The sequence below is a fragment of the Roseovarius autotrophicus genome (genome assembly GCF_018069895.1).
Lineage (GTDB): Bacteria > Pseudomonadota > Alphaproteobacteria > Rhodobacterales > Rhodobacteraceae > Roseovarius > Roseovarius autotrophicus.
Genome location: NZ_JAGQDH010000013.1, coordinates 1 through 56,098 on the forward strand (window position 1 = coordinate 1; position 56,098 = coordinate 56,098).

Consider the following 56,098-nt stretch of genomic DNA (forward strand, 5'->3'; position numbering starts at 1 on the left):
ACCACGCCCGCGATGATCAGCCCTGCGCAGCTTGCTCAGGTTGGCGGCGGCGGCTGGGAATACTCGCCTGTTGTCGCGACCACCTCTGGCACGGCGTTCGACTTCACGGGAATCCCGGAGGGGGTGAGCGAGGTCGAGATTTTATTCAGCCAAGTATCTTTGACAACCGCAGATCAGCTATTGGTCCAGATAGGGAACTCGTCTGGGTTAGTGACAACTGGATACGCCTCCGCTTCTTCGCGTGCGGGCGCGGCTATTATCAACTCAACAGACGGGTTTATCGCGACCCTGAATAACGCGGCGCTTGCGTTCTCTGGGGTGATGCAAATCTTGTCGTTCGAGGGTTCGGATGAGTGGGTTTCCGGGCATTCAGGGAACGCGGAAGCAGATCGGCCTAGCACGGGAGGCGGACGAGGGACCATGGTGGGAAATCTGGATAGTGTCAGGATCACACGCACCGGCACTGGGTCTTTTGACGGCGGTAGCGTCCAAGTGAGGTGGCGCAAATGACAATCACGACAATCAATCTCAAGACAGGCGAGCGCGTAACTTCTCAGAATGACGCGCCGTCCTTCGTCACGCCCGCTGAGGTGTTGGCACAAGAGCGGGGGAGCATGGTTGCCAGCGCCATGCAGGTGCGGCTGGCCCTGTTGGCCGCAGGCCGTCTCGATGAGGTAGAGGCTATCGTCGCGGCAGCGGACACCGCCACGCAGATCGCGTGGGACAAGGCGACCGAGTTCCGGCGGCTCAGCCCGACGATTGCCGCGTTCGCCGCCCTGGCCTCGCCGCCGTTCAGTGACGAAGACCTGGACGCGTTGTTCACCGCCGCAATGGAGATCGAGGTATGAGAGATATCTGGTTCGAGGTCCGCTATCTGATGATGGCCCCGTTCACGCTGGCCCTGTTGGTGCAGTTCGCCGTGCTCATGTGGATACAGCGCCGGGTGCCGAAGCCGCTGCTCTACCTGTTCTACCCCGCTGCGGCGGTCTTTCTGGTGGAGGACTTCATCTATCAGGTTGTGGTCGGCACCTTCCTGTTCCTTGATCGCCCGCGTGACGTGTTGTTCACGGGACGGCTCAAGCGCCTGGACGCGCAAGACCCGGCTGATTATCAGGTCTGGCGGTTCAAGCGGGTGCTGAACGCGCTCGATCCGGGGCATGTGTGAAGTGGAAGAAACCACAGCGGACTACGCGACGGTGGATGAGGAGTTTCAGGCACCTTTGAAAGCGCTGTTCAAGGGTCTTCGCCCCGCCCTGTTTCAAAAAATCGGTTGCTATAATATAGCTGTAAATCTCTCTAAAGTATTTCGTCACGCTACACACGCTACACAGAGCTTGTGCCTGTCGGCTTGCCCCTTGCAAAATTCCTGCAAGAATTGGAAATTAACAAGTGTTCAATTCAGCCAGCAGGAGCCGCCCATGGATTTCGCCCTCAGCGAGGAACAGACCGCCATCTTCGACATGGCCCATGCCTTTGGTCAGGAGCGGATCGCGCCCCATGCCCGCGAGTGGGAGGCGGCGGGGACGATCCCCAAGGAGCTTTGGCCCGAGATCGGCGCGCTCGGTTTTGGCGGACTTTATGTGAGCGAGGAGGCGGGCGGATCGGGGCTGACGCGGCTTGACGCGACACTGGTGTTCGAGGCGCTCAGCATGGCCTGTCCGGCGGTGGCGGCGTTCTTGTCGATCCACAACATGTGCGCCAAGATGATCGACAAGTTCGCGAGCGACGAGATGAAGGCGCGGGTGCTGCCCCGCGCGATGACCATGGAGACGGTGCTTGCCTACTGCCTGACGGAGCCGGGATCGGGGTCCGACGCCGCCGCGCTGCGCACGCGCGCGGAGCGCACCAATGAGGGTTACACGCTCAACGGAACCAAGGCGTTCATCTCGGGGGGCGGCTATTCGGATGCCTATGTGGTGATGGTGCGAACCGGCGGCGACGGTCCCAGGGGCATCTCGACCGTTTATGTCGAGGACGGCACGCCGGGGCTGAGTTTTGGCGGGCTGGAGGACAAGATGGGCTGGAAGGCGCAGCCAACGCGCCAGGTGCAGTTTGACAATTGCAGCATCTTAGCCGGGAATCTGGTCGGAGAAGAGGGCAAAGGTTTCACATATGCGATGAATGGGCTGGATGGCGGGCGGCTCAACATTGCGGCCTGTTCGCTTGGCGCGGCGCAGCAGGCGATCAACATGACGCTGGCCTACATGGCCGAACGAAAGGCGTTCGGACGTGCCATCAACGAGTTTCAGGCGCTGCAATTCCGGCTTGCGGATATGGAGATCGAGTTGCAGGCCGCGCGCACATTTCTCCGGCAGGCGGCGTGGAAGCTCGACACCGAGGCGCCCGACGCCACCAAGTTCTGTGCCATGGCCAAGAAATTCGTGACCGAGGCCGGCAGCCGCATCGTCAACCAGTGCCTGCAATTGCATGGCGGCTATGGCTATCTGGCCGATTACGGGATCGAAAAACTGGTGCGCGACCTGCGGGTGCATGAAATCCTCGAAGGCACCAACGAGATCATGCGTCTGATCGTGGCGCGCCAGATGCTGAGCGCGCGATGAGCGGTGATATCCATATCCGCAAGGAGGGGCACGCCGGGCGGATCACGCTGACGCGGCCCAAGGCACTGAACGCGCTGAGTTACGAGATGTGCCTGGCCATCGAGGTGGCCCTCGACGCGTGGCGCGACGACCCGGAGGTGGCGCTGGTTCTGATCGACGCCGAGGGCGACCGCGCGTTTTGCGCGGGCGGCGATATCCAGCAGCTTTACGACACGGGCCGCGCGGGAGATTTCTCCTATGGGCGGCGGTTCTGGGCGGATGAATACCGGCTGAACGCCAGGATCGCGCGCTATCCAAAGCCGTATGTGGCGCTGATGCAGGGCTTTGTCATGGGCGGCGGCGTGGGCGTGTCGTGCCACGGCACGCACCGGGTGGTGTGCGAGAGCACGCAGGTTGCCATGCCCGAATGCGGCATCGGCCTTGTGCCGGATGTGGGCGGCTCGCTTCTCTTGGCGCGCGCGCCGGGGCGGCTGGGGGAGTATCTTGGCACGACGGGCACGAGAATGGGACCTGCGGATACGATTCTAGCAGGTTTTGCAGATTGTTACATCCCAAGGCTCAAGTGGCCTGACCTGACCGCGCAGCTTGTGGAGAGCGGCACGGCCGAGGGGATCGCCGGGATGAGCGAGGCCGCGCCGCAAGGCATGCTGAGCGCGCTGCAATCGCAGATCGACGCGCATTTCGGCGGCGCGACTTTGCAGGACATCCTCCGATCGTTGCGCGCGGAGGACAGCGATTTCGCACGCGACACGCTCAAGACCCTCGGGCGTAATTCACCCCTGTCGATGGCCTGCGCGGTCGAGATGATCCACCGCTTGCGCGGGCCCGCGGCGGATATCGCGCGCGCCCTTGGCCTTGAATACCGTTTCACCTATCGTGCGATGGAGCACGGCGATTTTCTGGAGGGGATCCGCGCCGCGATCATCGACAAGGACAGAAATCCGCTATGGAAACATGGGCTTGACAGCCTGCCGGGCATGGCCGTCTCGCAGATGCTCATGCCGTTGGGCAAGGACGCCCTGACACTGGAGGAGGCAGAGACATGAAGATCGGATTTATCGGGCTGGGCAATATGGGCGCGCCGATGGCGACCAATCTGGCGCGGGCGAGGCACGCCGTTGCGGGCTTTGACGTGGTGGGTGTGACGGTCGAGGGGGTGGCGCAGGCGGCCTCTGCCACCGAGGCCGCAACGGGGGCAGAGGTGGTCATCACCATGTTGCCAAACGGGGATATCCTGCGCCGCGTCGCGGCAGAGATCATCCCGGCCATGGAGCCGGGCGCGGTGCTGCTCGATTGCTCGACCGTCGATGTGCAATCGGCACGCGACGTGGCGGCCGAGGCGGTGGCGGCAGGGCTTCACGCGCTCGATGCGCCGGTCTCGGGCGGTGTCGGCGGGGCGGCGGCGGGCACGCTGACCTTCATGGTCGGGGGCGGCGAAGACGGCTTCAATATCGCCAGAAAACTATTTGATGTCATGGGACAAAAGGCGGTTCATTGCGGCCCGTCCGGCAATGGGCAGGCGGCCAAGATCTGCAACAATATGATTCTTGGCGTGACGATGATCGCCACCTGCGAGGCCTTCGCGCTGGCCGACAAGCTGGGGCTGGACCGTCAGGCGATGTTCGATGTGGTTTCCACCTCCTCTGGTTATAGCTGGTCGATGAACGCCTATTGCCCGGCGCCGGGTGTGGGCCCCAAATCGCCCGCCGACAACGATTACAAGCCGGGGTTCGCCGCCGAACTGATGCTCAAGGATTTGCGCCTGTCGCAGATGGCGGCCGAGGCGGTGGATGCCGACACGCCCATGGGGCGCGCTGCCTGTGACCTCTATGCGCAATTCGTCGAGAAGGAGGGTGGCAAGGGCCGTGATTTCTCGGCCATGCTGCCGCGATTCGAGGCGCGCGGGCACGGCTGATGAACTGGTGCGCGCGGGCCGCAGGGCTGCCGCCTTTCTTGCCGGCGACGGTAGCGGCGCTCGACCGGCTCGCGCCGATTGCGGTGCCCGAAGGGACCGTGCTCTTTCGCCCCGGCGAGACGGTCAAGGGCTTTGTCATCGTGCTCCGGGGCCGGGTCGAAGTCTATCTTACCGGGCTTTCGGGGCGCGAGATTCTGCTATACGAGGTTGCACCGGGCCAAAGCTGTGTGCAGTCCACCCTCGGGCTCATGGGGGGCGAGGACTATTCCGGCGAGGCAGTCGCGCGCGAGCAATGCGAGGTGGTGCTGATCCCGCGCGAGATTTTCCTGCGGTTTATGGACGGTGACCCGGCGTTTCGCAACTTTGTCTTTGCCGCCTTCGCCGCGCGGCTGCAATCCATGATGCACCTTCTCGACCGGGTGGCGTTCCAGCGGGTCGAGACACGGCTTGCAGCCTGTCTTCTGGCGCGGGCCGAGGGCGGTGCGGTCAACGCCACACATGCCGAAATCGCCGTGCAGATCGGCACTGCGCGCGAGGTGGTATCGCGCCGACTTGACGCATTGGCGCGGCGGGGGATCGTCGCGCTTTCGCGTGGGCAGGTGCGGATCATCGACGCACAGGCGCTGACGGAAATCGCCGCTCTGCCCGGCTGATCGCCGCGCGCCTTTCCCTTGCCCTTCCCCGTGATATGTTGCACCACGACTTCTGACAAACGACCCGAATGAAGGATCGGCGCCATGGCTGACGGAATGATGGACATCAATGCGAAACCGACCGAGGAAATCTCGGTCCGCGAGACATTCGGCATCGACACCGACATGATCGTCAAGGGTTTCGCCACCCGCACCGAGCGCGTGCCGGACTTCGACACGACCTATAAATTCGATCCCGACACCACGCTCGCGATCCTCGCCGGGTTTTCCCACAACCGCCGCGTGATGATCCAGGGCTATCACGGCACGGGCAAATCCACCCATATCGAGCAGGTGGCCGCCCGGCTCAACTGGCCCTGCGTGCGCGTCAATCTCGACAGCCATATCAGCCGGATCGACCTTATCGGCAAGGACGCGATCAAACTGCGTGACGGCAAGCAGGTGACGGAATTCCACGAGGGCATCCTGCCCTGGGCGCTGCGCAACCCCACCGCCATTGTGTTCGACGAATACGACGCAGGCCGCGCCGATGTGATGTTCGTGATTCAGCGCGTGCTCGAGGCCGACGGCAAGCTGACGCTGCTTGACCAGAACGAGGTGATTTCGCCCAACCCCTATTTCCGCCTCTTCGCCACGGCCAATACCGTGGGTCTGGGCGACACCACCGGGCTTTACCACGGCACCCAACAGATCAACCAGGGCCAGATGGACCGCTGGTCGCTCGTGGCCACGCTCAACTATCTCAGCCATGACGCCGAAACCGCCATCGTTCTGGCCAAGAACCCGCTCTATAATACCGCCGACGGGCGCAAGACCATCAGCCGCATGGTGACGGTCGCCGACCTCTCGCGCACCGCCTTCATGAATGGCGAGCTTTCGACCGTCATGAGCCCCCGCACCGTGATTGCATGGGCGCAGAACGCTACCATCTTCCGCAATGTGGGCTACGCCTTCCGCCTGACCTTCCTCAACAAATGCGACGAACTGGAGCGGCAGACCGTGGCAGAATTCTACCAGCGCTGCTTTGACGAGGAACTGCCCGAAAGCGCGGCCCATGTGACGGTGCGGTAGCCCGCGCCACGCAAGCCGTCGGCACGGTGGCATCATGCGACCGCTTCTCCGACATCGCCGCCCTGGGGCGGCGCACTTGGCGGAAGGGGTGGGATTCGAACCCACGGATGCTTGCACATCGCCGGTTTTCAAGACCGGTGCAATCGACCACTCTGCCACCCTTCCGGAAGGCGGGTATCGTGTCACTAGCGTGGCGCATCCGATTCTGCAAAGGGGGGCGGGGGAAAATCCGCGCAAGGCCGGCAGGGGTGCTTTTCACGCCGCATGTGACCGGTTAGACTGCGCGCAACAAGACCGGGCGACGGCACGTCCGCGACAGACGCAGGTCAAGGGGCGCAAGATGGATCGAGTGACAGGAGTGAACAGGGCTGGCTGCGCGCTGGCGGTGCTGGCGTTGTTCGGGCTGGCGGGCTGCGAGGAAGGCGGCAGCTTCGGTTTCGCGAAACCCGCCGCGCGAGAGGCCGGGGGCGCGAACCGCTCGGTCCGTCTGGTCGAGCGCGATGTCGAGGCGCCGCAGGTCTTTCAGAAAACCGACATGGGCCTGTGGGACGGCCGCCCCTCGCTTGGCGGGGTCTGGGTGGCGCATCCCGATGTGACCGACCCCGAGCGCGTGATCATCCGCAACACCGCCAATGGCACCTTCGTGATCGGTGCGCTGTTTCGCCGCGAGCGCGACATGCCCGGCCCTGCCTTTCAGGTTTCGTCCGACGCGGCGGTGACGCTCGAGATGCTGGCGGGGGCGCCCGCGCAACTGAACGTGACCGCCTTGCGCCGAGAGGAGGCCGCAGTCGAGGAAGAGCCCGCCGAGGTCGGGGAGATCGCCGCGCCCGCCGAGATCGAGGCCAGCATGCTCGATCCCGTCGCCGGGGCCGCCGCCGCCATCGAGGCCGCCGAAATCCGCGCCGCCGAGGCACCACCGCCCCCGCCTGCGGCCGCCGAACCCGTGCCGGCATCCGCGCCCGAACGCCCCGCCACGACGCTCGACAAGCCGTTCATCCAGGTGGGGATCTTCAGTATCGAGCAGAACGCACGCAACACCGCCACCGCGCTTCGGCAGGCGGGGATGGTGCCGACGGTGCTGGCGCAGAACTCGCAGGGCAAGGCGTTCTGGCGAGTCGTGGTCGGGCCTGCGACCACCGCCGATGACCGGGGCGCCGTTCTCAAAAAGATCAAGGGGATCGGTTTCGCCGACGCCTATCCTGTCACCAACTGACCGGGGAGAGCCATGATGACGACCCTGCGCCACTGGATCCTTATGCTGGCCGCGCTTGTGCTGGCCACGCCCGCTGCGGCCTTCGAGACAAGCGCGAAGGGCGCCTATGTGATGGACGTGACCACGGGCACGGTGCTTCTCAACAAGAATGCCGACGAGCCGCTGCCGCCGGCCTCCATGTCCAAGCTGATGACGCTCTACGTCGCTTTCGAGGCCGTGCGCGACGGCCGACTCACGCTTGACGAGCGGTTGCCGGTATCGGAACATGCGATGAGTTATGGCGGCTCGACCATGTTTCTCAACACCCGCGACCGGGTGCGGGTCGAGGATCTGTTGCGCGGTATCGTCGTGCTCTCGGGTAACGATGCCTGCGTGGTCATCGCCGAAGCACTCAGCCCGGACGGGACCGAGGCAGGCTTTGCCCGCTTCATGACGCGGCGCGGGCAGCAGATGGGGCTGACCAACTCGGTCTTTCAGAATGCGAGCGGCTGGCCTGCCGCGGGCCATGTCATGTCGATGCGCGACCTGGCGCTGCTGGCGCGGCGCCTGATCGAGGATTTTCCGGAATTCTATCCGATGTTCGCGGAAACCGAGTATCGCTTTGACGGGCGCGCGCCTGCCAATATCTACAACCGAAACCCGCTTTTGGGTCTCGGTATCGGGGCGGACGGGCTCAAGACCGGGCATACGAGCGAGGCGGGATATGGCCTTGTCGGCTCGGCGGTGCAGGGCGACCGGCGGGTGATCTTCGCCATCACCGGGCTTGAGACCGCCGCCGACCGTGCTCGCGAATCCGAGGCCATCGTCAACTGGGCCTTCCGCCAGTTTGCACAGAAATCCATCGCGCGCGCGGGCGAGGTGGTGGCCGAGGCCGATGTCTGGATGGGCGAGGCCCCGCGCGTGGGGCTGACGCCGGCCCAGGATCTCGACACGCTCCTGCCCATTCTCGGGGCGGACAGGGTTCCCGCGAATGTGGTCTATACAGGCCCGGTGCGCGCGCCGGTGGCCAGGGGCGATGTGCTGGCCGAACTGGTATTGATGCCCGACGGGCTGCCGGAAACGCGGGTGCCACTGGTGGCGGTCTCGGATGTGGCTGCTGGCGGATTCGTGAGCCGGATGCGCACCGTCTCGGCGCTGCTCCTGACGCGGTTGCGCGAGGGCCCCGAGGGGGCGCTTTGAGCGGGCAGGGCCTTTTCATCAGCTTCGAGGGCATCGACGGCTCGGGCAAGTCCACGCAGGCGCGTCTTTTGGCCGGGGTCTTGCGGGAGACCGGCCGAGAGGTGGTGCTGACGCGCGAGCCCGGGGGCAGCACGGGGGCCGAGGAAATCCGCAAGCTGGTGCTGGAGGGCGCGGGCGACCGCTGGTCGCCCGAAACCGAGGTGCTCTTGTTCACCGCCGCCCGCCGCGACCATCTGGAACGGGTGATCGCGCCCGCGCTCGGCCGGGGCGCGGTGGTGATCTCTGACCGCTTCGCCGACAGCACGCGGGTCTATCAGGGCGTGGGCCGCGCCGATCTGCGCCCGCTGGTGGACGATCTGCACCGGTTGGTGATCGGTCAGGAGCCCGATCTGACGCTGCTCATCGACATCGACCCGGCGACGGGGCTGGCGCGGGCCGGGGCGCGCGGCGGCGGCGAGGCGCGGTTCGAATCCTTCGGGCTGGCCTTGCAGGAACGGCTGCGCGCGGGCTTTCTGGCGCTGGCTGGCGAGGTGCCCGAGCGGGTGGTCGTCATCGACGGCGCGCGCGAGGCGCAGGCGGTGGCGTCGGAGGTGGCGCGCGTTGTCGCCGCGCGGCTGGCATGAGCGAGTCGGCCCTGCCCGAGCCGGACCGCGCCGAGGGCGCGCCGCATCCGCGCGAGACCGCGCAGCTTTTCGGGCAGGGCGCGGCGGAGGCGGAATTCCTTGACGCCTTCGCCACCGGGCGGATGCATCACGGCTGGCTTCTGACCGGGGCGCAGGGCATCGGCAAGGCGACGCTCGCCTGGCGCATCGCGCGGTTTCTGCTCGCGCATCAGGCGCCGGAGGAGGATGGCCTTTTCGGTGCGCCGCCCCCGCCCGAGAGCCTTGATGTGGCCCCCGACCATCCGGTGGCGCGGCGGATGCAGGCATTGTCGGAACCCGGCTTGTTCCTGCTGCGGCGCGGACCGAACGACAAGGGCGACCGGCTGGCGCAGGAGATCCGCGTGGTCGAGGTGCGCAAGCTGGCGAATTTCTTTGCGCTGTCGTCGGCGGATGGCGGGCGGCGGGTGGTGATCGTCGATGCCGCGGACGAGCTGAACATGCAGGCCGCCAATGCGCTTCTGAAGATGCTGGAAGAGCCGCCTGCGCGCACGGTGATGCTCTTGGTGGCGCATCAGCCCGCGCGCCTTCTGCCGACGATCCGCTCGCGCTGCCGAACGCTGCGGCTCAGCCCGCTGAGCGCGCCCGATATGGCGCGCGCGCTGGAACAGGCGGGGATCATGCCCGAGGGAGATCCGGCAGCGCTCGCGGAACTGGCGGGTGGGTCTGTGGGCGCGGCGGTGCGGCTGGCCACGCTTGACGGGTTGGCGCTCTATGCCGAATGGGTGGCGCTGATGGAGAGCCTGCCGCGCCTTGACCGTTCCCGCGCGTTGCGCCTTGCCGATACGGCGGCCACGCGCGGCGCGGAGGCGCGGCGCGATCTGCTGTTCGCGCTCATTGATCTTTTTCTGGCGCGCCTTGCCCGCACCGGGGCCACCGGGGCGCCCCCCAACGTCGAGGCGGCACCGGGTGAGGCGGCTCTGCTCGCCCGCCTTGCCCCCGATACGTTTCGCGCACGACGTTGGGCCACGCTCTCGGATGAGGTGGGCGCGCGGGTGCGTCATGGTCTCTCGGTCAATCTTGACCCTGCCGCCTTGCTCCTAGATACGGTGTTCAGGATCAATGAGACGGCCGGGGGATGACCCGGAAATCGGAGGCCCATGACCGGCGATATCCGCATCACCGACAGCCATTGCCACCTCGACTTTCCCGATTTTGACGGCGAGTTGGGCGAGGTGATCGCGCGCGCGCGGGCAGCGGGGGTGCACCGGATGGTGACGATCTGCACCCGGTTGCGTCAGGAACGCGCGGTGCGCGCCATCGCCGAGGCGCACGCGCCGGTTTTCTATGCGGCAGGCACCCATCCGATGAGCGCCGCAGAGGAGCCGCTGGCGACGGTGGAAGAGCTTGTCGCGCTGGCGGCGCATCCGAAATTCGTCGGCATCGGCGAGACCGGACTCGATTACCATTACACCGCCGAGAGCGCCGAGGTGCAGCAGCAAAGCCTGCGCATCCATATCGCCGCGGCGCAGGAGACGGGGCTGCCGCTGATCATCCATGCCCGCGACGCGGATGAGGACATGGCGCGCATCCTGACCGAGGAGTTCAGGAACGCCCCCTATAACTGCGTCATGCATTGCTTTTCTTCCGGGCCGGCGCTGGCGCGGGCGGTGCTCGATCTGGGGTTTTATCTGTCGATGTCGGGCATCGTGGCCTTTCCGCGCTCTATGGCGCTGCGCGAGATTTTCGCGAGCGCCCCGGTGGACCGCATTCTGGCGGAGACCGACGCGCCCTATCTTGCGCCCCCCCCCCATCGGGGCCGCCGCAACGAGCCCGCCTATACGGTCCACACCGCGCAGATGGGCGCGGAGGTGTTCGGTATGGACTGGACGGACTTCGCCGCGCAGCTTGAGGCCAATTTCGAGCGGCTTTTCCCCAAGGCGGTTCTGTGATGGGGGAGTTGCGCTTTACCATACTCGGCTGCGGCTCATCGGGGGGCGTGCCGCGATTGGGCGGCCATTGGGGCGATTGCGACCCGGCAAATCCGCGCAACACGCGGCGGCGCTGTTCCATGCTGATCGAGCGCGAGACCGGGGGCGGTGTCACCCGCGTCCTGATCGACACCTCGCCCGACCTGCGCGCGCAGCTTCTTGATGCGGGGATAGGCACACTTGACGCGGTGGCCTATACCCATGCCCATGCCGACCATGTCCACGGTATCGACGATCTGCGGATGATCGTCTTTAACATGCGCGCGCGCCTGCCTGTCTATGCTGATGGCGACACGCAGAACGCGCTTTATTCCCGCTTCGGTTATGCCTTTACCCAGCCCGAGGACAGCCCCTATCCGCCGATCCTCGACATGCACACGATCGACGGGCCGTTCTTCATTGAAGGGGCAGGGGGCGCGATCATGCTCACGCCGTTCAAGGTGGGACATGGCAGCATCGACGCGCTTGGCTTTCGGGTGGCGGGCCTTGCCTATCTGCCAGATGCCGTCACCATTCCCGATGATGTCTGGCCGCTGCTGGAAGGGCTCGACTGCTGGGTGGTCGATGCGCTGCGGCGCACGCCGCACCCCACCCATGCCCATCTTGACATGACGCTTGACTGGATCGCGCGCGCCGCGCCGCGCCGTGCGGTTCTGACCAACATGCATATCGACCTCGATTACGAGACGGTGGCCGCCGAAACCCCCGCCCATATCACCCCAGCCCATGACGGGCTGGTGATCCGTTACCCGGTCTGAGCCGGTGCAGGCGCTGATCGAGGTTATCATCCCGGTCTTTCTGGTGATCGGGTTCGGATATCTGGCGGTCTGGCGGGGCTGGTTCAGCACGGCGGGGGTGGATGGGCTGATGACCTTCACCCAGAAATTCGCCATTCCCTGCCTGCTTTTCGTGGCCATCGCGCGGCTTGATCTGGCTCAGGATTTCGACTGGCGGCTTTTGCTCAGCTTCTACACCGGGGCGCTCTCGGGCTTTCTGCTGGGGCTCATCGGCGCGCGGCTCTTCTTCGGGCGCTCGTGGGAGGATGCGGTTGCCATCGGGTTCTGCTGCCTCTTCTCCAACTCGGTGCTTCTGGGCCTGCCGATCATGGAGCGCGCCTATGGGCTTGGCGCGCTCTCGGCCAATTTCGCCATCATCGCGATCCATTCGCCGTTTTGCTATGGAATCGGCATCACCGCGATGGAGGTGGCGCGGGCGCGCGGGCAAAGCGCGGCGCAGGTGGTGGCCAAGGTGTTCCGGGCGATGTTCTCGAACACGCTCATTCTCGGGATCGCCGCCGGATTTGCCGTCAACCTCTCGGGGCTGCCGATTCCGGGGCCGGTGGGCGATGCGCTTGACCTGATGGTGCGCGCGGCGCTGCCTGCCGCACTGTTCGGGCTGGGGGGCGTGCTGGTGCAATACCGCCCCGAGGGCGATATGCGCGCGATTCTTTATGTCTGCGCGATCTCGCTTCTGGCGCATCCGGCGATCACCTATGGGCTGGGGCTTGGGCTGGACCTGTCGCCCGAGGCGCTGCGCTCTGCGGTGGTGACGGCGGCGATGGCACCGGGGGTCAACGCCTATATCTTTGCCAACATGTATGGCCATGCCAAACGGGTGGCGGCGTCGAGCGTGCTGATTGCCACCGGGCTGACGCTGGTGACAGCCTGGGGCTGGTTGCAGGTGCTGCCCTGATCAGCGGTCCGCAGGGTGGTTGACCCCGTCCACCCAAGGGATGTCCCCCAGATCGCGCGGGTGGTAGCCTTCCAGACAGGCGAGATTGACTCCGTATTCATTGGGGTTCGAGCGGCGGCGGTGGTGGGTATAGATGCCGCAGGTCTTGCAGAAATAGTGCTGCGCCGTCTGCGTGCCCCATGTGTAGCGCGTGAGGTTCTCGGCCCCGCGCACCACTTCGAGGCCACCCAGCGGGGCCGAGACCGCCACCGCCCCGCGCCGCGCACAGAATGAGCAATCGCAGCGGTGCGCGTTGGCAAGACCCTCGGAGAGGGTCACGCGCAACTCGACCGCGCCGCAATGACAGGTGGCCTTGAGGGGGTGGGTCATCGGCGTTTCCTCACGCGGGGAATGGAGGTGCGGCGAAATTCATAGCGTGCCTGCGGGTTGGGCGGCACACCGCCATGCAACGTCCAGAAGCGCGGCCCGCCAAGCCGCCAGAATACCGGCAGCGCCAGAACCACGCCAGCGACGAACCCGCCCGCATGGGCCCAATAGGCGATGCCCCCCGTGTCGGGGTTGCTGGCCAGACCGGCCAGAAGCTGAAAGGCGAACCAAACCGCCAGCATCAGTGCCGCAGGGATGGTGACGATGCGGACGAATACGATGAAGATCAGCAGCACATCCACCCGCGCGCGCGGGAACAGCAGCAGATAGCCCCCCATCACCCCGGCGATGGCGCCCGAGGCGCCCACAGTCGGCACTTGGGAAAGCGGCCCGCCCAGAACCTGCGCCATGCCCGCCGCGATGCCTGTGGCAAGATAGAAGGCGAGATAGGGCAGATGGCCCATACGGTCCTCGAGATTGTCGCCGAAAATCCACAGAAACAGCATGTTGCCCGCCAGATGCATCAACCCGCCATGCAGGAACATCGAGCTGAACAGCCCCGAATAATCGCCCGTGCGCGTGATCCGCGCCGGGATCATCGCCCATTCGTCGAAGAACTGCATCAACGCGCGCTCATCGGTGAAAAGGGGCCAGTATCCGACAAATATCAGGATATTGGCGGCGATGAGCGCATAGGTCACATAAGGTGTGCAGCGCGAGGGGTTGTGATCGCGGATCGGGATCATGGGCGAAAGCTAGCGCGCTTTCGCCCCACCGGAAAGCATGATCAGCCCATGCCGCCCAAAAGCGCCGCGTTGCCGCCTGCTGCAGTGGTATCGACGCAGACATGCCGCTCGTGCAGCGCGTGGCCGGTGTCGGGCAACCCGGTGATCAGCGGCAGGATCGGGCCTGCGCGGCGCGCGAGCGCGTCGGCCAACGCGCGCGCCTCGGTCTCGTCGCCCCACCAGATTGCGCCCGAGAGCCCGCCCATGGTGACAAGCGCCTCCGGGTCCACCCGGCCCGTAACGGCAACAGCCACGCCGCCAAGCGCCTCGACCGCCCGTTTCTGCGCCATGGCCGCCACTTCCCCCGGCCCAAGACAGAGCAGAGCGGGGCGGACATGGGTGGTGAGACGGTTCGACTCGCCCGTCGGCCCCGGCAGCACCAGCGCCGCGCGCGGCGCGTGACCGGCGGCATTGGCGGCATCGAGCGCCTTTTGCGCCGCTTGCGCCGACATGGCTTCGGTCCATTTCACGCCCTGTTCCGGCGCGGCGCGCGCGGTAAAGCGGGTGAGGTAATGCGGCCCGCCCGCCTTGGGTCCGGTGCCCGACATGCCCTCGCCGCCGAACGGCTGGCTGCCGACAATCGCCCCGATCTGGTTGCGGTTGACATAGATGTTGCCCGCCTGCACCGCCTCGGTCACGTGCTGCACGCGGTCGTCGATCCGCGTCATCAGGCCAAAGGTCAGGCCGTAGCCGGTGGCGTTGATCGCCCCGATCACCCGGTCGAGATCGCGCGCCTTGAACGTGGCGAGATGCAGCACGGGGCCGAAAATCTCGCGCTCGATCTCGCCGATGCCGCCAACCTTGATCAGCGTGGGGGCAATATAGGTGCCCGCATTGGGGGTCTTCAACTCATGCACAAGGCGGCCCTCGGCGCGGGCCTGCTGGATATGCGCGGCAATGCCTGAGCGCGCCTCCTCGTCGATCACCGGGCCGCAATCGGTGCTCAGATGCCAGGGATTGCCAACGGTGAGCGCGTCCATCGCCCCGGTGAGCATCTCGGTGAGATGCGGCGCGATATCTTCCTGCACATAGAGGCAGCGCAGCGCCGAACAGCGTTGCCCGGCGGATTGGAACGCCGATTCCACGATGGCTTGCACCGCCTGTTCCGGGAGCGCGGTGCTGTCCACGATCATTGCGTTCATACCGCCGGTTTCCGCGATGAGCGGCGCGCCGGGCGCGAGGTTCTTGACCATCGCCGCGCGGATTTTCAACGCCGTTTCGGTCGAGCCGGTAAAGGCCACGCCGCCGACGCGCGCGTCAGAAGTGAGCATCGCCCCCACATCGCCCGCGCCGGGCAGCAGTTGCAGCGCAGTGGCGGGCACGCCCGCGCGGTGCAGGAGGGCAACGGCCAGATGCGCGATCAGCGGGGTCTGTTCCGCCGGTTTCGACAGCACCGCGTTGCCAGCCGCCAGCGCCGCCGCGATCTGGCCGCTAAAGATGGCCAGCGGAAAGTTCCACGGCGATATGCAGGTAAATGTGCCCACGGGGGCCGCCTCGGGCGCATGGGCGGCGTAATAGCGCAGGAAATCCACCGCCTCGCGCAACTCCGCCACCGCGTCGGGGATGGATTTTCCGGCCTCGCGGGTGAGGATTGCGAAAATCTCGCCGTAATTTTCCTCATAGAGATCGGCGGCGCGGTTGAGGATCGCGGCCCGCTCCTTGGCGGGGGCGTTCCACGGTGCGGCGGCGGCAAGCGCGGTTTCCACATCGGATTTAGACGCCCAGGCCACGGTGCCGGGGCAATCGGCGGGATCGGCGGGGTTCTCGACCGCCTCCGGCGCCAGTGGTTGCGCCTTGCCCGCAAGCAGCGGCGCGGCTTCCCAGCGGTGCTCGGCAAAGGGCGCGCGCGCCGCCTCGATCGCGTCAAGCGTCGGCAGATGGCGCAGGTCAAAGCCGCGCGAATTGGGGCGCTCCGGCTGGAACAGCTCCGGTCCCCTGGGCAGATGCGGCGCGGGATCGTTCACCGCCTCGAACGGATCGCGGGCAACCTGCTCCGGGGCTACGTCCTTATCGACGATCTGGTTGACAAAACTGGAATTGGCGCCGTTTTCCAGCAGACGCCGCACCAGATAGGCCAAGAGGTCGCGATGCGCGCCCACCGGCGCATAGATGCGGCAGCGCGTGCCCTCGGCCTTGAGGATGATGTCATGCAGCGCCTCGCCCATGCCATGCAGGCGCTGGAATTCGAAGGCGCGCTTGTCGGCGGCCATGTCAAGGATCGCGGCGGCGGTATGGGCGTTGTGGGTGGCGAATTGCGGATAGATGCGGTCCGTCATCGACAGCAGTTTGCGCGCATTGGCGATATAGCTGATGTCGGTCGCGGGTTTCGAGGTAAAGACCGGAAATCCGTCGATCCCCGCCACCTGTGCGCGCTTGATCTCGGTGTCCCAATAGGCGCCCTTGACCAGCCGCACCATGATGCGGCGGTCAAACCGGGTGGCCAGATCATAAAGGAAATCAATAACATGGCTGGCGCGTTGGCCATAGGCCTGCACCACCACGCCAAACCCGTCCCAGCCCGCCAGCGCAGGTTCCGCCAGCACCGTCTCGATCACATCAAGCGACAGCGACAGCCGGTCGGCCTCTTCCGCGTCGATATTGAGGCCCATCTTGGCCGATTTCGCCAAGAGCGCGAGTGAGCGCAGGCGCGGCACCAGCACGCGCATCACCTCATCGCGTTGCGCCACCTCATAGCGCGGATGCAGCGCCGAGAGTTTCACGGAAATGCCGGGGTTGCTGCGGATGTCGGCATGGGTGCAGGCCTTGGCAATCGCGGTAATGGCCCGCGAATAGCTCAGGTGATAGCGGGTCGCGTCGCCGTCGGTGCGCGCCGCCTCGCCCAGCATGTCGTAGGAATAGGTATAGCCCTTCTTTTCCATCCCCGCTGCACGGTCCATGGCACCCTGAATCGTCTCGCCCAGCACGAACTGGCGGCCCATTTCCTTCATCGCGCGGCCCACGGCGGTGCGGATCACCGGCTCGCCCAGCCGCTTGATCGCGGCGCGCAGATGGCCCACCGGGCCGGGGGCCTCGTCCTTGAGCACGCGCCCCGTGAGCATCAAGGCCCAGGTAGAGGCATTGACCAGCGGCGAGGTGGAATGGCCCATATGCCTGCCCCAGTCCGAGGGCGCGATCTTGTCCTCGATCAACGCGTCGATCGTGTCGGCGTCGGGCACCCGCAACAGCGCCTCTGCCAGACACATGAGCGCTACGCCCTCATCGGTCGAGAGGCCGTATTCGGCCAGAAACACCTCCATCAGGCCGGGGCTTGATTGCCCGCGGATGGCGCGCACCAGATCAGCGCCGCGCGCGCAGATCCGCGCCCGATCCCCCTCGGAGAGGTCGGCAGCGGCGGTCAGACGCGCCAGCGTTTCCGCCTCGTCCGCATAGGTGGCAAACTCGATGGCGCGGCGGATATCGGTGTCGTATGGCATGAAAACCCCCAATGTATCTGGCACATGATAGCACTGGTTGCGTGGTGACATTTCCTGTTTGATATGCAATTAACAGGCGATCTGTTCAATCAGGGGGAAAAAGTGAGCCAAAATGATTTTTCCGACCTCGATCGCTTCGACCGGGCGATTCTACGGGTTCTGGCGGGAGACGGGCGGATCAGTGTGACCGATCTGGCGCGCGAGATTGGCTTGTCGAAATCGCCCACGCAGGCGCGGCTGCGGCGGCTGGAGCGGGACGGGGTCATTACCGGCTATCGCGCGCTGTTCGATCCGATCCGGCTGGGGCTCGATCATGTGAGCTTTGTCGAGGTGCGGCTGCACGACACGCGCGAGGCGGCGCTTGCGGCCTTCAACGCGGCGGTGGCGAAGATCCCCGAGATCGAGCAGGCGCATCTGATTGCCGGGAATTTCGACTACCTGCTCAAGGTGCGCACGCAGAACATGGCCGATTACCGCCGCGTGCTGGCCGAACAGATCTCGACCCTGCCGCATGTGTCCAACACCTCGACCTATGTGGCGATGCAGGCGGTGAAGGAAAATGCGCTTGGCGATGTGATCTGAGCCGGCTTTACACCGGGGCGGCAGCGGCTATTCTCCGCCCCCATGCCCGCGTGGTGGAATGGTAGACACAGGAGACTTAAAATCTCCAGACCGGACGGTCGTGCGAGTTCGAGTCTCGCCGCGGGCACCACAGCCGCAGGTAAGCTGTCACTGGTCGAAAATCGCGCTTACTGGCACTCGACGAATACGGTGAACCGGGATGCTACCATGGCCAGATCAACCGGATCGACCGTTTCGTTGGTCAAGTTGAGCAAGGGCTCTATTCCGTTCTGGCTGAGGAACAGTTTCGCGATCTCACCGCGAATGGCAAAGTTGACGTTCTGCGGGAGATCTCCGAGCGTGCTCGCAACCTTGACGGCATCCAGTTTTGCGACCACGACACCGACCACGCTTCCGTCGGGTCCAAGGAGGGGGCCTCCGGAATTGCCGGATTGAATGGGGGCCGTGATCTGCATCGTGGTGGCGTCATTGTTGACCCCCCGAAGCGACGAGACAGAACCGCGTGTCACGTTCACGCCGCCAAGAAGCCCGGCATACGGATAGCCGATCGCCGTCACATCGGAATTCAATCTGGCGGACGAGATCGCGAAACGGGCGACGATCGAAGGCGGTGTTCCGTGAGTTTGCAACAAGGCCAGGTCGAAATCGTCCGACTTCTCGAAAAGCGTCGCCTTTTCACCGTTGACGAGAATGTTCCTGCAACCGCGAACCACATGGGCGTTTGTCAGCAGAAAGCCCTCTTCCGACACCCAGAAGCCTGATCCCGCAGAACCGGCCCCGTCATCACGGTCATGGTCCGGAGTTGGTGTGCTGACCGCGTCGGCGGTCTGTTGGCCCTCATCTATCAGACCGGCAAGTGCCGTGACCGCCTGTTCGAGGAGGCCATTTTTCGTGAACATGATGTTCCGGGCCTGCCCGACCTGAATGCTCGACGCGACCGCGCCAAGAAGGTTGGCATCGCGTGGCTGTGCCGAAAGCATGACCGTTGACCATGCGTTGTCGATAAAGTTCGAGCGGGTGTAGAGAAGGGATCCGTCACGGGCCTTGGCCGAGGTAACGGCAAAATTCGTCTTGCGGACGGTGTAGGTGTTTTCGCTGCCTGTGTTGAACTTCTCGGTGTAGTCGTGCAGCGCCTGTGCCGTGCTTTTCGTGTGAATGCCCACCGAGATTGCAAGACTGCTTGTCGAATGCCGGAGATTCACGAAATGATCCGAAGGCGGATCATTCACCAGGCTGTCTTGCGGAACAAGTAGAGACAGCCCCAACGCATCGAAATATTCGATCGCCCAACCATCCTCGAGCATGCGCTCGAACAGGGAAAATGCCAGCATTGCCAGATGCCAGTCCTCGGTTTCGGCGCGGAATTCGGCGCGGGAATACCGCTCGAGTGCGGATTGGCTGATCGGCCCCCAGGCGCCATCCAACAACCCCTGGTAATGGCCCTCGAAGGCCAGCGCGGCCTGCAGAAAACGCTTGTCGTCATGCGTGAGCAAGGAAGCGTCGAAACTTCTGAAAAGAGAGGTGTAATCCTGTGCGGATGCCGGCGGCGCACGATCAATCGTCAACAAGAAACAGACTGCCAGACTGATCAGAAATCGCATCGCGCCACCCCGTTCATCGTCGAAACAGTGTCACACAGAGGCCCCCCGCGCAATCATGAGCGCGATAGAGGGCACGATTTGTTCCCTGCCTCTGGTGCCGTGGGCACCATCCTAGCCCTGATGCTCCGCCCCTATGCCCTGAAACATGGCGCGCAGATCGACGGTGCTTTCCTCGCCGATCCGGTCGAAACAGCGGTCGATCCACCCGGCGGCGGTCTCGCGGCCGATATCGCGCAACCGGGTGAGAAAGGCCCATTCCACGTTCATCTTCGAGGATGCCCCCATTGCCCTTATCGTCGCCTCGTTCTCGATCAGGTGGACCTTGACGGGACGATAGTGCCCAGGCGAGAGCTTGCCCTGCTCGATCAGGCGATCGACGAAATCGATCGCGCGCAACTCCTTGAGAAGACTCGCGTTGAAGCTGATCTCGTTCATTCGGTTCTGGATATCCTGCGCGGTGCGTGGTGCGCCCTTGCGCTCGATCGGGTTGATCTGGATGACCACGATATCGTCGGTTCCGGTCTTTCCATAGAACGGGAAGAGTGCCGGATTGCCCATGTAGCCGCCATCCCAATAGGGCACGCCATCGATCTCCACCGCGTGATAGAGATGTGGCAGGCAGGCTGAGGCCATGACCATGTCCACCGTCAGTTCCTCGCGTGGGAACACCTTGACACGGCCGGTTTCGACATTGGTGGCCGAGACGAACAGCTCGAAGGCGGTGCAGCGCCGCACCATATCGAAGTCGATGCTCTCGGCCACCAGGTCGCGCAGCGGATTGATGTTGAGCGGGTTGAGCTGATAGGGCGAGGCCACCCCGGTGAGCGCATTCATGAAGTGGTAGAACGGGTTGTTCTCAAGCCCCCAGTTGCCGGTGATCCGGTCCACGGGTGTCCGTTGCAGGGGCGTATGGCGGACGCTCTCGCTCATCGAACGCCAGAACGCGTCGAGGGCGGCGCGCGCGCCGTCGGGGCCGGCGCGGGTCATGCCATCGGCGAGCGCCACCGCGTTCATTGCGCCGGCTGACGTGCCCGAGACCCCGGCGATCTTCAACCGCCCGTCTTCGAGAAGGTAATCGAGCACGCCCCAGGTGAACGCCCCATGTGCGCCACCGCCTTGCAGCGCGAGATTGACGGGTTTCTGCTTCATGGCCATGGCTCTCTCCTCGGTGGGGATAGGCTTAGCGCGATTCATCCACGGGATGTAGGGGGAATGGCGCCCCGTAACGTCACGCCCTCGTGTTCAGCGGGCAAAGGCCACGGGCAGGGTAAAGCGGTGCTGTGTTCCCGGCAGGCGGTCGGGCTTGGCGGGCAGGCGTGCGCGGCGCACCGCCGCGAGCGCCGCCGCATCGAGCCGGGGATCGCCCGAGGAGCGGCTGACCGCGACCGCCAGAAGCCGCCCGTCGCCGCCCACGTCGAGCACGAGATGCACGGTGCCTTGGGCGCGCGTGCCTGACGGATAGCGTTTCTGCCGCTCGATCCGCGACCGGATCGCGCCGCCCCATTGTCCCATGAGGCTGGTGCGGGTTGCGCTGTCGAGCCGCGCCGGGGCGTGGCTCTGCGCGGCTCCGCCCGCTTCTTGCCCTCCGGTGCCGCGCGCGGTCTGTGCGGCGCGCGGGGGGGCGGGTCTGGACGGTTTTTGGGCGGCTTTCTCTGTCGGGCGCGCGCCGGGATGCGGGGGGGCGGGGGCCTCTGCGGTGCGGCGGTCGATTTCGGGCAGGGTGGCGGTTCGCGGCGGTTCGGGCGCTTCGGGGCGCGGTGCGTTTGGTGATGCGCGCTCCGGGGTCGCGGGGCGCGCGGGGGATGCCTCGGCGGTCCAGGGCGGCAGGTGTGTGGGCGCGCGGTCCGAGAGGGCGGGCGCGGGCAGCGGCAGGGGGCCGGTTTCGACGCGGGGCAGGGCGGGGGTGTCGCTTGCCGGTGGCTGTTCGGGCGCGGGCGCGCGGGTGGGGGTATCGGCGGGGCGGAGGGCGGCGGGCAGCGCCACGGGATGCGTCTCGGCCTCGGTTAGGGTTTGCGGGGTTGGCGCGTGGTGCTGCACTTCGAACGGGCGCTCCCATGCCGCTACGAGCGCGGCCATTTGCGGGGCTGCGGCGGCGAGCGTCACCGTCTCGGCCCCGCCCTCGCCACCCGCGCCGCCGCCCTCGGGCGCGGCAGACCAGATACCCGCATGAACCGCTGCTGCCAGCGCCACGAAACCCGCGAATTCCAGTCCCCGGATCATTTCGCCCCCGTCACGATCTCGACCCGCGTCACCCCGCGCGCGGCCAGTTCCGGCAGAAGCCGCGCCAGCACGCGCGCCTCAAGCCGCGTATCGGCGCGGATGTGCAGGGCTGCGTCCGGCGTGGCGCGCGCCGCAAGCGCACCCAGCACCGCGTCGCCCCGCGCCGCGTTGAAGGCAAGCCGCCCCTCGGCGTCCATGTAAAGCGTGTCGGCGGGGGCCGCGCGGTCACCCGCGCCGCTTTCGGGCAGGATCACGTCAAAGGGGGCGGAGGGCGTGATCTGCGCGCTCATCAGAAAGAAGATCAGCAGCAGGAACACCACGTTGATCATCGGCACGATCGGTTCCAGCGGGCGGCGGCGGCGGGGCGTGGCAAACTCCATCGACCTAGTCCACCACCACGAGGCGCATGACGCCAGCGGCGCGCAGGGCGTCGCTCACCTCGATGAGCTGTTGCAGCGACACACCTTCGGCGGGGCGCAGCACGACGATATCCTCGGGCGTCTCCATCAGGGGGGTGAGCGCGCCCGCCAGCGCATCGAGCGGCAGCGCGCGCCCGTTGAGTGCGACGCCGCCTTCGGTGATCGCCACAAGGCGTGGCGGGCCGTCATAGGCGACGGCCCCCCCGCCCGTGGCCATGGGCAGGCTCAGGTCATGGCCGAAGCGCGCGGCCAGCATGAAGAACACCAGAAGCAGGAACACCACGTCGATCATCGGCGTGAGGCTCGGGCGGCGCGTCGCGCGGGAAGGGCCAAAGCTGATCATTCCGCCCCTCTCGCCGTGAAGATGCGGGTGGCGGCGTCCTCCATGTCGGCCTGCACACGGTCGGCCACGCTCTCGAACCATGTCAGCGCCGCCGAGGCGGGGATCGCTACCGCCATGCCTGCGGCGGTGGTCAAAAGCGCCTCCCAGATGCCGCCGGCAAGCACCGACGGATCGGCGCTGTTGCCGCTGGTCTGAAGCGCCTGAAACGCTGCGATCATGCCCAGAACCGTGCCCAGAAGCCCGATGAGCGGCGCGATGGTGGCGATCAGTTCGAGCGCGCGCAGCCCGATGCGGGCCTCGCCCAGAAGCAGCTTGGCCACGCGCGTCGTCTCCTCGCGGGCCTGCGCCTCGGACCAATGTGCGGCAATGCGCGCCTCCATCGCCGCGAGCGCGAGGCGCGCGCGCAAGCTACGGCGCGGGCGCAGGAGCGCCATCGCCTCTGTGCCCTGCCCATGCTGCCAGAGCGCGACCGCGCGTCCGGTCACGGCCCCCGACCACGCGCCGGTGAGCATGAGCCGCCAGAGCTTCCACAGGATCAGCGCCAGCGTCAGCACCGAGAGCACGGCGATCACCCAGAGCGCGGGGCCGCCCCGGTCAAGAAAGGCGAAAAGCGTGGTTTCATCCATGGCGGGCCTCCCGTGCCGCGTCGCTGGATTGCCAGAGCGCGATGCCGCGCGTCACCGCGTCACGCACGGCGCGGCCCAGGGCCTCGCCCAAGGCGGTGTGCAGCCCGGCATAGCGAGTGGCCCCTTCGGGCGCGGCGAGCGCGACGCAATCGGTGCCGGTGCCGGTGACGGGGCCGGTGGACAGGCACAGACCGGATTGCATCAGCGCGGCGGTGCGCGCCTGTGTGGCGATGCTGAGCGCCTCGATGCGCGCGCCCTCGGTCAGGCCCTCGGAAAGCTGCACGGCGATGTTGATCGTGCCCCAGCCATGGCTTGCGGGTGGCAGGCGGGTGCCCACCGACTCGGCGTTCGACAGGCCCACCGTGGCCACGGCGCGGGCGCGGATGCCCGCCACTTCGGTGTGCGCCTCGCAGACCTGCGCGATGTTGCAGGAGGTGAGGAAACAGACCGCATCGGATGTGCCCCGCGCGGCCAGTTCCCGTGTCAGCCATGCCTCGACATCGAGACCCTCGGGCAGATCGGCATTGCGCACCTCGCGCCACAGGATGCGGCGCGCGCGCACAAGACCGGGGCGGTTCACGGCCCAACTGAGCACCGGCATTTCGGCCCCGAGATCGAGGGTAAGCCAGGGATGATCGTGACGAAGCGCGCTCAACGGATCACCTCCAGCGGCTGGAACACCGGGCCTTGCGGCGTGGTGGCGTAATGGGCGGTGACGTGGAAGATACGGGCGAGATTGTCGGGTGTCAGGACCGCCTCTGGCGGGCCGTCGGCGGCCACGCCGTCCTCACCCAGCAGAATGAGTCGCGTGCAATGGCGCGCCGCCAGTCCCAGATCGTGCAGCGAGGCAAGCACCGCGCGCCCCTCGCCCGCCAGCCGTGCGAAGACCGCCATGGTGGCGATCTGATTGGCCGGGTCGAGACCGGCAATCGGCTCGTCGGCCATCAAGAGGGGCGTGTCCTGCGCCAGCGCGCGGGCGATGAGCGCCATCGCCTGCTCGCCCCCGGAAAGGCGCGTGGCGGTGCGGCGGCGCAGGCCCTCCAGCCCCATCGTGGCAAGTGCGCGGTCAACATGCGCGCGGTCGGTCCCGCGTAGCCCTTGCCAGCCCGCCAGATGTGGTGTGCGGCCCAGTGCCACAAGCGTCTCGACGCTGACCGGCCAGGCGATGTCGCGCGCCTGCGGCATCCAGGCCGCCTTGCGCCCGCGTGCCTCGGGGGGCAGCGCGGCAAGGCTGCTTCTTCCCTCATGCGGTAGCAAGCCAAGCGCCGCGCGCATGAGCGTGGTCTTGCCTGCGCCATTGGGGCCGATGAGGCCGACAAATTCGCCCTCCGCCACGTCGAGCGTGACGTTTGACAGGATCGGGCGGCCACGCAGGCGCACCGAGAGATCGCGGAGGCAAAGCAGCGTCATGCCTGCGCCCCCCGCGTCTTGTAGATCAGGTGCAAAAACAGCGGCGCGCCGACAATGGCCGTAAGCACGCCCAGTTTCAGGTCGCGCTCGGGCAGGATCAGGCGCACGGCCAGATCCGCCGCCAGCAACATCGCCGCGCCGCCAAGCGCGGAGGCCCAGAGCAGGCGCGAGGGCCGCGCGCCGACAAGGGGCCGCAGCAGATGCGGCACGACAAGACCGACAAAGCCGATCGCCCCCGCCACCGCCACCGCCGCGCCGACCATCGCCGCCGTGCCCAGAACAAGGCTGAGGCGCAGGCGCGCAAGGCGCAGCCCCATCGCCTCGGCCGCGTCCTCGCCCAGCGTGAGCGCGTCAAGCCCGCGCCCGAGGCTCAAAAGCGCCGCGCCGCCCCCAAGCATGAGCGGCAGCGCCAGCCAGACATGGGTCATCGAGCGGTCGGCGAGCGAACCCATCATCCAGAACACGATTTCCGAGGCGGCATAGGGGTTGGGCGAGAGGTTGAGCACCAGCGAGGTAAGCGCCCCCGCCAGCGCCGATATGGCGATGCCCGCAAGGATCAGCGTGATCGCCCCGCCGCGCGGCCCGGCGAGCATGAGGATCAGCAGAACGCCCGTGCCCGCGCCCGCGAGTGCGGCAAGCGGCAGCGCGAGGCTGAGCGTGGCGGCAAGACCGGTATGGATCGCCAGCACCGCGCCAAGCGCCGCGCTTCCCGACACGCCGATAAGCCCCGGCTCGGCCAGAGGGTTGCGCAGATAGCCCTGCATCGCCGCGCCAGAAAGGCCGAGGCTTGCCCCGATCATCAGGCCAAGAAGGGCGCGGGGCAGGCGGATTTCGCGCATGACCAGCGGGACCGGACCATCGCCGCCGGTGACAAGCGCGCGCAGCCCCTCGACAGCATTGATGCCCGCAGGGCCGATGACCAGCGATGCGAGGAAGAGCGCGGCCACGAGCACGCCAAGGCCAAGAGCGAGCGGTTTCATTTCAGCCCCTCCCGCGCGCGGGCCACGGTGGCGACTGCACCCAGCACATGCGGCGTGCCGCAAATCCAGTCGGGCGAGGTGATGCGCAAACCGGCGGTGCTGGCGGCGAGCCGCTCGAGCGAGGGATGCGCCATCACATCCTCCGAGCGCGAGGCACCGGGCAGGGCCTCTGCGCGGATGAGCAGGTCCGGCGCTGCCATCACCAGTTGTTCCAGCGCCAGCGTGCCGCCGCCCGTTTGCCCCAGATCGCGCGCCACATTGCCGAAACCGCCCGCGCGCAGGATGTCATCGGCCAGCGTGCCGCCGCCGAGGCTGTAGCCGTTGGGATGATAGAGCGCGGCGCGCCGTCCGCTCTCGGGTGCATCGAGCGTGGCGAGACGCATGTCGAAATCGGCGATGAGCGCCGCACCTTCGGCGTCGCGCCCCAGCACGCGGGCCATCTGCGCGATGCGGTCGCGCGTGTCGGTCAGCGATGTGGCGGTGTCGAACAATTCCACCCGCAGCCCCACCCGGCGCAGCATGTTCACGGTTGCGCGCGCGGAATAGCGCCCCGCCAGCACCAGATCGGGCTTGAGCAGATAGATTTCTTCGGCCCGGCCATGATTGGCGGGAAAGGCGCGCGCCTCTTGTGCCATGGCGGAACTGTGCGGATCGGCGGCCAGCCGCGAGACCGACACAAGCTGACCAGGGGCGGCCAGCATCATCGCCAGTTGATCGGTGCACAGGTTGATCGACACAACACGGGAAGGGGCCGTATCGGCCATGGCAGCGGCCCCCGCGAGTGCGAGGGCCGCCCCGAGCGATATGAGCCTAGAAAGACGCACGCAGCCCCACAAAGCCCGCGCGGCCAGAGGTGTTGAACCCGCCTGCGGTCTCGTAATCCTCGTCAAAGAGGTTCTCGACCCGCAGGAAGGCTGTGACCCGGTCGGTCAGCGCGTAATTGGCGTTGACGTGAAAGAGCGTGTAATCGTCCACCTTGTTGATCGCGGGCGCGAAGGCCGACGGCTCGATATCCGCGACATGCTGCAGGGTGAATTGCGCGTCGATCCGGGGCGTGATCTGCGCGCCAAGCCCGAGCGCGAAATCATGGCGCGGCACACGCGCGGCGCGGGCGTTGTTCTGGTCGGCATCGGTATAGGTATAGGCGGCGTCGAGTGTGAGAAACGCGTTGATCGCCACCTGTCCAGACAGCTCCAGGCCCCTGGCATCGAAATCGCCGGTCTCGAAACAGCCGAAACCGCTCGGGCAGCGGGTCGAATTGCCGTCAAAGAAGATCTGGTCGTCGATTTCCGTGTAGAACAGCGTGGCGCGCAGGAATCCGCCGTCAAACTGCTTTTCCACGCCCAGATCGTAGCTGAGGCTGGTTTCGGGCTGGAAATCCGGATCGCCGAAGAACGGGTTGAGTTGCGTGAGCGTCGGCGCGCGGAACCCGTCCGAGACCGAGGCGCGCACGATGAGATCGGGCCGCGCCCGCCACGAAAGCGCCGCGCGCGACGACAGTTCCGAAGAAAATTCCGAATGATCGTCATTGCGGACCGAAAACGCCAGATCGAGCGTATCCGTGGGCGCAAGGAGCAGTTCCGCCTGCACGCCCACGATGTCGATGGTCTGGGTCAGGTCTTCCTCCTCGGTGTAGTCGGCCCCGAAGTTGAGCGACCAGATCCCGCCCGTATCGTAGCTGCCGCGATAGTCCACGCGCCGCCGTTCGCCCTTGAAGGGGCTGGCCACACCGTTGGAGTTGCTCACGCGGTCGCTCTCGAACCAGCTCAACGCAATCTCATGGCTGACCGGCCCGGTCACAAGCTCGACAAAGCCGCGCAGGCCCATGGCTTCGGTCTTGTTGACCTCGTCGAAGGGGGGGGCGCCGTCGCCGCCGAACTCGTCGAACTCGGCGCGGCTGTCGATATAGAGCGCCGAGAGGCCGGCGGCGAAGGTGTCGGTGATCTGGTGGCGGAAGTAGAGATTGGCCTGGCTCGATTCGAACCCGTCCTTTTCGGTGCCGAAGGCGGAGGCGGAGAAGCCGTCGCTCTCGGTGCGGCTGTAGCTGAAGGCCAGATCGGTGCGCGCGGTGCGCGCGGTCAGGCCAAGCACGCCGCGCCGGAAATCGAAGCTGCCCGCCTCCACTTCGGCAAAGCCGTGCACGCCGTCCTCGGTCGGGCGCAGGCTTTCGATATTGATGACACCGGCCACGGCATTCTGGCCGAAGCGCGCCGATTGCGAGCCCTTGAGCACCTCGATCCGGCCAAGCCCCGCATTGGTCAGCCCGCCGAAGTCGAAGCCGCCGCCGCTCGAGGCCGGGTCGGTGACGTCGATGCCGTCGATGAAGACCGGCACATAAGCCCCGCCAAGGCCACGGATGCGCACCGTCGAAGTGGTGCCGAGCGGGCCGTTGGCCGAGGCGGAAATCCCCGGCTGGAAGGTCAGGAAATCGCCAAGTCGCGCGCGCGGCGCGGCCTGCACCTCGGCCTCGGTGATGATTTCAACCGTGGAGCCGCTGCGCTCGAGCGCGGTTGCGGTCTGGTTGGCGATGACCGTGATGGTGTCGAGGTCGAACGCCTCTTGGGCGACGGCGGGGGCCGTCGCGAGAGCGCAAAGCGCGCAGGTTGCGATATGTTTCATCTGTCTGTCCCCCAATGCCGGATCGCGGCACGGTTTCCTTGCGTGTCGGTCATTGGAAAGGACATCTCCTCTCCGCAGACGGTGAAAGCGCCACCACTACGGAAAAGACCGTTATCCACGGCGCGCCCCGCGCCCGGACAGGGTGATCACTTCGGCAGGTCTCCTGACTTGCGGGTCATCGCTTGACCGGGCCTTCCCACGCCTGCTGGCGCAGTGGCATGTGCCGGTCTCGCTCGCCGCCTACAGTTGCGGGGGCAGTTGCGGAATTGATCCAGATCGCGGATCGCACCGAATTCCCTTTTCACCGGCGCCCGAAGGCCCCGGACCGAAGCAGCCCCGCGATACGCGCCGCGCGGGATTCGCGCAAGGGGAAATCGGCCTTGCGTGGTCAGTTCTGCGCGCGCTATTCCCTGACCAGATCACAGGTCGCGAAGGGGTAGGGGCGTGGGCTGGTCCGAATATATCCTTGCATTTGCGGTGTTTTTCCTCAGCCATTCACTGCCGTTGCGCCCGTCGGTCAAGACCGCGCTGGTGGCGCGGCTGGGGCGGCGGGGCTTCGGGGTGGCGTATTCGGCGCTGTCGCTTGGGGTGCTTTACTGGCTCATCGTGGCGGCGGGGCGCGCGCCTTATGTGCCGCTCTGGGAGCGGGTCGGCTGGCAGGGGCATGTGACTCTTGCCGTGATGCTTGGCGTTTGTCTGCTGGTCGCGCTGGCGGTGGGGCGGCCCAATCCCTTCTCCTTCGGTGGGCGCGAGGGGGCGGGCTATGATCCTGAACGCCCCGGTCTCATCCGTTATACGCGCCATCCCCTGCTTTTGGCGCTGGCGCTCTGGGCGCTGGCGCATCTGCCGCCCAACGGCGATCTGGCGCATGTGGTGCTGTTCGGGCTTTTCGCCGGGTTCGCCTTGCTGGGCCACCGGATCGTGGACCGCCGCCGCAAGCGCCTGATGGGCGCGGACTGGGCGCGGCTTGAGGCGCTGCGCCGCGCCGCGCCACTCTGGCCGCCGCACCCCGCCGCATGGCCCGCCACGGCGGCGCGCCTCGCGCTTGGTCTTGCGGGCTTCGCCCTGCTGATCGCGCTTCATCCGCTGGTGATCGGCGTCGCGCCCCTGCCCTGAGCGCCTGCGACCAATCGGAGCACTTGACCCCAAGCGCCGCACTCGCCAAGAACTCGGGACGAACGGGACGGGAGAGACAGAATGGTGCGCAGGGCCGAGAACGGGGCCGATCTGCTGGATCGTGAGAAATCGAGGCGCGTCGGCGCGCTGGCCGAGCTGTGGCCGTTTCTGCGCCCTTATCGCCTGCTTCTGGCGGCTGCGACGGCGGCACTGGTGCTGACCGCCGCCGTGGCGCTGATGTTGCCGCTGGCGGTGCGCCGGGTGGTGGACAATTTCAGCGCCGAGGATGGTGCGCTGCTCGATCAGTATTTCGGTGCGGCCCTGTTGATTGCGGCCCTTCTGGCGCTGGGCACCGGCGCGCGTTATCTGCTGGTCAGCCGCCTGGGCGAGCGCGTGGTGGCAGACATTCGCAAGGCCGTATTCGACCGCGTGATCGGCATGAGCCCGACGTTTTTCGAGCGCCTCATGACCGGCGAGGTGCTGAGCCGGATCACCACCGACACCACGCTGATCCTGTCGGTCATCGGTTCGTCCATCTCCATCGCGCTGCGCAACCTGCTCTTGTTCGCGGGCGGCATGGTCCTGATGCTTCTGACCTCGGCCAAACTTACGGGGCTGGTGTTGTTGATCGTGCCGCTGGTGGTCGTGCCGATTCTGACGCTGGGGCGGCGGATGCGGGTGCTGAGCCGCGAGAATCAGGACTGGATCGCGCAAAGCTCGGGCAACGCCTCCGAGGCGCTCTTGTCGGTGCAGACGGTGCAGGCGTTCACCCATGAGGGTGCAAGCCGCGCGCAATTCGCCGATGTGACCGAGAAAAGCCATGACGCCGCGCGCCGCCGGGTCAATACCCGCGCGCTGATGACGGTGATCGTCATTTTCCTTGTGTTTACCGGCATTGTCGGCGTGCTCTGGATCGGCGCGCGTGATGTGCGGGCGGGCGAGATGAGCGCGGGCAGCCTCGTGCAGTTCGTCATCTATGCGGTGATGGTGGCGGGCGCCGTGGCGGCGCTGTCGGAAATCTGGGGCGAGTTGCAGCGCGCGGCGGGCGCGACCGAGCGGCTGGTGGAGTTGTTGCAGGCCGACGACCCGGTCAGGGACCCGGTGACGCCCTTGCCCGTGCCGCGCCCCGCGCGCGGCGAGATCGGCTTTGACGCGGTGCGCTTTGCCTATCCGGCGCGGCCCGAGATTCCGGCGCTCGACGACTTCACCCTGACGATCCGGCCAGGCGAGACGGTGGCGCTGGTCGGCCCCTCGGGCGCGGGCAAGACCAGCGTCATCCAGCTGATCCAGCGCTTTTACGATCCCGATGCGGGGCGGATCACGCTCGACGGCGTGGCGCTTTCCGACATGGCGCGCCACGAGTTTCGCCGCGAGATCGCGCTGGTGCCGCAGGATCCGGTGATCTTCGCCACCTCGGCGCGCGAGAACATCCGCTTTGGCCGTCTCGACGCCACGGAGGCGGAGATCGAGGCCGCCGCTCGCGCCGCCAATGCGCATGACTTCATCGCCGCCCTGCCGCAGGGCTATGATACCTTCGTGGGCGAGCGCGGCGTGATGCTCTCGGGTGGCCAGAAACAGCGCATCGCCATTGCCCGCGCGATCCTTCGTGACGCGGCTGTGCTCTTGCTGGATGAGGCGACATCGGCGCTTGACGCGGAGAGCGAGCGCGCGGTGCAGCGCGCGGTCGAGGCGATGGCGCGCACCCGCACCACAATCATCGTGGCGCACCGGCTGGCCACGGTGAAAAAGGCCGACCGGATCGTGGTGATGGATCAGGGCCGGATCGTGGCGCAGGGCACCCATGACAGCCTTGTCGCCGAGAACGGGCTTTATGCACGTCTTGCGCGGCTGCAATTCACCGATGGCGAGGCGGCGTGACGCGGCCATTCGTCCCTTGCCGCGCCGCCGCAATTTTGGGATAACGCATCATCAGTCCGAGGAGAGAGTGCCCATGTCCGCGCGCATCTACAAACCCGCCCGTAATGCCATGCAATCCGGCACCGCCAAGACGAAACACTGGGTTCTGGAATTCGTGCCGGCCACAGCGCGCGAGGTCGATCCGCTGATGGGCTGGACCTCGTCGAGCGACACGCAGGCGCAGGTGCGGCTGCGCTTTTCCACGAAAGAAGCCGCGCTTGAATATGCGCGCGACAATGGCATCGACGCCGTGGTGCAGGAAGCGCACGGCCGCAAGCCCAATATCCGCGCGGGCGGCTATGGCGAGAATTTCGCCACCTCGCGCCGTCAGGTCTGGACTCACTGACCGGGCAGGCCGATTTGCGTGATCATTTGTGACAGTGTGTGACAGTTTGTTGATACGCATCAAGGCAGAAACGTTCCCAAAGGAGTAGGTTGTGCGCGGAACGATCCAGACCCGCAGGGAGAGAGCGCATGACCGAGACTGCCGCCAATATCGAAACCCCACCGACGACGCCGGGGGCTCTTGCAGCGTCCGGGGCGCCCGCCCCCGCCATCGCGCCCCCGGCCGAGGCGCTGTCGCTCCGGCAGGCTTTCGAGGCGGGCGATTATCCTTACGAGACTCGCCTCAGCCGCCGCAGCTATGAGGCGCAGAAGGCCCGGCTTCAGGCCGAGTTGCTCAAGGTTCAGCTTTGGGCGCAGGATGCGGGACAGAAATTCGTGCTGCTCTTCGAGGGGCGCGATGCGGCGGGCAAGGGCGGCACGATCAAGCGCTTCACCGAGCATCTGAACCCGCGCGCGGCCCGTGTCGTGGCGCTCAACAAACCCTCGGATATCGAGCGCGGCCAATGGTATTTCCAGCGCTATATCGAGCACCTGCCAACGGCAGGAGAGATCGTGCTTTATGACCGTTCGTGGTATAACCGCGCCGGCGTCGAGCGCGTGATGGGCTTTTGCGAGCCGCATGACTATCTCGAATTCATGCGCGAAACCCCCGAGCTTGAGCGGATGCTCGTGCGCTCGGGTATCAGGCTCTACAAATACTGGTTCTCGGTCACGCAGGGCGAACAGCGCGCCCGCTTCGCGAGCCGCGAGACCGACCCTCTCAAGCAGTGGAAGCTGAGCCCGATCGACAAGGCCAGCCTCGACAAATGGGAGGATTACACCGAGGCGAAAGAGGCGATGTTCTTCTACACGGACACGGCGGATGCGCCCTGGACCGTGGTCAAGTCCGACGACAAGAAACGCGCGCGGCTGAATTGCATGCTGCATTTCCTGAATTCGCTCGATTACCCCGGCAAGGACCGCAGGATTGCCCATGCGCCCGATCCGCTGATCGTTTCGACGGCGCAGCATGTGCTGCACAAGACCGACCACATCCTTGGCAAGGCGCTGCATCCCGACACGCGGTTGGCGCGCTAAGGGCGTCAGCCCGCCAGGAGTGCCTCGGCTGCTGCGCGGGCCTCGGGTGTGATTCGCTCGCCGGAAAGCATGCGCGCGATCTCGTCCACGCGCTCGGGGCCGCTGAGGGGGCGCACGGTGGAGAAGGTGACATCCTCCTCCACCCGCTTTTCCACCCGCCAGTGATGCACCCCGCGCGCGGCGACCTGTGGCGCGTGGGTGACGACCAGAACCTGACCGCCCGAGGCCAGCCGTGCGAGCCTGCGCCCGACCGCATCCGCCGTCGCCCCGCCCACGCCGCGGTCGATCTCGTCGAAGATCATGGTCAGGCCGGTGTCGGGACCAGCAAGGCAGAGCTTGAGCGCCAGCAGGAAGCGGCTCAATTCGCCGCCAGAGGCGATGCGGCTCAGCGGTCCCGAGGGCGCGCCGGGGTTGGTGGCGACGGTGAAGCTCACCATGTCGCGGCCCTGAGGCCCCGGATCGGCCTCGGTGATCCCGGTGGTGAAGACCGCGCGTTCCATCTTGAGCGGCGCAAGTTCTGCCATCACCGCCGCGTCAAGCCGCGAGGCGGCCTCGCGGCGCGCGGCCGTCAGCGCGGTGGCCGCCTTGTCATAGCGCCGTGCCGCCGCGTCACGCGCGTCGCGCAGCACCGCCAGATCGCCCGCGCCCGCGTCGAGCGCGGCGAGCCGCGCGCGCAAGCTCTCGGCAAATTCCGCCAGATCGTCGGGCGGCACGCCATGCTTGCGCGCCAGCCCCCGGATGGCAAAGAGCCGCTCCTCGGAGCGTTCAAGGTCGAGCGGGTCGAAGTCCAGTGCCTCAAGCGCGCGCGCGGTCTCTCGGCTGGCCTCGTCCAGTTCTACCAGCGCGCGCGACAGCGCGGCCAGCGCGCTGTCAAGCTGCCCCTCTGCCTTTTCTGCCGCCCCTTCGAGCCAGCGCAGCGCATCGCCCGCCGCCCCCTCGGCCCCGTCTGCCCCGAGCGCCTGCACGGCGCGGGCGATCTCTTCTCGGAGGCGCTCGGCCCCCTGCATCAGGCGGCGGCGCGTGTCGAGTTCTGCCTCCTCTCCGGGCAGGGGGGCGAGCGTGTCGAGTTCGCCGACCGCGTGGCGCAGGAAGTCCTCCTCGGCGCGGATATCCGCCAGCGCCGCCTCGGCGGCATCGAGCACCTTTTGCGCCGCCGCCTGTGCGCGCCACGCCTCGCGCACCGCCGCGCGCATCGCATCCAGACCGCCGAACGTATCGAGCATGTCGCGATGCCCGCGCGGATCGAGCAGGCCCCGGTCATCGTGCTGGCCGTGCAGTTCCACCAGCGTGGCAGACAACTGCCGCAACACCTCGCCCGAGACCCGGCGGTCATTTACCCAGGCGGTCTTGCGCCCGTCCGCGCCGTTCACGCGACGCAGGATCATCTCTGTTCCGGCTTCCAGCCCCGCCTCGGTCAGAACAGCGCGGGCCGGGTGATCCGCGCCAATCTCGAACTCTGCCACAACCTCTCCGCGTTCGGCCCCCGCGCGCACCAGGTCGGCACGCCCGCGCCAGCCCAGCACGAAGCCCAGGCAATCGAGCAGGATCGACTTGCCCGCGCCGGTCTCGCCGGTGAGCACGTTCAGGCCTGGCCGGAACCCAAGTTCCAGCCGGTCAATGATGAGCATGTCACGGATATCGAGCGTGCGCAGCATCCGGTCAATCCAGGGGGCTGGGGGGCTGTGCGTCCGGTCTCAGAGCCACTGGCCCAGAACGGTCTGGCGATAGACCTCGCGCAGCCAGTTGTCGCCCGCCGCTTCGAGCGTATGGCCCTGCCCGGTCAGAAGCTTGTAGCTGTCCTCATACCAGTCCGTGCCGCGAAAGTTGTAGCCAAGAATCGCCCCGGCCGTGCGCGCCTCGTTCACCAGCCCCAGAGAGAGGTAGGATTCCACCAGCCGGTGCAGCGCCTCCGGGGTGTGTGACGTGGTCTGGAAATCCTCGACCACAACGCGGAAGCGGTTGACGGCGGCGGCGAAATTGTCGCGCTTGAGGTAGAAGCGGCCGATCTCCATCTCTTTCGAGGCCAGATGATCGAAGGCCAGATCGAATTTCAGCATCGCGGAATTGGCATACTGGCTTTCGGGATAGCGTTCGATCACTTCGCGCAGCGCCTGCAAGGCGCGGAAGGTCAGGCCCTGATCTCGTCCAACCTCGTCGATCTGGTCGTAATAGCTGAGCGCGAGCAGGTATTGCGCATAGGCGGCATCTTCATCGGCGGGGTAGAAATCGATATAGCGTTGCGCCGCGGCGCGGCTTTCCTCGTATTCCTTGTCCTGATGATGGGCGAAAGCCTGCATGATGACCGCACGCTTGGCGAATTCTGAATAGGGATACAGACGCTCGACCTCGGCGAAGCTCTGGGCGGCCAGCTTGGGTTTGCGCCGCGCAAGGTCATATTCGCCGCGTTCGAAGATCTGTTGCGCGGTGAACTGTTCGTAGTCGATATTGCCGCGCTCGACACTTATGCCGCCGTCACAGCCCGCCAGCACCAGCACAAAAAAGGCCGCTCCCGCGATCCTTCCCGGACCCTTGCCGATTGTCATGCGCATTCTTCCCGTCATGATTCAATTGGGCGGACCGAACCGCCTTTGCTTCGCTCTAGCATATATATCCACGGTGCAAAACGCCTTTGGCATTCTCGGCGCGCGGGGCCTTGCCGCGACGCAAAAGACCGCCCCGAAGGGCGGTCTCGCAAAGGTCTGATCGTCCGCTCAGTTGGCCTGACGGCGCAGGAAGGCGGGGATCTCGATCTGCTCTTCCTCGTCCTGCGCACGGGGGGCGGGTTGCGGGGCGTGGGCGGAATGGATCGCGGGCTGTTGGCGCGGCGCGCGCGGGGCTTCGGCGGCTGCCTGTCCTGTCATCCGGTTGATGAGCGAATTGATGCCGAAGCGCGGGCGCTCGTCAGCCGCGGTCTGTGGGGCAACGGCCTGCTCGGGGCGACGCTGCTGGGGTTGCTGCGGGGTCTTGCCCACGGCGGCGTGAAGGCGGCGCAGCGCCTCGGGTGAAGGGGTGCCCGGCGCGGGCGCGCGGGGTGCAAGGAAGCTGTCAAGCTCGTCCTCAAGCTCCATTTCCATCGCTTGAGGCGGCACGTGTTCTTCGGCGCGCGGCTGATAGGCCGGAGGCGGAAGATCGTCGGTGTCGGTGTGGTAGTCGTCAACGGGTGCGTCCGCGACCTGATCGAACAGCGACGGCTCGGGCTGATAGGCGGGGGCGGCGGGCTCGGCCTGAACGATCTCTTCCACCATTTCAGGTTGCTTGAGCGGCTGTGCGAGCGAGCGGCGCGGCACCGGGACGTCGTTCACGTTCTCGCTTGCGTCGATGCCGGTGGCGACCACGCTCACCCGCATTCGGCCTTCCATGGCGGTATCGAGGGTGGAGCCGACGATGATGTTGGCGTCGGGATCGACCTCTTCGCGGATGCGATTGGCGGCCTCGTCTAGCTCGAACAGCGTCAGGTCATGCCCGCCGGTTATGTTGATGAGCACGCCGCGCGCGCCGCGGAGGCTGATCTCGTCCAGAAGCGGGTTGGCGATGGCCTTTTCGGCGGCCTGCACGGCGCGATCCTCGCCGTCGGATTCGCCGGTGCCCATCATCGCCTTGCCCATCTCGTCCATCACCGCGCGCACATCGGCGAAATCGAGGTTGATGAGGCCGGGGCGCACCATCAGGTCGGTCACGCCCTTGACGCCCTGATAGAGCACGTCGTCGGCCATGCTGAACGCCTCGGTGAAGGTCGTCTTTTCATTGGCCAGACGGAACAGGTTCTGGTTCGGGATAATGATCAGCGTATCGACCATTTTCTGAAGGGCCTCTACGCCCTCCTCGGCCTGACGCATCCGCTTGGCGCCCTCGAACTGGAATGGCTTGGTGACGACGCCGACCGTGAGCACGCCCAACTCGCGCGCTGCCTGCGCGATGATCGGTGCCGCGCCCGTGCCGGTGCCGCCGCCCATGCCGGCGGTGATGAAGCACATATGCGCGCCCGCGAGGTGATCGACGATCTGTTCGATGCTTTCCTCGGCGGCGGCCGCGCCGATGCTGGCCTTGGCGCCCGCGCCCAGACCCTCGGTCACCTTCACGCCCAACTGGATGCGGCTTTCGGCGTGGCTCTGGCTCAGAGCCTGGGCGTCGGTGTTGGCGACCACGAAATCGACGCCGTCGAGGCGTTTCTCGATCATGTTGTTGACCGCGTTGCCGCCTGCGCCGCCGACACCGAACACGGTGATCCGGGGCTTCAACTCGTCATGTCCGGGCATTGAAAGATTGAGTGCCATTGCTCTGTCCGCCTGTCCTGGGGCCGCGTTTGCAAGCCGTTTTCTGCCTTATTGCGTCCATTCTTACCGATGGTTCGCTGAATCGTCACCAAAAAAACACACCCTGACCACCAAATATGGCCGGTTTTTCACTGTTTTTCGCGGGATTTTGCCGATCACGCCACATATTGCGATCACCAGTTGTCCCGAAACCATTTGGCCGCGCGTCTGAGCGAACGCGCCGGATAGCGGTCCACGGGAATTTCGAAATCCCACCACTCGTCCTGCGGGTTGGCTGCAAACAGGCACATGCCGACGGCGCTGGCGAAGGCCGGGCCGGTCGCCGCCTGCGGCAGCCCGTGAACCCGCAAGGGTCGCCCGAGCCGCACCCGCTGGCCCAGAATGCGGCTTGCCAGCCCGTCCAGGCCAGGGATCTGGCTGCCGCCGCCCGTCAGCACGATCTGCTGGCTCGGCAGGTGGTCGAACCCGGCCGCATCCAGTCGCGCGCGCACCTCTTCGAGGATTTCCTCGACGCGCGGGCGCATGATCCCGATAAGCTCGGCCCGGCTGACCTGTCGGCGGTCGCGCTCGAAATCGCCGGTATCGCCGCCGATCTCGATCATCTCGCGGTCGTCCATGCCGGTCGCGACGAGGCCGCCGTAGAATGTCTTGATCCGCTCGGCGGTGGCCTGCGGGATCTGAAGCCCCATCGAGATATCATTGGTGACGTGATTGCCGCCCATGCGCACGCTGTCGGCATAGATCATGTGCTTCTTGATGAAGATCGACACGCCTGCCGTGCCGCCGCCCAGGTCGATGCAGGCAGCACCCAGCTCCTGTTCATCCTCGACCAGCGCGGCGATGCCGGAAACATAGGCGGAACTGGCCACCCCGGCCAGTTCCAGATCGCAGCGCTTGACACAATAGGCGAGGTTCTGGATCGCCACGGCATCGACTGTCAGCATGTGCATGTCGGTGGTCAGCCGGTTGCCGATCTGTCCGCGCGGGTCGATCAGGCCAGAGCGGTGATCGAGCGCGAAATTGACCGGTTGCGCGTGCAGCACCTCGCGCCCATCGCCGATATCGGGCACCTCGCAAGCACTCAGCACGCGACTGATGTCCTGTTCGCTCACCGTGTGGTCGGCCACCTCGACCTCGCCCGCGAGCCCATAGCTGCGCGGCCCCGCGCCCGAAAAGCAGGCGATGACGTGATCCACGCGGATGCCTGCCATCTTCTGTGCCGCCTGAAGGGCGGTGCGAATGGCGCGCTCGGTCTCGGCCATGGCCTCGATCTCGCCAAAGCGGACCCCGCGCGAACGCGTCGTCGCCGCGCCGATCACCCGGAACCCGGCCTGCCCGGCCATGCGCCCGACCTCTTCGGCCTCGGCGAAGCGGCCTGTGCCGTCAAAGCGCAGCACAAGGCATGACATTTTCGATGTGCCCACGTCGAGCACGGCCACCACGCCGCGCTGGATCGCTGCCTTGCGCATCGCGCGCATCGCTCTTTGGGATTCGTAAAGTTCGATCATCTTCCGTCTGCCCCTGAGGAGTTGCCTGTCGCGCCTCTGGCGCTGGTGATCCGCCACCATTCTTCGGTGGCCGCCTCGCTCAGCCGCACCGTGGGGCGCGCGCCAAGCCGCATGTCGATGGTGACGAGATCGCGCTCCAGCATGTCGTTGGCCTTGTCGAGCACGATCACCCGTTCGAGTGCGCGTACCGGTTCGGTCTCGGGCAAGAGCACCCGCTTGCCGTCGTCTAGAACCAGGTCCCAGCGCCGCTCGCCCATCCGCACAAGGCCCCGCACCGGGGTTCTGAGCGCCGCAGCCGCGGCGAGGATGTCGAGCGCCTGCGCCACCGAGCGATCCGCGCCCTCACCGGTCAGAACCGGCAGGTCGTGCCGCTCGGTGCGGTCTTCGATGCTGGCAATCGCGGCACCGGTGATGTCGAGCACATCGATACCCGTCCGCGTCCGCCAGAGAGCGACCGGTACCCGTTCGGTGATGTCCACCGCGAGGATGCCGCCCTGCCGGATGCGCACATTGGCGCGTGCGACGGCGGGCAGTTCCTCGACCATGGCGCGGATCGCTTGCAGGTCAATGTCAAAGGAACTGGCGGGCAGGTCGTAGGGGAAGATCTCGTGAATATCCTCCTGCACCGAGGCGCTTGCCCCCTCCAGCGCCAGCAGGTGCACCATGAATTCGGGGCGCGTCTCGATCTGGCGGCGGATTTCGGCAAAACGCTCGCCCAGATCGTTGCGCCGTTCGGCATCGGCAAGATATCCCCCCACCAGCCCCGCGATGACCAGCATGGGCAGACCAAGGCGGAACAGACGTCGGTAGGCTGGGGTCAGGCGCATCCGCTCCAGCCGGTAGCTCAGCCGCGAGGGCGCGGGATCGGTGCGCGGGATCATCGGTCGCATGAGGCGTCCTCCACCATCCAGCGCATCAATTCGGGAAACGTGATCCCCGCCGCCTGTGCCTGTTCGGGCACCAGCGATGTGGGCGTCATGCCGGGCTGCGTGTTGGTCTCCAAGAGGATCAGCCCGTCAAGCCCGCGGGTCTCATCCCAGCGGAAATCGGTCCGGCTCACGCCTCGGCATCCAAGCGCGTTGTGCGCGCGCAGGGCGTAATCGAGACAGGCCGCGAAGATGTCAGGGGGCAGATCGGCGGGGATCACATGGTGCGAGCCTCCGGGCTTGTATTTCGCGTCATAGTCATACCAGCCATCGGTGAGAATATCGGTCACGGTCAGCGCCCTGTCGCCCATCACCGTGGTGGTCAACTCGCGTCCCGGCGCGAAGGTCTCGACCATCACCATCTCTGGCATCGCGTCCGAGAGTTGCGGCGGCGCATTGGCCGCCTCATTGACCAGATAGACTCCGACCGAGGAGCCTTCATTGTTGGGCTTGACCACATAGGGCGGGGGCATGACGTGACGTGCGCGCACCTCGTCGCGGGATGCCAGAACGCTGTCTACCACCGGCAGACCGGCGGCGCGATAGGCGGCCTTGGCGCGCTCCTTGTCCATCGCCAGAGCCGAGGACAGGACGCCCGAATGGGTATAGGGGATGCGCAGCCATTCCAGCAGGCCCTGCACGCAGCCATCCTCACCCCAGCGGCCATGGAGCGCGTTGAACACAACATCGGGCGAAATCTCTTGCAGGCGCGCGCACAGATCGGTCCCGGCGTCCACCTCGGTCACCTGATAGCCCGCCTCCCGTAACGCCGCGATGCACCCACGTCCCGTGGACAGCGACACCTCGCGCTCTGCCGAGGGGCCGCCCATGAGCACCGCAACCAACGGGGAAGTTCTGCCCGAACGACCCAAACCTGTGCCTCAATATCCCGAGCCTGATTTCGGCCCGTGTTGTTCCGTGTCTCTGCTCAATCGCGGCTGTTGTTACGTGCCGCCAACCGGGGCCGGTTCACCGACCCTCATGATTTCCCACTCTAACTCTATTCCGCTGTTTTGGAAAACCCTTTTTCGCACCTCCTCGCCGAGGCCCTCGAGATCGGCGGCGCTCGCCCCTCCGGTGTTGACGAGGAAATTGGGGTGTTTCTCGCTCATCTGCGCGCCCCCGCGCCGCGCGCCGCGCAGCCCCGCCGCGTCGATCACCTTCCACGCCTTGAGGTCATGCACATCGTCGGCGCGGCCCGTGCTGCTGAAGCCTGCGGGGTTGCGAAAGGTGCTGCCCGCGCTGCGCTCCCTGGTGGGCTGGCTTGCGTCGCGCCTGGCGATCTGGTCCTCCATCTTCGCGATCAGCGCCTCCGGTGTGCTGGCTTTGCCTGCGAATGTCGCCTCGATCAGCACCCAGCCTTCGGGCAGGTGGCTCTGGCGATAGCCGAAGGCCAGATCGCCGGGCAAGAGCGTCACCACCTCGCCCGCCCGCGTCACCGCGCGCGCCTCCACAAGGTGATCGGCCACATACGCGCCGTAACAGCCCGCGTTCATCCGCACCGCGCCGCCGATGCTGCCCGGAATGGTGCGCAGGAATGTCAGGTCCACGCCCGCCTCTGCCGCGCGGCGCGCCACATGCGCATCGAGCGCCGCCGCTCCGGCGATGACACGCGCCCCCTCGACCCGGATCGCGTTGAAGCCGCGCCCGAGCCTTATCACCACGCCGCGAATGCCGCCATCGCGCACGATGAGGTTGGAGCCGACGCCCATGGGAAAGACCGGGGTCGCGGGATCGAGAGCGCCAAGGAAGGTGCACAGATCCTCCTGATCGGCGGGCTGGAACAGCCATTCCGCCGGCCCGCCCACGCGCAGCCATGTCAGATCGGAGAGCGTGCGCGAAGGCGTCAGCGCGCCACGGGGATGGGGCATGTTTCTCATGCTCCGGCTTTTGCCCGTGCGCGCGGCCGAGGGCAAGCCGCCTCAGTTGCGCGGCGGCACCATCTTGCCGGGGTTCATGATATTGTCGGGGTCGAGCGCTGTCTTGATCGCCCCCATCATCGCCCAGCCCGCCCCGTGTTCTCGTGCCATATAGCCAAGCTTGCCCACGCCGATGCCATGCTCTCCCGTGGCCGTGCCGCCCATGGCAAGCGACCGCTCGACCATGCGCTCGGCTGCGGCCTTGGCGCGCGACAACTCCTCTGCGTCGCCGTCCCGGACCAGAAGCGTCGCGTGGAAATTGCCGTCGCCGACATGGCCCAGGATCGGTCCGTGCACGCCCGTTTGCGCCAGATCGGCGCGCGTTTCCTCGATGGCTTCGGCCAGCCGCGAGATCGGCACGCAGATATCGGTGACGATGGCGCGCGCGCCCGGACGGCTGGCCAGCACGGCGTAATAGGCGTTGTGGCGCATGGTCCAGAGCGCGCGGCGCGCCTCGGGCTTCGTCGCCCAGTCGAAGCCCGAACCGTGGTGATCGGCGGCAATCGCGCCAAAGGCCTCGGCCTGTTCGGTGACGCCGGTGGGGCTGCCGTGGAATTCCAGCAGCAGATGTGGCTTTTCGGGCAGGTTCATCCGGGCATAGGCGTTGACCGCGCGCACGCTGTCGCCGTCCAGCAGCTCGATCCGGGCCATCGGGATCCCGCACTGGATCGTGTCGATCACGGTCTCCACCGCGTCGGTCACGGTCTCGAAGGCGCAGACCGCCGCCGAGATCGCCTCGGGCTGGCCGCGCAGGCGCAGCGTCAATTCGGTGATGAGCCCAAGCGTGCCCTCCGATCCGACGAACAACGCCGTCAGGTCATAGCCCGCCGAGGATTTGCGCGCCGCCGTGCCGGTGCGGATCACCTCGCCCTTTGCCGTCACCACCTCCAGCCCCAGAACATTGTCGCGCATCGTGCCATAGCGCACGGCGGTGGTGCCGCTCGCGCGCGTCGAGGCCATGCCGCCAAGCGAGGCATTGGCGCCGGGATCGACCGGAAACATCAGCCCCGTCGCGCGCAGTTCCTCATTGAGCGCCTCGCGCGTGACACCCGGTTGCACGCGCGCCACCATATCGGCCTGCGCCACCTCCAGCACCCGGTTCATGCGGCTGAAATCCACCACCACTCCGCCGGAAAACGCCTGTGCCTGTCCCTCCAGCGAGGTGCCCGTGCCCCAGCCCACCACCGGCACGCGCGCGCGCGCGCAGGCGGAGACGATGCGCGCCACCTCCTCGGTGGTCTCGGGATAGGCTACGGCGTGGGGCGGGCTGAGCGGGAAATAGGACTCGCTTGCCCCGTGCAGGTCCAGATCGGACTTGGAGCGGCTGAGCCGTTGGCCTAGGAAGGAAGTGAGGTCGGCAAGGGCGGTCTGCGTGTCCATGGGGCAACTTTCGATCGTGCGTGTCGTTTTACCCTAGGCGAAGATGACGCGATGCGAAAGCGGGCGTGAAAAGGTCCAGTCGGATGAGGGCGTGACGCAGGCAAGGGACAGAACGTTTTTCGCGCGTCAGCGCAGGGCCGGGGCGATCCGCCTGCGCGAGGGCTGGCGGATGCTGCGCAAGCGCGGGCCCAGCCAGTTCCAGTTCTGGGTGATCGCGCTGCTTGTCGGCATCGCCGCGGGATTTGCAGCGGTCCTGTTCCGCAAGGGGATCGAGGCGCTGGAGGGCCTGCTCTACCAGACCGCTGACGTGGCGCGGCTGCAATCTCTGGCCGAGCACCTGCCGTGGTATTGGGTGCTGTTGGTGCCGGTGGCGGGGGGGCTTGTGGTGGGGCAGATCCTGCACCGCTTTACCCCCGACGGGCGGGTGCGTTCGGTCGCCGATGTGATCGAGGGCGCGGCGCTGACAGAGGGGCGTGTCGAGCGGCGCGAGGGGCTGGCCTCGGCCGCCGCCTCGCTCATCACGCTTGGCGCGGGCGGCTCGTCGGGGCGCGAGGGGCCGGTGGTGCATCTCGCGGGGGTGATCTCGTCCTGGGTGAGCGAGCGCATTCATGCCGACGGCATCACCGGGCGCGACCTGCTGGGTTGCGCGGTCGCCGCTGCCGTTTCGGCCTCGTTCAACGCGCCGATCGCGGGCGCGCTTTTCGCGCTCGAGGTGGTGTTGCGGCATTTCGCGGTCCACGCCTTCGCCCCCATCGTGATCGCCTCGGTCGCGGGCACGGTGATCAACCGCATGTTCTTTGGCGATGTGACCGAGTTCACCCTGCCGGGAACGAGCGCGCTGGAATTCTACGTGGAACTGCCCGCATTCCTCATCCTCGGGCTGATCTGCGGGCTGGTGGCGGCGCTGATGATGATGGCGATCTTTCTGGCCGAGGATGCGGCGGGGCATCTGCAACTGCGCCTGCGCCTGCCACGCTGGCTGCGGCCTGCGGGGGCGGGGCTGCTGCTGGGGGCCATTGCGATCTTCTTTCCCCATATCATCGGCGTGGGATACGAGACCACCTCTGCCGCGCTCACCGGCAAGCTCTTGTGGCACGAGGCGATGATCTTCGCGGTGCTCAAGGTGGCGGCGGTGGCCATCACCATCGGCGGGCGCATGGGGGGCGGCGTGTTCTCGCCGTCGCTGATGGTGGGGGCGCTCACGGGCCTGGCCTTCGGCCATGTCGCCACGGCCATCCTGCCCGACTATTCCGGCGCGCTGACGCTCTATGCGCTGGCGGGGATGGGGGCTGTGGCGGCGGCGGTGCTGGGCGCGCCGATCTCGACCACGCTCATCGTGTTCGAGTTGACCGGCGACTGGCAGACCGGCCTTGCGGTGATGGTCGCGGTCTCGACCTCGACGGCGCTTGGCTCAAAGCTGGTCAAGCGGTCGTTCTTCCTGACGCAACTCATGCGTCGCGGCATCCGCCTTGCCGCCGGGCCGCAGGATTACCTGCTGGGGATGTTCCGCGTCACCCGCCTCATGCGAGCGCCGGATCACGACCGCGCCGCCAGCGACGAGCAATGCTGGTCGCTGATCGAACAGGGCCTCTATCTTGACGCGCGTGCGACCCTGGAGACGGCCATGCCCGCCTTTGACCGCGCCGGCGTGCCGTTTCTGCCCGTGGTCGCGCTCTCGGGGGGCGACGCCCCGCCCGACCTGCTCGGCGCGCTCTTCCATGTCGATGCGCTCAAGGCCTATAACCGCGCGCTCGCCGCCGTCTCGAAGGAAGAGCACGGCTGAGGAAAACCTCATGCCTCGGCCTTTTTCTGCCATTTGCCAGAAGCTTCGGACCAGTACTGCGCTGCCGCGCCCGCGCCGGTGAGGGCGCGCCACTGGCCGCGTGCCACCTCGACCGATGCCGGGTCGTTGCCGTCAAACAGGATGCACACCCGCTCCAGTCTGTGCACCTCCTCGACGCTTACCTCGGCCCCGTCCACCGTCATCACGCAGGCCGCCCCATTGGGGCAGTCCGTTCCGGTCGTCAGCAGCACCGGCTGGCGCGCGTCATGTGGTCCGCCCGCGCGGCCATGGGGTAGAAATCCCTCCTCGGGGCCATGCCACAGCCGCGCGTCGAGCCAGTCCATGCGCGCCGGATCGACCCCGCGCACCGCCACCCGCCAGCCCGCAGAAAGCGCCTTGTCCAGAAGCACCGGCAGGGTCTCTTCCAGCGGGCGGCGGGTGAGGTGATAGAAATAGGCCGCGCCCATCAATCCGTCTCGAACATCTCGCGCACCAGCCGGTCGAGCGTCATCACCCCCCAGCCCGACGCGCCCTGCGGCGCATAGGGGGTCTCTGCCTTGACACTGGCGACCCCGGCGATGTCGAGATGCACCCAGGGCATATCGTCCTGAATGAAGCGGTGCAGAAACTCGGATGCGGTGATCGTGCCTGCGGGCCGCCCGCCCGAGTTCTTCACATCGGCGATGCGGCTTTTCATCATGTCGGCATAGCCCTTGCCCAGGGGCAGCCGCCACAGCCCCTCGCCCTCGGTCTTCGCGGCCTTGAGCACCGCGTCGCAGAGCGCATCGTCATTGGACAGCGCGGCGGCGTTCTCGTGCCCGAGCGCGACAATCGCCGCGCCGGTCAGCGTTGCAAGGTCGATCACGCCGCGCGGCTTGTAGGTCTGCTGTGCATACCAGAGGAGATCGGCCAGCACGAGCCGCCCCTCGGCGTCCGTATTGATGACCTCGATCGTGTCGCCCTTCATCGAGGTCACCACATCGCCGGGCCGCGTGGCGCGGTCCGAGACCATGTTTTCCACCAGTCCCACGAGACCCACCACATTGGCGCGCGCCTTGCGCAGGGCAAGCGTGCGCATCACGCCGGTCACCACGCCCGCGCCGGCCATGTCCATGGTCATCTCCTCCAGCCCCGCCGAGGGCTTGATCGAGATGCCGCCGGTATCGAACACCACGCCCTTGCCGACCAGCGCCAGCGGCGCGTCGCCTTTGGTCCCGCCCTGCCATTCCATCACGGCCAGCTTGGAGGGGCTGGCGCTGCCCAGACCGACCGAGAGGAGTGCGCCCATGCCGAGCTTTGCCATGTCCTTTTCCTCGAGGATGGTGATCTTGAGGCCAAGATCGGCCAGCCCCTTGATCTCTTCGGCAAAGCGGGTGGTGGTCAGGTCATTGGCGGGCGCATTGACCAGATCGCGGGTGAGGAACACGCCCTCGGCCGCGGCGCGGGCGGGGGCAAAGCCCGCCTCGGCCTCTGCCGCGTCCCTGACCGTTACGGTGATCGTGCCCGGTTCGGTCTTCTCGCCGGTCTTGTGAACGGTGTAGTCATAGCCGCGCAGCACCGCGCCAAGCGCCACCTCGCCCGCGCGCTTGAGCGAGCCGCCAAGGATGGTGAGCGCCTTGTCGCCCTTGGCGCGGCCAAGCGCAACACCGGCGCGGCGGCTTTCGTCCACGCTGGCGTTGCGTGGCAGCACCACCACGTCGATCGCCTCCGCCGTCAGACCCGCAGGCCAGCCGAGCGAGACCAGATCGCCTGGTTTCTTCTTCTCCAGCCCGCCCCCCTCGATCAGCCGCATGAGACCCCCGCGCATCAGCCGGTTGACGCGCCGGCCTTCGGCGTCGAGCTTGCCATCGGCGGTGACGAAGATGGCAAGGCGGCCCGCGGTCCCGGCGATGGCGTCAAGATCGGTTTCGGTAAAGCGAACGGCTGCGGGTGCGGTCATGGTGGCATCTCCCTTTTGTCCCTGGTCCGTCCAGACCTAACGCGCCTGTCCGCCGATGGCCAGTTAGCAGTTTTCCCCCGCGCATGTTTCGGCTAGGTTGCCGGTCAGGACGGATGCCTTGGGGGACACATTGACCAGATTCGACAGATACTTGCTGTCGCAATTGATGGTTTTGTTCGGTTTCTTCGCACTTGTGCTTGTCTCGATCCTCTGGATCAACAAGGCGGTGCGCATGTTCGACAAGCTGATCGGCGATGGGCAGCCCGCCTGGGTGTTCCTGGAATTCACCGCGCTGACCCTGCCGTCGGTGATCGGCGGCATGTTACCGATCGCGGCTTTTGCCGCCGCCGTCTATGTGGTGCACCGCCTCTCATCCGAGAGCGAACTGACGGTGATACAGGCCAGCGGCTATTCCCCTCTTCGCCTGTCGCGCGCGGTGCTGGTCTTTGGTGTGATCGTCGCGCTGATGATGAGCCTTCTGGCGCATATGCTCATTCCGGGCAGCCTGAGCCAGTTGCGCCTGCGCGAGAGCGAGATTTCACGCAACGTGGCCGCCCAACTGCTGAGCGACGGCGAGTTCCTGCACCCGGCGCCCGGCATCACTTTCTACATCCGCGAGATCACCCCCGAGGGCGAGTTGCGGGACGTGTTCCTGTCGGATCGACGCGACCCCGACAAATCCATCACCTATACCTCGTCGCGGGCCTATCTTGTGGCAGACGGGGCAGGCTCGCGGCTGGTCATGGTTTCGGGGCTGGCGCAGAACATCCACCACGGCGACGCACGGCTCTTTACCACGCATTTCGACGATTTTTCCTATGACATCACCAGCCTTCTCAGCCGCAGCGGCTTCAATCTCAACAAGTTGGCATTCGCGAGCACCGTCGAGTTGCTGCGCGACCCGGGCGCGGTGGCCGAGCGAACCGGGGCCAGCCCCGGCGCGGCGATGACCGAATTGCACGGCCGCTTTACCGCCGCACTCATGTGCGTGGTGGCGGCGCTGATCGGGTTCTGCACGCTTCTGGTGGGGGCCTACAGCCGTCTGGGGATCTGGCGTCAGGTGCTGGTGGCTTTCGCGCTTCTGGTTGGGATCAAGGTGGCCGAAAGCGCCAGTTTCGGGCCGGTGATGGCCAATGCCGCGCTCTGGCCGCTGCTTTACCTGCCCGCGTTATCGGGCTTGGGCCTTGCGCTTGCGTTGTTGTGGCTGGCGCATAATCCCGCTGTCATGGCGCGGCTCGGATCGGGTTTCCGGCGCAAGCGGCTGGAGGCGGCGGCATGATCCTGCATTTCTACTTCGCGCGGCGGTTCCTGTTCAGCTTTCTGGGGGTGGCGCTGTCGCTGGGGATTGTTCTGGCGCTGATCGAACTCATGGATGCGCTGGGCGATCACCCAACCCTGCCGCTGCGTCAGGTTCTGGGGCTGGTTGCGCTTGAAATGCCCTGGGCCAATTACGAGATCATGCCGCTGGTGGTGATTCTTGCCTCGGTTGCGCTGTTTGTGCGGATGGCCCGGTCGTCGGAGCTGGTGGTGGTGCGCGCGGCGGGGCGCTCGGCCTTGCGGGGGCTGATGGCGCCGGTGGCGGTGACCTTTCTCCTTGGCGTGCTGGCGGTGACGATCGGCAACCCGATCGTGGCGGTCGCCTCCAAGCGCGAGCATGACCTGTCCAACCGCTATCGTGGCATCGAGACGGCGGCATTCGCCCTGTCGGACGAGGGGCTGTGGCTGCGGCAGGGCGATGCGAGCGGACAGACGGTGATCTTTGCCGAGCGCGCAAGTTCCGATCTCGGCACGCTTTACGGGCCGAGTTTTCTGGAATTCGCCCCGGACGGAACGCCGAAAAGGCGTCTCAACGCTGAGGTGGCACGCCTCGGACGCGGGGCGTGGAGCCTCGAGTCCGTCAAGATCTGGTCGCTTGATCGCGACATCAACCCCGAGGCGCGCGCGCTGCGGATGGAGGCGGTATCGCTGCCCTCGGATCTGACGCAGGACCGAATTCTCGACAGTTTCGGGCGCCCCCGCTACATCCCGTTCTGGGAATTGCCGCGCTTCATCGCGCAGATGGAGGCGTCGGGATTTTCCGCACGCCGCTATGCTGTCTGGTATCAGAGCGAATTGTCGCGTCCGTTATTTCTGGTGGCGCTGGTGCTGATGGCGGCGGCCTTCACCATCGGCCATGTGCGCGGCACAAACGTCGGTCTCAAGGTGCTTTTCGCGGTGATCTCGGGATTTGGCCTCTACTACATCCGCAATTTCGCGCAGATCCTGGGCGAGAACGGGCAGATTCCCGTAGCCCTGTCGGCCTGGGCGCCACCGGTGGCGGCGCTTTTGCTTGCGCTCGGACTCATCCTGCACCTGGAGGACGGCTGATGCTGTGGCGCCTTGTTGCCTTTGCCGTGCTTTTCCTGGCGCCGCCCCTGGCCGCGCAGGAGCGTCTTGCGGAACCCGCGATGCTGGTGGCCGACGAGATCACGATGACTGGCGACGAGCGCCTCATCGCGCGCGGCAATGTCGAGGCGCTTTATCAGGGCCGCCGGCTGACCGCGCATGAGATCGTCTATGATCGCGCCGCCGATCGGCTGACGATCACCGGCCCGCTCAGTCTGAGCGAGGGCACCGAAACGGTGATCCTGGCCGACAGCGCCGCGCTTGACCGCGACCTGAGCGACGGCATCCTGCGCGGTGCGCGGATCGTGATGCATGATCAGCTTCAACTGGCCGCCCATCAGATGCGCCGCACCGATGCGCGGCTGAACGAGCTTTACAAGGCCACGGTCACCTCCTGCCGGGTCTGCGAGACGGGCCGTCCGCCGCTCTGGCAGATCCGTGCCGAGCGGCTGGTACACGACGAAGACAAGAACCGGCTCTATTTCTACAACGCGCAGTTCCGTGTTCTGGACACGCCCGTGTTCTACCTGCCACGCCTCAGCCTGCCGGACGGATCCGTGACGCGTGCAACCGGGTTCCTTACGCCGTCAGTGGTGAACTCGAGCCTTCTGGGAACGGGCGTGCGCGTGCCCTATTTCATCACCCTCGGCGATCACCGCGACCTGACCATCGCGCCCTTCTATGCCACCAATTCCCGGCGGCTGGAATTGCGCTACAGGCAGGCGTTTCGCAGCGGTGATATCGAGGTGAAGGGTGCCGTGGCCGAGGACGATTTCAGCAGCAAGGACACGCGCGGCTATCTCTTTGCCACGGGCCGCTTCGACCTGCCGCGCGACTTCGTGCTGCGCTTCGGCATCGAATACAGCAGCGACGACACGTTCCTCGTCGATCACGATTTCTCCGACAAGGACCGGCTGCAAAGCGGCGTTTCGATCGAGCGCGCGCGGCGGGACGACTATGCGCGCATGGCGGTCGATCATTTCCGCAGTCTTCGGGTGGACGAGCAGAATTCCACCATGCCCAGCCTTGCCGCCAATGCCGAATACCAGCGCAGGATGTTTCCCGGCATGATCGGAGGCGAGCTGCGCCTGACCGCGCTCGCCCATGGTCATGCCCGCCGCTCTGATCTGAGCATCGACGGACCCGACCCCGACACCTTCGCCGACGGGCGTGACCTTGCGCGCTTTACCGCCGAGGCCGAGTGGCTGCGGCAATGGATCTTGCCGGCCGGCGTGGTGGCGCAGGTCCAGACCGGGCTGGCGCTGGATCATTTCGAGTTGCGCCAGATCGGCCAGACCGCGCGTCCGCAGGCCACCGAGGTCACGCCGCATGCCGCATTGCGCCTGCGATGGCCGTTGCAGAAGATGGCCCCCGACGGTGTCGCGCATGTGATCGAGCCGGTGATGCAACTGGCCTGGTCGGGCGGATCGAACCCGAACATCCCCAACGATGAGAACACGGCGATCTCGTTCGACGAGGGTAATCTGTTCAACGTGTCGCGCTTCGTCGCGCCCGACCGCCGCGAACGCGGGCTGAGTGCCGCCTATGGCGTGAGCTACGCCCGCATCGACCCGACCGGCTGGGAGGGGCGTCTTGCCCTCGGGCAAGTCTATCGCGAGGACCGGCTGCGCGAGCCGGGCGGCATGTCATCTTTCACCACCTCCTCGGGGCTGAGCGGGCAGATGTCCGACCTGCTGATCGCCGGGCAGTTCCGCAACCAGAGCGGGCTGGTGATCACCGCGCGGGGCCTTTTTGACGACATGTTCGAGGTAACCAGGGCCGAGGCGCGCGGCAGCTGGCGCAACGCGCGTACGAATATCGGCGCAACCTATATCTGGATGGAGAAGGATGTCCGCGAGAACCGCGATTCGACCATCTCGGAATGGGCCATCGACGGCAGTTATCGCTTTGCCGATCACTGGACGGCCAGCGGCGAATGGCGATTCGACACGACCGACCAGCGCAGCATCCGCGCAGGCACCGGCCTTACCTACACCAACGAATGTGTCGATATCACGTTTTCGGTCTCGCGCCGCTTCACCTCGTCCACTATCCTCGAACCCGAGACGAATTTCGGCCTGGTCATCGGGTTGCGCGGCTTCAGCGCCGATTCCCGCGACACAAGCTACACTCGCAAATGCAGGAACTCATGAGCATGACCCCGAGCCTTCATCGTATCACTCGCGCTCTTGCCGCGCTTGTTCTGGCGCTGATCTGCGCGCAGGCATTGCCTTCGGGACCGGCACGCGCGCAGAACCTCTTTGCACCGGTGATCCTTGTCAACGATCAGGCCGTGACGCGCTACGAGCTTCAGCAGCGCGTGCGGATGCTGACGCTTTTTCGTGCGCCGGGTGATGTCAACCGACTGGCGCGGGATCAGTTGATCGAGGAACGAGTCAAGCTCGAGGCCGCGCGCGCGATGGGGCTGACCCTGCCGGACGACGTGGTGCGCGAGGCCATGGAAGAGTTTGCCGCGCGCGCGAACATGAGCGCCGATGAGTTTGTTGTCGCGCTCGGGCAATCGGGCGTGTCCGAGGAATCTTTCCGCGCGTTCGTGCATGCGGGCATCACCTGGCGCGAACTGATGCGCGCGCGCTTTGCGTCGCGCGTCTCGGTCAGCGATGCGGATCTCGACCGGGCGACGCGCGCCCTTTCGGGACGCTCGCCGGTGCGGGTGCTGCTGTCGGAAATCATCCTGCCGGTGACCAGCCTCGAGGATGCCGAAGCCAGGCAGGCGCTGGCCGCGCAGATCACGACGGCCCGAAACGAGAGCGAATTCGCCGCCTTCGCGCGCCGCCATTCCGCCGCGCCTTCGGCCGCGAATGGCGGGCGCATGAACTGGACGGCGCTGTCTGATCTGCCTCCGGTTCTGCGGCAGGTGGCACTTGGGCTCGGGCCGGGCGAAGTGTCGGAGCCGTTGCCCATCGAGGGAGGTATTGCGCTGATCATGTTGCGCGACATCGAGGAGGGGGCGTTTCCACAGCCGCAATACTCCGCGATCGAATATGCCGCCTATTACATTCCCGGTGGCCGCAGCGACCAGGCGCTGGCGCGCGCGGCGCAGGTCCGCGCAGAGGTCGATACCTGCGATGACCTTTACGGCGTGGCCTTCGGTCAAGCGCCCGAGGTGCTGGAGCGTGGCTCGAAAGCCCCCGAGGAGATACCCGCCGACATCGCCGCCGAACTCGCGCTGCTTGATCCCGGCGAGGTCTCGACGCGGATCACACGGGCCAACGGTCAGACGCTGGTTTTCCTGATGCTGTGCGGGCGCGCGCCCAAGCTGGACGGCGAGGAGCCGTCGATCGAGAACTTGACCAATTTCATCCGTAACCAGCGCATCCAGTCGCTGGCCGATGGATTTCTCGCGCAGATCATGGCCGAGGCGCGGATCGTCGAGCCGTGATCGCGCTCACCTGCGGAGAGCCTGCGGGCATCGGCCCCGAAATCGCCGCGCGCGCCTGGACGGCGCTTCGCGGCTCGGTGCCTTTCTTCCTGATCGGCGATCCGGCACATGTTCCCGAGGGCGTGCCGGTCGCGGTGATCGAGACGCCCGAGGGGGCGGCGGGCGTGATGGCCCGTGCGCTCCCGGTGCTTGCCCATCCCTTTCCCGGCACCCGCACGCCGGGCCACCCGCAGGCGGCGCAGGCCCAGGGCGTGATCGACGTGATCGCGCGCGGCGTGGCGCTGGTGCAGGCGGGCAGGGCCACCGCGCTTTGCACCGCGCCCATCCACAAGCAGGCCTTGCAGGAGGGGGCGGGTTTTGCCTTTCCGGGTCATACCGAGTTTCTTGCTCATCTCGCGGGGTGCGCGCGGGTGGTGATGATGCTGGCCAGTCCCGAATTGCGGGTCGTGCCCGTTACCATCCATATCCCGCTTGCCGAGGTGCCAGGGGCGCTGACCGCCGATTTGCTGGAGGAGACCATCCGTATCACCCATGCCGCGCTGATCGGTGATTTCGGCATCCCCGCGCCGCGCCTTGCGGTCGCGGGGCTCAATCCGCACGCGGGCGAAGGCGGGCGCATGGGGCGGCAGGAAATCGAGACCATCGCCCCAGTGCTCGACCGGCTGCGCGCCGGGGGGATGGATCTGCGCGGGCCACTTTCGGCCGACACGATGTTTCATGCCCGCGCGCGCGCGGGCTATGACGCGGCCATTTGCATGTATCACGATCAGGCGCTCATCCCCATCAAGACGCTCGATTTCGACCGGGGCGTGAACGTGACGCTCGGCCTGCCTTTCATCCGCACCTCGCCCGATCATGGCACGGCGTTCGATATCGCGGGGCAGGGGGTGGCCAACCCCGCATCGCTGATCGAGGCGCTGCGGCTTGCGGATATGCTGGCGCGGGCGCGGACATGAGCGCGCTTGACGACCTGCCGTCGCTTGCCCGCGTCATCGCCGCGCATGGGCTCTCGGCGCGCAAGGCGCTGGGGCAGAATTTCCTTCTGGATCTGAACCTGACCTCGAAGATCGCGCGGCAGGCGGGCGACCTGACGCAATGCGACGTGCTGGAAATCGGGCCCGGTCCCGGTGGCCTTACCCGTGGGCTGCTCATGGAAGGCGCGCGCCATGTGCTTGCCATCGAGAAGGACGCGCGCTGCCTGCCCGCGCTGCAAGAGATCGCAGAGGCCGCACCGGGGCGGCTGACGGTGCTCAATGCCGACGCGCTCGGGATAGACCCGCGCGCGCATCTGACGCCGCCCATCCGCATCGTTGCCAACCTGCCCTATAATGTGGGCACCGAATTGCTGATCCGCTGGCTCACCCCGCCGGACTGGCCACCCTTCTGGCAGTCGCTTACGCTGATGTTCCAGCGCGAGGTGGCAGAGCGGATCGTGGCGCGGCCCGGCTCCAAGGCCTATGGGCGGCTCGCGCTTCTGGCGCAATGGCGGGCGGAGGCGCGGATCGTGATGCACCTGCCGCCAGAGGCGTTCACGCCGCCGCCCAAGGTGTCCAGCGCGGTGGTGCATCTGACGGCGCTGCCCGCGCCGCGCTATCCGGCGGATGCAAAGGTGCTGGAGCGGGTGGTGGCGCAGGCCTTCAACCAGCGCCGCAAGATGTTGCGCGCGGCATTGAAGGGCGCGGCCCCCGACATCGAGGACCGGCTCATTGCTGCCGGGATCAAGCCTACAGACCGGGCAGAAACCGTTGATCTGGAACGGTTTTGTGCGTTGGCGCGGGGGCTGGCAGAGGGGTAGTCGTGTTTGAATGTAAGCGGTCTGGCGCTCGCGCGGCGGCGTGCAAGCACGCCTTTATTCTGCGCGGAGATGGCCCCGTTGTGTCGCCTTGGTCATATGTCAGGATGACGAAAAGGTCCGCTCGTTCTCACTCCGTAAACTCGGCCACTTCTGCCCCCGAAATCTCCAGCAACCGCGCGGGCGCGATCCCGAAGAGGTGGCGCGGCGTGCCCGCCGCTGCCCAGACCTGTTGAAATTCAAGCAGATAGGGGTCAAAGAACGCGCGGGGTGGGGTAAGATGCCCCACCGGCGAGACGCCCCCGATGGCAAAGCCGGTCTGCGCCCGGATCAGCGTGGCATCGGCCTTGCCCAGAGGCGCGCCCGCCACGGCGGAGGCGCGTGTTGCATCGACCCGGTTCGCGCCCGAGGTGACGAACAGCAGCGCCGCGCCGCTTGCCTCGTCGCGGAACATGATCGACTTGGCGATCTGCGCCACGTCGCAGCTGACGAGTTCGGCGGCCATGTGTGCGGTGTTGGCATCGCCGATCTCGACCGGCTCGATATCAAGCCCGGCATCGGCAAGGGCGCGGCGGACGCGGGCAACACTTTTGCTCATCGGTATCCTGTCGGTATTGCATCGGTGTCGGATGATTGTTTCACGACGCCTTGCCATTGACCAGACCCGCCGTCGCTGTATCACTCGCGGGCATGACATTTGCCAGCCGCCTCACCCGATGCCCGCACCCGTTCGAGTCTAGCGAAGGCGCTGAGGCGTGCGCCCATGTCCCCGGCCTGACCGGCCCTCTGGCCGATCTGGTGGCGGGGGCGGCGGGATGCAGCCCGTTTCTGAAATTGTTGGTGATGCAGGAAGGCGCATGGCTCATCGAGGCCGTAGAGGCCCCCGATGCGGCGCTCTCGACCCTTTATGACGACCTGCGCGCAACCGCCCCCGACGTGCTGTCAAGCGCGTTGCGCATGGCCAAGCGGCGCGTGGCGTTGCTCACGGGGCTGGCCGATCTGGGGGGCGTCTGGCCGCTGGAGGCGGTCACAGGCCGCCTGACGGATTTCGCCGATCTGGCCTGCGATCTGGCCTTGCGCGCGGCGCTTGGGGCCGAGATCCGGCGCGGCAAGCTGCCGGGCATGACCGAAGACGATCTGGACAGCGGCGCGGGCATGGTCGTCTTTGCCATGGGCAAGATGGGGGCGGGAGAGCTCAATTACAGTTCCGACATCGATCTCATATGTCTGTTCGACGAGGGGAGGTTCGGGCGCGACGAGTTTCATGAGGCGCGCGCCAGCCTCGTGCGCGCCACCCGCAAGATGTCGGCCATGCTCAACGACCGCACCGCCGAGGGCTATGTGTTTCGCACCGATCTACGGCTGCGCCCCGATTCGGGTGTGACGCCCGTCTGCATGGCCATGGCCGCCGCCGAGACCTATTACGAGAGCCTTGGCCGCACATGGGAGCGCGCGGCCTGGATCAAGGCGCGGCCCTGCGCGGGCGATCCTGATGCGGGCGCGCGGTTCATCGACACGCTGCGGCCCTTCGTGTGGCGGCGGCATCTCGATTTCGCCGCCATCGAGGATGCCCACAACATGCGGCTGGCCATACGCGAGCACAAGGGGCTGGGCGGTGCGCTCACGCTTGAGGGGCACAACATGAAACTCGGGCGCGGCGGCATCCGCGAGATCGAGTTCTTCACCCAGACCCGGCAATTGATCGCTGGCGGGCGTGACCCCGATCTGCGGGTGCGTGGCACGGTCGAGGGGCTGGCGCGGCTGGTCGAAAAGGGCTGGGTGCCTGCCGAGGCGGCAGAGGCGCTCACCGGGCATTACCGCTTTCACCGCGAGATCGAGCACCGCGTGCAGATGCTGCGCGACGCGCAGACGCATCTTTTGCCCAACACCCCCGAGGAGTTCGACCGCCTTGCTGCCTTCACGGGCCGCGAGACGTCGGATTTGCGCGCCGAGATCACCGAGCGGCTTCTGGCTGTCGATGCGTTGATAGAAGGGTTTTTCCGGCAGGAGTCCCCCGGCACCGCGCCCGCACCCGCGCCGGAGGTCGCATTTGACGAGGATGTGATCGCGCGCTG

At 66.5% G+C, this 56,098-nt stretch carries 53 protein-coding genes, 2 tRNA genes and 1 riboswitch (1 of these 56 cut by a window edge); of the genes, 29 read left to right on the forward strand and 26 right to left on the reverse strand.

Going from position 1 to position 56,098, the window contains the following annotated elements; genetic code table 11:
• From KAK09_RS12955 to cobS, 8 genes are all read left to right on the forward strand, one after another.
• A partial coding sequence (locus KAK09_RS12955) for a hypothetical protein (protein WP_210879365.1) occupies positions 1–510 on the forward strand: 510 nt, incomplete at its 5' end.
• A complete protein-coding gene (locus KAK09_RS12960) occupies positions 507–848 on the forward strand; it encodes a hypothetical protein (RefSeq protein WP_210879366.1) in 342 nt (113 codons plus the stop codon). The genes KAK09_RS12955 and KAK09_RS12960, both read left to right, overlap by 4 nt.
• Positions 845–1,165: a hypothetical protein gene (locus tag KAK09_RS12965; RefSeq protein WP_210879367.1), complete on the forward strand. Its 321-nt coding sequence runs from the start codon at positions 845–847 to the stop codon at positions 1,163–1,165. The genes KAK09_RS12960 and KAK09_RS12965 overlap by 4 nt, the downstream gene beginning before the upstream one ends.
• Before the next feature lie 253 nt (positions 1,166–1,418).
• Positions 1,419–2,561, forward strand: coding sequence for an acyl-CoA dehydrogenase family protein (locus tag KAK09_RS12970; RefSeq protein ID WP_210879368.1), 1,143 nt, complete (start codon positions 1,419–1,421; stop codon positions 2,559–2,561).
• Positions 2,558–3,607, forward strand: coding sequence for an enoyl-CoA hydratase/isomerase family protein (locus tag KAK09_RS12975; RefSeq protein WP_210879369.1), 1,050 nt, complete (start codon positions 2,558–2,560; stop codon positions 3,605–3,607). The genes KAK09_RS12970 and KAK09_RS12975 overlap by 4 nt, the downstream gene beginning before the upstream one ends.
• A complete protein-coding gene (gene mmsB, locus KAK09_RS12980) occupies positions 3,604–4,476 on the forward strand; it encodes a 3-hydroxyisobutyrate dehydrogenase (RefSeq protein ID WP_210879370.1) in 873 nt (290 codons plus the stop codon). The genes KAK09_RS12975 and mmsB overlap by 4 nt, the downstream gene beginning before the upstream one ends.
• Positions 4,476–5,129, forward strand: a complete 654-nt coding sequence (locus tag KAK09_RS12985) for a Crp/Fnr family transcriptional regulator (RefSeq protein ID WP_210879371.1) — start codon at positions 4,476–4,478, stop codon at positions 5,127–5,129. The genes mmsB and KAK09_RS12985 overlap by 1 nt, the downstream gene beginning before the upstream one ends.
• An 84-nt stretch (positions 5,130–5,213) precedes the next feature.
• Complete coding sequence (gene cobS / locus KAK09_RS12990) at positions 5,214–6,200, forward strand: cobaltochelatase subunit CobS (RefSeq protein ID WP_210879372.1); 987 nt, start codon at positions 5,214–5,216, stop codon at positions 6,198–6,200.
• Between the two features lie 77 nt (positions 6,201–6,277).
• Here cobS and KAK09_RS12995 read toward each other — a convergent pair.
• Positions 6,278–6,365 (reverse strand) — tRNA-Ser (locus tag KAK09_RS12995).
• 175 nt (positions 6,366–6,540) lie between these two features.
• On the opposite strand from KAK09_RS12995, the gene KAK09_RS13000 reads away from it, so the two are divergent.
• The 7 genes from KAK09_RS13000 to KAK09_RS13030 are packed head-to-tail and all read left to right on the forward strand — an operon-like array spanning position 6,541 to position 12,874.
• A complete protein-coding gene (locus tag KAK09_RS13000) occupies positions 6,541–7,413 on the forward strand; it encodes an SPOR domain-containing protein (RefSeq protein WP_210879373.1) in 873 nt (290 codons plus the stop codon).
• A gap of 12 nt (positions 7,414–7,425) precedes the next feature.
• On the forward strand, positions 7,426–8,592 hold the full coding sequence (locus tag KAK09_RS13005) for a D-alanyl-D-alanine carboxypeptidase family protein (RefSeq protein WP_210879374.1): 1,167 nt from the start codon (positions 7,426–7,428) through the stop codon (positions 8,590–8,592).
• Complete coding sequence (gene tmk / locus KAK09_RS13010; protein WP_210879375.1) at positions 8,589–9,215, forward strand: dTMP kinase; 627 nt, start codon at positions 8,589–8,591, stop codon at positions 9,213–9,215. Before KAK09_RS13005 ends, tmk begins: the two co-directional genes overlap by 4 nt.
• Positions 9,212–10,333 carry a DNA polymerase III subunit delta' gene (locus KAK09_RS13015; protein WP_210879376.1) on the forward strand — a complete coding sequence of 374 codons (1,122 nt, stop codon included), beginning with the start codon at positions 9,212–9,214 and terminating at the stop codon, positions 10,331–10,333. Before tmk ends, KAK09_RS13015 begins: the two co-directional genes overlap by 4 nt.
• 18 nt (positions 10,334–10,351) lie before the next feature.
• Complete coding sequence (locus KAK09_RS13020; protein ID WP_210879377.1) at positions 10,352–11,143, forward strand: TatD family hydrolase; 792 nt, start codon at positions 10,352–10,354, stop codon at positions 11,141–11,143.
• Positions 11,143–11,940 (forward strand): MBL fold metallo-hydrolase, encoded by a 798-nt coding sequence (locus KAK09_RS13025; protein ID WP_210879378.1) that lies wholly within the window; start codon positions 11,143–11,145, stop codon positions 11,938–11,940. Before KAK09_RS13020 ends, KAK09_RS13025 begins: the two co-directional genes overlap by 1 nt.
• A gap of 4 nt (positions 11,941–11,944) precedes the next feature.
• The gene (locus KAK09_RS13030; RefSeq protein ID WP_210879379.1) at positions 11,945–12,874 is read left to right on the forward strand and encodes an AEC family transporter; all 930 of its coding nucleotides are present in this window, start codon (positions 11,945–11,947) and stop codon (positions 12,872–12,874) included.
• Here the strand turns inward: KAK09_RS13030 and KAK09_RS13035 are convergent, their stop codons facing one another.
• Genes KAK09_RS13035 through putA form a run of 3 tightly spaced genes read right to left on the reverse strand, consistent with a single transcriptional unit; the run spans position 12,875 to position 17,459 of the window.
• Positions 12,875–13,243 carry a GFA family protein gene (locus KAK09_RS13035; protein WP_210879380.1) on the reverse strand — a complete coding sequence of 123 codons (369 nt, stop codon included), beginning with the start codon at positions 13,241–13,243 and terminating at the stop codon, positions 12,875–12,877.
• A complete protein-coding gene (locus KAK09_RS13040) occupies positions 13,240–13,986 on the reverse strand; it encodes a rhomboid family intramembrane serine protease (RefSeq protein ID WP_210879381.1) in 747 nt (248 codons plus the stop codon). Before KAK09_RS13040 ends, KAK09_RS13035 begins: the two co-directional genes overlap by 4 nt.
• Before the next feature lie 41 nt (positions 13,987–14,027).
• Entirely contained in the window at positions 14,028–17,459 is a 3,432-nt protein-coding gene (gene putA / locus KAK09_RS13045; RefSeq protein ID WP_210879382.1) for a bifunctional proline dehydrogenase/L-glutamate gamma-semialdehyde dehydrogenase PutA, read from the reverse strand.
• 102 nt (positions 17,460–17,561) lie between these two features.
• Between putA and KAK09_RS13050 the strand changes: the two genes are divergently transcribed.
• Positions 17,562–18,041: an Lrp/AsnC family transcriptional regulator gene (locus KAK09_RS13050; RefSeq protein WP_336244455.1), complete on the forward strand. Its 480-nt coding sequence runs from the start codon at positions 17,562–17,564 to the stop codon at positions 18,039–18,041.
• A gap of 44 nt (positions 18,042–18,085) precedes the next feature.
• Positions 18,086–18,171, forward strand: a tRNA-Leu gene (locus KAK09_RS13055).
• 37 nt (positions 18,172–18,208) lie between these two features.
• On the opposite strand, the gene KAK09_RS13060 is transcribed toward KAK09_RS13055, so the two are convergent.
• The 11 genes from KAK09_RS13060 to KAK09_RS13110 form a co-directional block, all read right to left on the reverse strand.
• The gene (locus KAK09_RS13060; protein ID WP_210879384.1) at positions 18,209–19,642 is read right to left on the reverse strand and encodes a S1C family serine protease; all 1,434 of its coding nucleotides are present in this window, start codon (positions 19,640–19,642) and stop codon (positions 18,209–18,211) included.
• Between the two features lie 111 nt (positions 19,643–19,753).
• Entirely contained in the window at positions 19,754–20,797 is a 1,044-nt protein-coding gene (locus KAK09_RS13065) for a patatin-like phospholipase family protein (RefSeq protein ID WP_210879385.1), read from the reverse strand.
• 87 nt (positions 20,798–20,884) lie between these two features.
• The gene (locus KAK09_RS13070; protein ID WP_210879386.1) at positions 20,885–21,862 is read right to left on the reverse strand and encodes a TonB family protein; all 978 of its coding nucleotides are present in this window, start codon (positions 21,860–21,862) and stop codon (positions 20,885–20,887) included.
• On the reverse strand, positions 21,859–22,242 hold the full coding sequence (locus KAK09_RS13075; protein ID WP_210879387.1) for an ExbD/TolR family protein: 384 nt from the start codon (positions 22,240–22,242) through the stop codon (positions 21,859–21,861). Before KAK09_RS13075 ends, KAK09_RS13070 begins: the two co-directional genes overlap by 4 nt.
• Before the next feature lie 4 nt (positions 22,243–22,246).
• Positions 22,247–22,624 (reverse strand): ExbD/TolR family protein, encoded by a 378-nt coding sequence (locus tag KAK09_RS13080; RefSeq protein WP_210879388.1) that lies wholly within the window; start codon positions 22,622–22,624, stop codon positions 22,247–22,249.
• The gene (locus tag KAK09_RS13085) at positions 22,621–23,250 is read right to left on the reverse strand and encodes a MotA/TolQ/ExbB proton channel family protein (RefSeq protein WP_210879389.1); all 630 of its coding nucleotides are present in this window, start codon (positions 23,248–23,250) and stop codon (positions 22,621–22,623) included. The genes KAK09_RS13080 and KAK09_RS13085 overlap by 4 nt, the downstream gene beginning before the upstream one ends.
• Complete coding sequence (locus KAK09_RS13090; RefSeq protein WP_336244456.1) at positions 23,243–23,905, reverse strand: adenosylcobinamide amidohydrolase; 663 nt, start codon at positions 23,903–23,905, stop codon at positions 23,243–23,245. The genes KAK09_RS13085 and KAK09_RS13090 overlap by 8 nt, the downstream gene beginning before the upstream one ends.
• Entirely contained in the window at positions 23,902–24,660 is a 759-nt protein-coding gene (locus KAK09_RS13095) for an ABC transporter ATP-binding protein (RefSeq protein ID WP_210879390.1), read from the reverse strand. Before KAK09_RS13095 ends, KAK09_RS13090 begins: the two co-directional genes overlap by 4 nt.
• Positions 24,657–25,640, reverse strand: a complete 984-nt coding sequence (locus tag KAK09_RS13100) for a FecCD family ABC transporter permease (protein ID WP_210879391.1) — start codon at positions 25,638–25,640, stop codon at positions 24,657–24,659. The genes KAK09_RS13095 and KAK09_RS13100 overlap by 4 nt, the downstream gene beginning before the upstream one ends.
• Positions 25,637–26,404 (reverse strand): ABC transporter substrate-binding protein, encoded by a 768-nt coding sequence (locus KAK09_RS13105; RefSeq protein ID WP_210879392.1) that lies wholly within the window; start codon positions 26,402–26,404, stop codon positions 25,637–25,639. The genes KAK09_RS13100 and KAK09_RS13105 overlap by 4 nt, the downstream gene beginning before the upstream one ends.
• A 46-nt stretch (positions 26,405–26,450) precedes the next feature.
• On the reverse strand, positions 26,451–28,259 hold the full coding sequence (locus KAK09_RS13110; protein ID WP_210879393.1) for a TonB-dependent receptor plug domain-containing protein: 1,809 nt from the start codon (positions 28,257–28,259) through the stop codon (positions 26,451–26,453).
• Positions 28,260–28,395: 136 nt separating this feature from the next.
• Positions 28,396–28,604: riboswitch (cobalamin riboswitch) on the reverse strand.
• Between the two features lie 99 nt (positions 28,605–28,703).
• Between KAK09_RS13110 and KAK09_RS13115 the strand changes: the two genes are divergently transcribed.
• The 4 genes from KAK09_RS13115 (at position 28,704) to ppk2 (ending at position 32,714) form a co-directional block, all read left to right on the forward strand.
• Positions 28,704–29,375: an NnrU family protein gene (locus KAK09_RS13115; RefSeq protein WP_210879394.1), complete on the forward strand. Its 672-nt coding sequence runs from the start codon at positions 28,704–28,706 to the stop codon at positions 29,373–29,375.
• Between the two features lie 81 nt (positions 29,376–29,456).
• On the forward strand, positions 29,457–31,253 hold the full coding sequence (locus tag KAK09_RS13120; protein ID WP_210879395.1) for an ABC transporter transmembrane domain-containing protein: 1,797 nt from the start codon (positions 29,457–29,459) through the stop codon (positions 31,251–31,253).
• A gap of 73 nt (positions 31,254–31,326) precedes the next feature.
• On the forward strand, positions 31,327–31,638 hold the full coding sequence (locus tag KAK09_RS13125; RefSeq protein WP_210879396.1) for an ETC complex I subunit: 312 nt from the start codon (positions 31,327–31,329) through the stop codon (positions 31,636–31,638).
• A gap of 128 nt (positions 31,639–31,766) precedes the next feature.
• The gene (gene ppk2, locus KAK09_RS13130) at positions 31,767–32,714 is read left to right on the forward strand and encodes a polyphosphate kinase 2 (RefSeq protein WP_210879397.1); all 948 of its coding nucleotides are present in this window, start codon (positions 31,767–31,769) and stop codon (positions 32,712–32,714) included.
• 5 nt (positions 32,715–32,719) lie between these two features.
• Here the strand turns inward: ppk2 and recN are convergent, their stop codons facing one another.
• From recN to KAK09_RS13170, 8 genes are all read right to left on the reverse strand, one after another.
• A complete protein-coding gene (gene recN / locus KAK09_RS13135; protein WP_210879398.1) occupies positions 32,720–34,369 on the reverse strand; it encodes a DNA repair protein RecN in 1,650 nt (549 codons plus the stop codon).
• A 39-nt stretch (positions 34,370–34,408) separates the two neighbouring features.
• Positions 34,409–35,257, reverse strand: coding sequence for an outer membrane protein assembly factor BamD (locus KAK09_RS13140; protein WP_210879399.1), 849 nt, complete (start codon positions 35,255–35,257; stop codon positions 34,409–34,411).
• Between the two features lie 168 nt (positions 35,258–35,425).
• The gene (gene ftsZ / locus KAK09_RS13145) at positions 35,426–36,988 is read right to left on the reverse strand and encodes a cell division protein FtsZ (RefSeq protein WP_210879400.1); all 1,563 of its coding nucleotides are present in this window, start codon (positions 36,986–36,988) and stop codon (positions 35,426–35,428) included.
• 173 nt (positions 36,989–37,161) lie between these two features.
• Positions 37,162–38,496: a cell division protein FtsA gene (gene ftsA / locus KAK09_RS13150; RefSeq protein ID WP_210879401.1), complete on the reverse strand. Its 1,335-nt coding sequence runs from the start codon at positions 38,494–38,496 to the stop codon at positions 37,162–37,164.
• On the reverse strand, positions 38,493–39,386 hold the full coding sequence (locus tag KAK09_RS13155; RefSeq protein ID WP_210879402.1) for a cell division protein FtsQ/DivIB: 894 nt from the start codon (positions 39,384–39,386) through the stop codon (positions 38,493–38,495). Before KAK09_RS13155 ends, ftsA begins: the two co-directional genes overlap by 4 nt.
• The gene (locus KAK09_RS13160) at positions 39,374–40,252 is read right to left on the reverse strand and encodes a D-alanine--D-alanine ligase (RefSeq protein ID WP_210879434.1); all 879 of its coding nucleotides are present in this window, start codon (positions 40,250–40,252) and stop codon (positions 39,374–39,376) included. Before KAK09_RS13160 ends, KAK09_RS13155 begins: the two co-directional genes overlap by 13 nt.
• Positions 40,253–40,366: 114 nt before the next feature.
• Positions 40,367–41,293: a UDP-N-acetylmuramate dehydrogenase gene (murB, locus tag KAK09_RS13165; RefSeq protein ID WP_210879403.1), complete on the reverse strand. Its 927-nt coding sequence runs from the start codon at positions 41,291–41,293 to the stop codon at positions 40,367–40,369.
• A 51-nt stretch (positions 41,294–41,344) separates the two neighbouring features.
• On the reverse strand, positions 41,345–42,721 hold the full coding sequence (locus KAK09_RS13170; RefSeq protein ID WP_210879404.1) for an FAD-binding oxidoreductase: 1,377 nt from the start codon (positions 42,719–42,721) through the stop codon (positions 41,345–41,347).
• A gap of 169 nt (positions 42,722–42,890) precedes the next feature.
• Here KAK09_RS13170 and KAK09_RS13175 point away from each other — a divergent pair, with 169 nt between their 5' ends.
• Positions 42,891–44,504, forward strand: a complete 1,614-nt coding sequence (locus tag KAK09_RS13175; protein WP_247651254.1) for a chloride channel protein — start codon at positions 42,891–42,893, stop codon at positions 44,502–44,504.
• An 8-nt stretch (positions 44,505–44,512) separates the two neighbouring features.
• Here the strand turns inward: KAK09_RS13175 and KAK09_RS13180 are convergent, their stop codons facing one another.
• Positions 44,513–44,971, reverse strand: coding sequence for a DNA polymerase III subunit chi (locus KAK09_RS13180; RefSeq protein WP_210879406.1), 459 nt, complete (start codon positions 44,969–44,971; stop codon positions 44,513–44,515).
• Complete coding sequence (locus KAK09_RS13185; protein WP_210879407.1) at positions 44,971–46,443, reverse strand: leucyl aminopeptidase; 1,473 nt, start codon at positions 46,441–46,443, stop codon at positions 44,971–44,973. The genes KAK09_RS13180 and KAK09_RS13185 overlap by 1 nt, the downstream gene beginning before the upstream one ends.
• A 130-nt stretch (positions 46,444–46,573) precedes the next feature.
• Here KAK09_RS13185 and lptF point away from each other — a divergent pair, with 130 nt between their 5' ends.
• The 6 genes from lptF to rsmA are packed head-to-tail and all read left to right on the forward strand — an operon-like array spanning position 46,574 to position 54,026.
• The gene (gene lptF / locus KAK09_RS13190) at positions 46,574–47,722 is read left to right on the forward strand and encodes an LPS export ABC transporter permease LptF (protein ID WP_272491266.1); all 1,149 of its coding nucleotides are present in this window, start codon (positions 46,574–46,576) and stop codon (positions 47,720–47,722) included.
• Positions 47,719–48,810: an LPS export ABC transporter permease LptG gene (lptG, locus tag KAK09_RS13195; protein WP_210879408.1), complete on the forward strand. Its 1,092-nt coding sequence runs from the start codon at positions 47,719–47,721 to the stop codon at positions 48,808–48,810. The genes lptF and lptG overlap by 4 nt, the downstream gene beginning before the upstream one ends.
• Positions 48,810–50,981 (forward strand): LPS-assembly protein LptD, encoded by a 2,172-nt coding sequence (locus KAK09_RS13200; protein WP_210879409.1) that lies wholly within the window; start codon positions 48,810–48,812, stop codon positions 50,979–50,981. Before lptG ends, KAK09_RS13200 begins: the two co-directional genes overlap by 1 nt.
• Positions 50,982–50,983: 2 nt before the next feature.
• Positions 50,984–52,231, forward strand: a complete 1,248-nt coding sequence (locus KAK09_RS13205; RefSeq protein ID WP_336244457.1) for a peptidylprolyl isomerase — start codon at positions 50,984–50,986, stop codon at positions 52,229–52,231.
• Positions 52,228–53,187, forward strand: coding sequence for a 4-hydroxythreonine-4-phosphate dehydrogenase PdxA (gene pdxA / locus KAK09_RS13210; RefSeq protein WP_336244458.1), 960 nt, complete (start codon positions 52,228–52,230; stop codon positions 53,185–53,187). Before KAK09_RS13205 ends, pdxA begins: the two co-directional genes overlap by 4 nt.
• Complete coding sequence (gene rsmA, locus KAK09_RS13215; RefSeq protein WP_210879411.1) at positions 53,184–54,026, forward strand: 16S rRNA (adenine(1518)-N(6)/adenine(1519)-N(6))-dimethyltransferase RsmA; 843 nt, start codon at positions 53,184–53,186, stop codon at positions 54,024–54,026. Before pdxA ends, rsmA begins: the two co-directional genes overlap by 4 nt.
• A gap of 127 nt (positions 54,027–54,153) precedes the next feature.
• On the opposite strand, the gene KAK09_RS13220 is transcribed toward rsmA, so the two are convergent.
• Complete coding sequence (locus KAK09_RS13220; RefSeq protein ID WP_210879412.1) at positions 54,154–54,621, reverse strand: YbaK/EbsC family protein; 468 nt, start codon at positions 54,619–54,621, stop codon at positions 54,154–54,156.
• 92 nt (positions 54,622–54,713) lie between these two features.
• Between KAK09_RS13220 and KAK09_RS13225 the strand changes: the two genes are divergently transcribed.
• Positions 54,714–56,098 carry the start of a [protein-PII] uridylyltransferase family protein gene (locus KAK09_RS13225; RefSeq protein WP_210879413.1) on the forward strand. The gene runs 1,402 nt beyond the window's last position, so 1,385 of the gene's 2,787 nt are visible here — the first part of the coding sequence; its start codon is at positions 54,714–54,716; its stop codon lies beyond the right edge, outside the window.

Excerpts from the sequence above, each read along its gene's own strand:
- KAK09_RS13170 (WP_210879404.1), bottom strand. The coding sequence starts at position 42,721 with ATGGACACGCAGACCGCCCTTGCCGACCTCACTTCCTTCCTAGGCCAA.
- ftsA (WP_210879401.1), bottom strand. The coding sequence starts at position 38,496 with ATGATCGAACTTTACGAATCCCAAAGAGCGATGCGCGCGATGCGCAAG.
- recN (WP_210879398.1), bottom strand. The coding sequence starts at position 34,369 with ATGCTGCGCACGCTCGATATCCGTGACATGCTCATCATTGACCGGCTG.
- KAK09_RS13070 (WP_210879386.1), bottom strand. The coding sequence starts at position 21,862 with ATGATCCGGGGACTGGAATTCGCGGGTTTCGTGGCGCTGGCAGCAGCG.
- KAK09_RS13110 (WP_210879393.1), bottom strand. The coding sequence starts at position 28,259 with ATGAAACATATCGCAACCTGCGCGCTTTGCGCTCTCGCGACGGCCCCC.
- KAK09_RS13035 (WP_210879380.1), bottom strand. The coding sequence starts at position 13,243 with ATGACCCACCCCCTCAAGGCCACCTGTCATTGCGGCGCGGTCGAGTTG.
- KAK09_RS13065 (WP_210879385.1), bottom strand. The coding sequence starts at position 20,797 with ATGGCCATGAAGCAGAAACCCGTCAATCTCGCGCTGCAAGGCGGTGGC.
- KAK09_RS13025 (WP_210879378.1), top strand. The coding sequence starts at position 11,143 with ATGGGGGAGTTGCGCTTTACCATACTCGGCTGCGGCTCATCGGGGGGC.
- KAK09_RS12965 (WP_210879367.1), top strand. The coding sequence starts at position 845 with ATGAGAGATATCTGGTTCGAGGTCCGCTATCTGATGATGGCCCCGTTC.
- KAK09_RS13100 (WP_210879391.1), bottom strand. The coding sequence starts at position 25,640 with ATGAAACCGCTCGCTCTTGGCCTTGGCGTGCTCGTGGCCGCGCTCTTC.
- KAK09_RS12985 (WP_210879371.1), top strand. The coding sequence starts at position 4,476 with ATGAACTGGTGCGCGCGGGCCGCAGGGCTGCCGCCTTTCTTGCCGGCG.
- KAK09_RS13105 (WP_210879392.1), bottom strand. The coding sequence starts at position 26,404 with ATGGCCGATACGGCCCCTTCCCGTGTTGTGTCGATCAACCTGTGCACC.
- KAK09_RS13020 (WP_210879377.1), top strand. The coding sequence starts at position 10,352 with ATGACCGGCGATATCCGCATCACCGACAGCCATTGCCACCTCGACTTT.
- KAK09_RS13080 (WP_210879388.1), bottom strand. The coding sequence starts at position 22,624 with ATGATCAGCTTTGGCCCTTCCCGCGCGACGCGCCGCCCGAGCCTCACG.
- KAK09_RS13175 (WP_247651254.1), top strand. The coding sequence starts at position 42,891 with ATGCTGCGCAAGCGCGGGCCCAGCCAGTTCCAGTTCTGGGTGATCGCG.
- KAK09_RS13220 (WP_210879412.1), bottom strand. The coding sequence starts at position 54,621 with ATGAGCAAAAGTGTTGCCCGCGTCCGCCGCGCCCTTGCCGATGCCGGG.
- KAK09_RS13160 (WP_210879434.1), bottom strand. The coding sequence starts at position 40,252 with ATGGGCGGCCCCTCGGCAGAGCGCGAGGTGTCGCTGTCCACGGGACGT.
- KAK09_RS13140 (WP_210879399.1), bottom strand. The coding sequence starts at position 35,257 with ATGACAATCGGCAAGGGTCCGGGAAGGATCGCGGGAGCGGCCTTTTTT.
- KAK09_RS13015 (WP_210879376.1), top strand. The coding sequence starts at position 9,212 with ATGAGCGAGTCGGCCCTGCCCGAGCCGGACCGCGCCGAGGGCGCGCCG.
- rsmA (WP_210879411.1), top strand. The coding sequence starts at position 53,184 with ATGAGCGCGCTTGACGACCTGCCGTCGCTTGCCCGCGTCATCGCCGCG.
- KAK09_RS12975 (WP_210879369.1), top strand. The coding sequence starts at position 2,558 with ATGAGCGGTGATATCCATATCCGCAAGGAGGGGCACGCCGGGCGGATC.
- ppk2 (WP_210879397.1), top strand. The coding sequence starts at position 31,767 with ATGACCGAGACTGCCGCCAATATCGAAACCCCACCGACGACGCCGGGG.
- ftsZ (WP_210879400.1), bottom strand. The coding sequence starts at position 36,988 with ATGGCACTCAATCTTTCAATGCCCGGACATGACGAGTTGAAGCCCCGG.
- lptG (WP_210879408.1), top strand. The coding sequence starts at position 47,719 with ATGATCCTGCATTTCTACTTCGCGCGGCGGTTCCTGTTCAGCTTTCTG.
- KAK09_RS13155 (WP_210879402.1), bottom strand. The coding sequence starts at position 39,386 with ATGCGACCGATGATCCCGCGCACCGATCCCGCGCCCTCGCGGCTGAGC.
- KAK09_RS13180 (WP_210879406.1), bottom strand. The coding sequence starts at position 44,971 with ATGGGCGCGGCCTATTTCTATCACCTCACCCGCCGCCCGCTGGAAGAG.
- KAK09_RS13060 (WP_210879384.1), bottom strand. The coding sequence starts at position 19,642 with ATGCGATTTCTGATCAGTCTGGCAGTCTGTTTCTTGTTGACGATTGAT.
- KAK09_RS13085 (WP_210879389.1), bottom strand. The coding sequence starts at position 23,250 with ATGGATGAAACCACGCTTTTCGCCTTTCTTGACCGGGGCGGCCCCGCG.
- KAK09_RS13200 (WP_210879409.1), top strand. The coding sequence starts at position 48,810 with ATGCTGTGGCGCCTTGTTGCCTTTGCCGTGCTTTTCCTGGCGCCGCCC.
- mmsB (WP_210879370.1), top strand. The coding sequence starts at position 3,604 with ATGAAGATCGGATTTATCGGGCTGGGCAATATGGGCGCGCCGATGGCG.
- putA (WP_210879382.1), bottom strand. The coding sequence starts at position 17,459 with ATGCCATACGACACCGATATCCGCCGCGCCATCGAGTTTGCCACCTAT.
- KAK09_RS13005 (WP_210879374.1), top strand. The coding sequence starts at position 7,426 with ATGATGACGACCCTGCGCCACTGGATCCTTATGCTGGCCGCGCTTGTG.
- KAK09_RS13205 (WP_336244457.1), top strand. The coding sequence starts at position 50,984 with ATGACCCCGAGCCTTCATCGTATCACTCGCGCTCTTGCCGCGCTTGTT.
- KAK09_RS12970 (WP_210879368.1), top strand. The coding sequence starts at position 1,419 with ATGGATTTCGCCCTCAGCGAGGAACAGACCGCCATCTTCGACATGGCC.
- KAK09_RS13000 (WP_210879373.1), top strand. The coding sequence starts at position 6,541 with ATGGATCGAGTGACAGGAGTGAACAGGGCTGGCTGCGCGCTGGCGGTG.
- KAK09_RS12960 (WP_210879366.1), top strand. The coding sequence starts at position 507 with ATGACAATCACGACAATCAATCTCAAGACAGGCGAGCGCGTAACTTCT.
- KAK09_RS13095 (WP_210879390.1), bottom strand. The coding sequence starts at position 24,660 with ATGACGCTGCTTTGCCTCCGCGATCTCTCGGTGCGCCTGCGTGGCCGC.
- KAK09_RS13040 (WP_210879381.1), bottom strand. The coding sequence starts at position 13,986 with ATGATCCCGATCCGCGATCACAACCCCTCGCGCTGCACACCTTATGTG.
- KAK09_RS13075 (WP_210879387.1), bottom strand. The coding sequence starts at position 22,242 with ATGGAGTTTGCCACGCCCCGCCGCCGCCGCCCGCTGGAACCGATCGTG.
- KAK09_RS13120 (WP_210879395.1), top strand. The coding sequence starts at position 29,457 with ATGGTGCGCAGGGCCGAGAACGGGGCCGATCTGCTGGATCGTGAGAAA.
- KAK09_RS13185 (WP_210879407.1), bottom strand. The coding sequence starts at position 46,443 with ATGACCGCACCCGCAGCCGTTCGCTTTACCGAAACCGATCTTGACGCC.
- KAK09_RS13125 (WP_210879396.1), top strand. The coding sequence starts at position 31,327 with ATGTCCGCGCGCATCTACAAACCCGCCCGTAATGCCATGCAATCCGGC.
- cobS (WP_210879372.1), top strand. The coding sequence starts at position 5,214 with ATGGCTGACGGAATGATGGACATCAATGCGAAACCGACCGAGGAAATC.
- murB (WP_210879403.1), bottom strand. The coding sequence starts at position 41,293 with ATGCCCCATCCCCGTGGCGCGCTGACGCCTTCGCGCACGCTCTCCGAT.